We start from the raw sequence: 54,911 nt of genomic DNA on the forward strand, positions 1-54,911 counted from the left end.
GCGGGCGGTCCAGGCGGTTCGGCCTGTTCGGCCAGTTCGGTCGGTTCGGTCTGTTCAGTCGGTTCGGCCGGGACGACCTCGGGCTCCTCGCTCACCGGGCCGCTCCGGTGAGCCGGTCGAGGACGAAGCCGCGCAGGCCGTCGAGGTCGGTGTCCAGCGCGACCTCGATCGGGCGGCCGGGGCTGAACTGCGGATCGTCCTCGCCGAGCCGCCGCCGGTCGACCAGGGTCTGGCCGCGCGCCGGGCCGAGGCCGCAGTCGACGTCGACCCGGTAGGTCTCCGTGTGCAGGATGCCTGGCGAGATCGCTTCGGCGACCGCGACGGCGTCGTGCATGACCATCCGGTCCTCGCCGAACACGCGCGTGTAGTGCTGCCGGTAGGTCGAGGTCAGTCCTTCGAGGACGGCGCCCACGGGCCCCGACGACGCGAGCTTGGCCAGCCACTCGCCGTCGACGGCGCAGCGGTGCGTGAGGTCCAGCGGCACCAGCACCACCGGAACGTCCTCCTCGACCAGCACCCGCCGGGCTGCCTCGGGGTCGCTCCAGATGTTGAATTCGGCGGCGGTCGTGCTGTTGCCGAACGTCACACCGCCACCCATGATCACCAGCCGCGCGATCTTCGCCGCCGCGCCCGGGTGGGCGGCGAGCAGTGCGGCGATGTTCGTCAACGGCCCGATCGGGGCGATGGTCACCGGTTCGTCGGACGTCTCGAGCAGGTCGAGCATCAGCCGGACGGCGTCCCGTTCCTCCAGCGGCCGGGTCGCCTCGGGCAGGGTGTACGAGTGGCCCGACAGGCCGTCGCCGCCGTGGACCTCTTTCGCGTCACGCGGCTTGGAGTAGACGAGCGGCCGCGCGGCCCCTGCGGCCACGGGGACGTCGGTGCGGCCGAAGAGCTCCAGCAGCCGCCGCGCGTTCGACGTCGTGCGCTCGAGGGGGACGTTGCCGAAAACCGACGTCACCCCGAGGAGGTCGACGTCCGGCGACAGCGCCGCCAGCGCGATCGCCAGCGCGTCGTCGACGCCCGGGTCGGTGTCGATGATCAGCTTCGTGCCCATCCCGCTCCCCTTGCCTGCGAACCCGTCCCGCACACAGGTTACGGTCACGGGCATGACGTCGATGTGGGGTGCGCCCGCGCTGTCGCGGGTGCGGGCCTGGCGCCGCGCCCGGCAGGACCCGCGGCAGGCGAAGTTCCTGACCGCCGACTCGCTGCGCTGGGTGCTGCGCAACCGCGCGTACACGCCCTGGTACCTGGTCCGGTACTACCGGCTGCTCAAGTTCCGGCTCGCCAACCCGCACATCATCCTGCGGGGCATGCTCTTCCTCGGGAAGGACGTCGAGATCCACTGCCGCCCCGGCTACGGGCGGCTGGAGATCGGCCGCTGGGTCCACATCGGCGACGGCAACGCCATCCGCTGCCACGAGGGCTCCCTGCGGATCGGCGACAAGTCCGTGTTCGGCCGCCAGAACGTGATCAACTGCTACCTCGACATCGAGCTCGGCGCGGCCACGCTGGTCGCCGACTGGGTGTACATCTGTGACTTCGATCACGTCATTTCGGACATCCACGTGCCGATCAAGGACCAGGGCATCGTGAAGTCCCCGGTCCGCATCGGCCCGGACACCTGGCTCGGCACCAAGGTCAGCGTCCTGAAGGGCACCCGCATCGGCCGCGGCAGCGTGCTCGGCGCGCACGCGGTCGTCCGTGGTGACATTCCGGACTACTCGATCGCGGTCGGCACGCCGGCGCGAGTGGTCCGCAACCGCAAGGACGACTACGCGGCCGATGCCGCGCGTCGCGAGGCCGTGGCGGACATGGCCCGGAAGGCGAACAAGGCCCTGCAGAAAACCCTCGGCGAGCAGTAGGACTACTCAGGCCGCGTGGTCGTTTTCCGGTAATGGTGGTCGCATGGGGGAGTACCGCGAGGTCGTCGTGTCCACCGTGCTCGCGCTGGTGGCGGTGGGGTGGCTGGTCGTCGTCCCGTTCCTGGTGCTGCAGGGCGCGCTCGCGAACATGCCGGTGTTCGGCACGAGCATGCACGGGGGCGACGGCTACCTGACCTGGGCGGCCTGGCTCGGCGCCGGCCTGCCGCTCGTGGGCGTGGTCGTTTCGGCGACCACGCGGCGGCGCGGGTGGACGTGGTTCTTCGGGATCTGCCTGACGCTGGCCGCGGTCGTCGCGGCCTTGAAGTGGGCGGACGACCTCCGGCACGCGCCGCCGCCTCCGCCGGGACCACGCCACTGCGTCGAGCGCAGCGGCGGCGGCAACGACTGCCCGGGCGGCTGACCTCGGCACAGGTCGGACGGGGCTCCCTGAGTCAGACGCGCGCCCGCAGCTGGTCGCGAACCTCCATCAGCGCGAAGCCGAGCAGGTTCAGCCCGCGCCAGTAGTCCGGCTTGGTCGCGTTCTTCTCCTCGCGCGCGAGGCCGGTGCCCCAGACGAGGTCCTTCTTGGACGCCTCGACGAGCACCGCGTCCCCGGTCCCGAGCAGGAACCGGCGCAGGTCGCGGTGGGCGCGGAACTTGGCCAGGTTGCCGTCGACGACGATGTCGAACCGGTGCCGCTCCCAGGTGGCGGCGTCGAACCCGGCGACCTCGCGGCCGAGCACCTTCGCCGCCTTCGGGTCGGGCGTGGTCCGGATCAGCTCGGCCTTCTCGTGGTCGCCGAACAGCTCGGCCTTGCCGGCCATCATGTAGTGCTCGGCGGTCGGGTAGACGACGCCGTCGGCTTCGAAGGGGTCGACCCACCACTGGCTCAGGCAGCTCGCCGTCACCCGCCCGGACTTCGAGGGCGTGTGCCCGTAGAACAGCAGGTACTCGGGCTCCGCACCCTCGTGGACTTTTTCGCGCAACGCCTCGACACTGCGGACACCGTCGACCTTCACCATCCGCCTAGTGGACCACGCGCTCAGAGCAGGAAGTGGAACAGGGGGCTGCCCGGCTCGATCCGCTCCACCTGCAGGGGGCTCGCGTCCATCCGGGCCAGCAGTCCGGGCAGGTCGGCTGACCGGGCGATTTCGATGCCGACCAGCGCCGGCCCCATCTCGCGGTTGGTGCGCTTGACGTACTCGAAGCGGGTGATGTCGTCCTCGGGCCCGAGCACCTGCTCGAGGAACCGCCGCAGCGCGCCGGGCTCCTGCGGGAAGCCGACCAGGAAGTAGTGCTTCAGCCCTTCGTGCATCAGCGAGCGTTCGAGGATCTCGCTGTAGCGGCTGACGTCGTTGTTGCCGCCGGAGACCAGGCAGACGACGGTCTGGCGGGGCTCGACCCCGACGACCGTGCCGAGCGACGCCGCGGCGAGCGCGCCCGCGGGTTCGGCGATGATCCCGTCGGACTGGTACATCGCGAGCATCTCGGTGCACACCGCGCCCTCGGCGACCGCGGTCAGCTCGGCGCCGCTCTCGCGGATGAGGGAATAGGTGACCGCGCCGGCTTCGCGCACGGCGGCGCCGTCGACGAACGAGTCGAGCTCCGGCAGCCGCACCGGGTGCCCGGCCTCGAGGGCCGCCGCCATGCAGGCCGCGCCCGCGGGCTCGACGCCGACGATCCGGACGTCCGGGTGCCGCTCCCGCAGCCAGCTGCCGACCCCGGCGAGCAGCCCGCCGCCGCCGACGGGCACGACCACGACGTCGGGCACGAAGCCGAGCTGCTCGATCACCTCGAGGGCGACCGTGCCCTGGCCGGCGACGGTGCGGACGTCGTCGAACGCGGGCACCAGGGTCGCGCCGGTGCGCTGGGCGTCCTCGTTGGCCGCGGCGAAGGCGTCTTCGTACGTTTCTCCGACAACGACGACCTCGATGTGCGCGCCGCCGAGTGTCGCGATCCGCTCGCGCTTCTGCCGCGGCGTGGTCCCGGGGACGTACACGCGGCCGTTGGCGCCGAGCCGCCGGCACGCGTACGCGACGCCCTGGGCGTGGTTGCCGGCGCTGGCGCAGACGACGCCCCGGGCGCGGACGTCCTCGTCGAGCTGGACGATGAAGTTGTAGGCGCCGCGGATCTTGTACGACCGGACCGTCTGCAGATCCTCGCGCTTCACCCAGACCTGCGCGTCCACCCGGGACGACAACCGGGCGCTCGGCTCGAGCGGCGTCCGGGTCACCACCCCGGCCAGCCGCTCGGCGGCCTTCTCGATGGTCGCCGCGGTCACCGTGTCGATGTCGTGCACCCCGGTGAATCTACGACTCGCGCGTCCCGGGCAACCGGCCGGGCCTCCGGGCGCATCAAAGGGGTGACGAACGAGATGGGGAACGCCGATGGACGCCGGATTCACCGAGTACGTGACCACGCGGGCGGCTTGGCTGCGCAAGGTCGCGTACTTGCTCTGCGGCGACTGGCACCGGGCCGACGACCTGGTCCAGTCGGCGATCACCCGGCTCTACGCGAACTGGCCGCGAGCGTCCCGCGCCGACAACCTGGACGGCTACGCGCGCCGCACGCTGATCAACACGTTTCTGGCCGAACAGCGGACGTCGTGGTGGCGGCGGGTGGATTTGCGCCGAAACGACCAGGAGCCGCCGGCCCCGGGCACGGACGTCGAACAGGCGCTGGACCTGCGGGCCGCGCTGGAACGGCTGCCGGCCCGGCAGCGCGCGACCGTCGTCCTGCGCTACTTCGGTGATCTGCCGGTCGCCGAGACCGCGCGGGCGCTGGGCTGTTCCGAAGGCACCGTCAAGAGCCAGACCGCGAAGGCCGTGGACGCGCTTCGCGAGCTGCTGCGCGAACCGATCCGGGAGGGACGAGCATGACCGACCACGAGCTGGCCACCAAGCTGAAGGAACTGGCCGAGACGCCTGCCCCGCCGCCCCGGATCGACCTCGACCGCGCGCGCCGGCTCGGGGGACGCCGTCGTCGCGCGCGGACCACGGCGCTGGTCGTGGGCTGTGCCGCGGTGGTGACGGCCGGGGGGCTGACGGCGGTGTCGGCGATGCGGCCCACGCCCCCGATCGCGCCGGCGGCCGTCCTGCCCAAGCCGCCGCCCGTCGCGCCGGCGCCCACCGACAACCCGCTGGTGGCGAAGGCGAGCTTCGGCTGGCTGCCGGAGCCCATCAAGGGCGTCGAGTACGGCGCCGGCGGCCACGGCGACTACGCGCTGGCCATCGGCCGCGGTGACATGGCGCCGATGATCTGGCTCGCCGTGTACGACCAGGAACCCGCGCTGGACCGCCGGCACGACATGGGTGGGCGGGCGGTGCGCGTCCCGGTGCGGGTCGGCGACCGCGACGGCTACTGGGTCACCGCCGATGCCCGGGACCCGCTGAACCGGGGCAACAGCTACCTGCGCTGGCCGGCCCCGGACGGCCGCTGGGCCGAGCTGAACGCCTACTACCTCGCCCTTCCCGACCTGCAGCAGGTCTTGCTGCACGTCGCCGCGGAGGTGACGTTCGCGAACCGCGCGGTGCCCTTGCCGCTGCACATCTCGAGTCTGCCGGCGGCGTTCCGCGTCGCCGACATCGAGCTGTGGCGCCGCCCCGACCAGGACGGCGTCCCGTGGCGGGCGGTGCTCCAGTACTCGTCGAACGGCGCGCTGGCGACGATCACCGTCACACCGCCGGGCGGCCACGCGGACGGCCTCGGCAAGCCCGTGTGCACGACGAAGAACGGGCTGCGGGCGTGCGTCGCGATCGACAAGCCCCAGGCCGCGGGCATCACCTCGCAGGAGCTGCTGAGCCGGATCACGCCGATCGGCCCGGACGAGTCGAAGTGGACGCCGCACGTGATCGGCTGATCAGCCCTTGGGCACCGCCGGGTAGGGGACGAAGGTGCTGGTGTTCTCGTCCACGGTGAGCTGCTTGCCGATCGTCGGGAACGCGCGCTGGGAGCACGCCGGCCGTTCGCAGACTTTGCACCCCATCCCGATGGGCGTCGCGGCGGCCGGCTCGTCCAGGTCCAGGCCGGTCGAATAGACCAGGCGTCCGGCGTGGCGCAGTTCGCAGCCCAGCCCGACCGTGAACGTCTTGCCCGGGCTGCCGTAGCCGCCGATGTTGCGCGACACCGTGCGCGCGATCCAGAAGTAGCTCTTGCCGTCGGGCAGGGTGGCGATCTGGGTGAGGATCTTGCCCGGCTGGGTGAACGCCTCGTAGATGTTCCACAGGGGACACGCCCCGCCGACGCGGGAGAAGTGGAACCCGGCCGCCGACTGCCGCTTCGACATGTTCCCGGCCCGGTCCACCCGCACGAACGAGAACGGCACCCCGCGCTGCTTGGGCCGTTGCAGCGTGGACAGCCGGTGGCAGACGGTCTCGAAGCCGACGCCGTAGTGGTCACACAGCCGCTCGATGTCGTAGCGGAACCGCTCGGCCGCGGCCAGGAACGGCCCGTAGGGGAGGATCAGCGCCCCGGCGAAGTAGTTCGCCAGGCCGACGCGGGCGAGCGACCGGGCGGCCGGTCCGGAAAACGCCCACGAGTCGGCGAGCTCGGTGATGAGGTCGTCGTACTCGAGCAGCGCGATCTGCGAAGCCATCCGGAACGCCTGCTGCCCGACCCGCAGGCTCGGTGCCAGCCGCAGCACCCGCGTCATCGGCTCGTAGCGGTGCTGCTGGCCGTTGGCCTCGTCGATGCCCTCGCTGGTCACCTCGACGCCGTAGCGCTGGGAAAGGCGTTCCTTCAGCGCGCTCAGCACCTGCCCGCGTTGCAGCGGGATGTCCGCGGCCATCTTCTCGGCGCGTTCGTCCAGTTCCGCGACATAGTTCTCGCGCTCGTAGAAGAAGTCGCGCACCTCCTCGTGCGGTAGCGGCGCGGCGGCGCTGCCGTGCAGGCCCAGGCCGTTTTCCGTGGTCAGCGCGGCGGTGTTCTCGACGGCGTTGCGGTAACTGCGGTGCAGCTTGACCAGTGCCTGGGCGATCGCCGGCAGGTTCGTGGCCAGCTCGTTGAGCTCGCCGGTGGTGACGTCGATGCCGAGGGCTTCGTCGAGCAGGGCTTCCTTGACGTCGGCGACCAGCCGGGACGTGTCGTTGTTGGCGAAGAACTCGGTGTCGACGCCGAACGCCTGCGTGATCCGCAGCAGCACCGGCACGGTCAGCGGGCGCGAGTTGTGCTCGATCTGGTTCAGGTAGCTGGGTGAGATCTCCAGCACACGAGCGAGGTCGGCCTGGCTCATCGAGCGGCTTTCGCGGAGGTGCCGCAACCGCGCGCCGGCGAAAGTCTTCTCCATTCGAGCCCTCCTTCCCGGAAGGTTTCCGGTCCTGAACGGTTACGTGAACGGTCAAGAACGCGGATTTTCGATCACTTGCGAATCGGCTGATTCGCAACCTTTGCAAAGAGCGTACGGAACCTTCGCACAAATTGGCAAATTGGACAACTGGACCGCATTTCCGCTGGCGTGTCAGGGTCAGGCCAAGCAAGGCGAGCAATCGCAAACTTCGCAACACCGGGAGATCCGATGACGGAACAGGCCAAGCAGGCGGCCGCGGAGCTGGCGGCGCAGTGGGCGAACGACCCCCGCTGGGCGGGCGTGCAGCGCTCCTACTCGGCCGAAGACGTGATCAAGCTGCGCGGCAGCGTCGTCGAGGAGCACACCCTGGCCCGCCGCGGCGCGGAGAAGCTGTGGGACCTGCTGCACACCGAGGACTACATCCACGCGCTCGGCGCGCTCACCGGCAACCAGGCCGTCCAGCAGGTCCGCGCGGGTCTGCAGGCGATCTACCTGTCCGGCTGGCAGGTCGCGGCCGACGCGAACCTGTCCGGCCAGACCTACCCGGACCAGAGCCTCTACCCGGCCAACTCGGTGCCGGCCGTGGTCCGCCGCATCAACAACGCCCTGGGCCGCGCCGACCAGATCAACTGGGCCGAGGGCAACACCGACATCGACTGGTTCGCGCCGATCGTGGCCGACGCCGAGGCCGGCTTCGGTGGCCCGCTCAACGCGTTCGAGCTGATGAAGGGCATGATCGCCGCCGGCGCCGCGGGTGTGCACTGGGAAGACCAGCTCGCGTCCGAGAAGAAGTGTGGTCACCTCGGCGGCAAGGTCCTCATCCCGACCAAGCAGCACGAGCGCACGCTGAACGCCGCGCGGCTCGCGTCCGACGTGCTGAACGTGCCGACCCTGGTCGTCGCCCGCACCGACGCCCAGGCCGCGACGCTGCTGACCAGCGACGTCGACGAGCGCGACCAGCAGTTCCTCACCGGCGGCCGCACCGCCGAGGGCTTCTACGAGGTCCGCAACGGCATCGAGCCGTGCATCGAGCGCGGCCTGGCCTACGCCCAGTACGCCGACCTGCTCTGGATGGAGACCTCCGAGCCGGACCTCGAGGTGGCGCGCAAGTACGCCGAGGCGATCAAGGCGAAGTTCCCGGACCAGATGCTGGCCTACAACTGCTCGCCGTCGTTCAACTGGAAGAAGCACCTGGACGACGCGACGATCGCGAAGTTCCAGCGCGAGCTCGGCCACATGGGCTACAAGTTCCAGTTCATCACGCTGGCCGGCTTCCACGCGCTGAACTACTCGATGTTCGACCTGGCGCACGGCTACGCCCGCGAAGGCATGACCGCCTACGTCGACCTGCAGGAGCGCGAGTTCGCTTCGGAGAGCCGTGGCTACACCGCCACCAAGCACCAGCGCGAGGTCGGCACCGGCTACTTCGACAACGTCGCGACGGCGCTGAACCCGGAGAGCTCGACCACCGCGCTCAAGGGCTCCACCGAAGAAGCCCAGTTCCACTGATCCCGGCCGCGGCCTGACGGCGAAACCCCCATCGTCGTCAGGCCGCGTCCTTCCCCCTCTTTCCTTCCCTGCCCACAGCTCGCGGAGGCACCCCATGGTTGATCGGCTGAACTACCGCATCGAGGTCACCGGGCCGGTCGAGGGCCGGTTCGCGGAGATCCTGACCCCGGCGGCACTCGACTTCCTGGCCAAGCTGGACAACACGTTCGCCGGACGCCGGCGCGAGCTGCTCGACGCCCGCCGCGTGCGGCGCGAGGAACTGCAGTCCGGGGAGAAGCCGCTGGGCTTCCTGCCCGAGACCCGCCGGATCCGCGACGACGAGTCGTGGCACGTCGCCCCGACCGCGCCGGGCCTGGAGGACCGCCGCGTCGAGATCACCGGCCCGACCGACCGCAAGATGACGGTCAACGCGCTGAACTCCGGCGCCAAGGTCTGGCTGGCGGACTTCGAAGACGCGACGTCGCCGACCTGGCACAACGTCATCGACGGCCAGATCAACCTGTACGACGCCATCCGCCGCAACATCGACTTCACCACCACTGTGTCTGATGCCGCCTCCGCGGGAAAGAGTGCGTCGGCGGGCGGCAAGCGCTACACCATCGGCGACGACCCGGCGACGATCGTCGCGCGCCCGCGTGGCTGGCACCTGGTGGAGAAGCACATCCGCATCGACGGCCGTCCGGTGTCGGCGAGCCTGGTCGACTTCGGCCTGTTCTTCTTCCACAACGCGCGCCAGCTGCTCGCCCGCGGCGTCGGCCCGTACTTCTACCTGCCGAAGCTGGAGAACCACCTCGAAGCGCGCCTGTGGAACGACGTCTTCCTGCTGGCCCAGCGTGAGCTGGGCATCCCGCGCGGCACCATCCGCGCGACCGTGCTGATCGAGACGATCACCGCCGCGTTCGAGATGGACGAAATCCTCTACGAGCTGCGCGAGCACGCCGCGGGCTTGAACGCCGGTCGCTGGGACTACATCTTCAGCATGATCAAGAATTTCGCCGCGCACGGCGCCGATTTCGTCCTGCCGGACCGCGCGCAGGTGACCATGACCGTGCCGTTCATGCGGGCCTACACCGAGCTGCTGGTGCGCACCTGCCACCGGCGCGGCGCGCACGCCATCGGTGGCATGGCCGCGTTCATCCCGAGCAAGGACCCTTCGGTCAACGCGACCGCGGTCGAGAAGGTCCGTGCCGACAAGGAACGCGAAGCCGGCGACGGTTTCGACGGCTCGTGGGTCGCGCACCCCGGCCTGGTCCCGATCTGCCGCGAGGTCTTCGACGGCGTGCTCGGCGGCTGGCCGAACCAGCTCGGCAAGCTGCGCGACGACGTCCACGTCACCGCCGAGGACCTGCTCGACGTGGCCAGCGCCGGCGGCGAGGTCACCGAGGCGGGCGTGCGCGCGAACATCAACGTCGCGCTGCGCTACGTCGACGCGTGGCTGCGCGGCACCGGCGCGGCGGCGATCCACAACCTCATGGAGGACGCGGCCACCGCGGAGATCGCGCGCTGCCAGATCTGGCAGTGGATCCGCAACGGCACGAAGCTCGAGGACGGCACGGCGCTGACCCGCGAACTGGCGGTCGAATTCCTGGACGACGAACTCGCGTCGGTCCGCGCCGATCTCGGCACGGGCAACCGCCTCGACGACGCGTACGAAATCTTCACCGAGACCGCGCTGGGCGAGAAGCTGCCGAGCTTCCTCACCACGGGTGCCTACGCGCGGTACCTCACGGACGCCCGGTAGCAGGGCTCTGTTCGTTGCGCTCTCTGCGGTAGAGGGTGCTTCGAGCTCCGTTCGATGTGCTCTCAGCGGTAAAGAGTGCTTCGAGCATCCGGTCGCCCCTACCTGACGAGGGGCGACCGGATTCCACACTGTTGGGATGGTGTGGGTCCGAACCGGTCCCGGTGGCGGCGGCTCCCCGCCCCCGGGACCGGTTCATTTTCGTTTTCGGGGTGACGCTCGATCCGAGGCTGATGCTCTACCCCTGAGCGGCCAGCAGGACCTTCGCGGCTTCGCCGGCCGTGTCCGCTTCGCCCGCGTCTCCGGTGATCGCGGCGAGCACGGTCGCGCCCTCCATGAGCGCGAACAGCTGGTCCGCGAGGCTCGGGTTCGCGACGAGGCCGCGCAGGTAGGCCCGGACCTCGTCTTTGTGCTTGCGGATCGCGGCGGCGATACCGGGGGTGGGCTCGCCGAACTCGCCGAAGGAGTTGATGAACGCGCAGCCGCGGAAGCCCGGCTCGGCGAACCAGTTCTTCAGCCAGGCGAACACCGCCAGGGGGTCGTCGCCGCGGGCGTGGACGAAATCGCGCAACGAGCCGCGCCAGCGTTCGTCGCGGCGAAGCAGGTACGCCTCCACGAGGTCGCTCTTCGCCGGGAAGCACTGGTAGAGCCGCTTGAGCGAGACGCCGGAGCGTTCGCGGACGGCGTCCATCCCGACCGCTTGCACGCCGTGGGCGTAGAAGAGGTCCTCGGCGGCCTCCAGCAGCCGGTCGGTCGCCTCCGTGGAATTCATGCCACCTGCCCCTGGCGCTGAGAATGATCGTTCTCTAGTCTAGCGGGAGCAGTGGAGAACGCACGTTCTCCGAGTCCGGAAGGAGCCGTCATGACCCCGCGCCCGCCGTTCCCGCCCTTCGACGAAGACACCGCCCGCCAGAAGGTCCAGGCCGCCGAAGACGCGTGGAACACCCGCGACCCCGAGCGCGTCTCGCTCGCGTACACGGAGGACTCGGTCTGGCGCAATCGCGACCGGCACGTCGTCGGACGCGCGCGGATCGTCGAGTTCCTCGCCGAAAAATGGGCGCGCGAGCTGGACTACGCCCTGCGCAAGGAGCTGTGGGGTTTTCGCGGCAACCGCATCGGCGTCCGGTTCCAGTACGAGTCCCGGACCGCCGAGGGGCAGTGGTTCCGCAGCTACGGCAACGAGCTGTGGGAGTTCAGCGACGAAGGCCTGATGCGCCGCCGCGAAGCGAGCATCAACGACGTCCCGATCGCCGAAGCCGATCGCCGCATCTTCGGCCCGCGACCGGAATCGGAGCACGGCGTCCTGTTGCCGGTCTTCTAGGAGGCCGAGCCGTCCCCGGTCCGGGGAGCGCCGTGGGGGAGGACCTTCACCTGGCCGGGCCGGGGCTTCGCCGCCAGCACCGTGAAGTGCACGGTCAGCGGTTTCCCCGCGCAGCGGACGGAGACCGGATACGTGCCGGGCGCGATGGCGGCAACGACGCTTTCACCGAAAAGTGCCCACGGCTGGTGCCCCTCGGCGTTGCGGTCCAACGGCGCGGTGATGCGCAGGGCCTTGGTCGTGACCGGGCTCGCTTCGCCTTCGCACGCGACCGTGAGGGAGACCTTCTGGCCGGGATGTCCACTGTAGACGGACAGGTTCAGCCAGGTGGGCAGCGGCGGCGGTGTGGTGGTCTGCGCGGCGGCCGCCGGGGTGAGCGCGAGCAGGCCGGCCGCGGTGAGGGAGAGGATCTTCATGGTGACCTCACGGAGTTCGGTTCGTGTCGTAAGGGCGTTTGTGCAGGCCAGCGGGTTGCCGCCCGAGATCCGACTGTGACGCTCGAGTCCGCCCTGAGCGGAACTCGGGCCGCTCGCCGGTCCGCGTCCGGGTCGGCTGGTGACCGGAACCCGGTGAACCGGACGAACCCATCACGGAAGGCGAATACGTATCGGCCCGTGCTGTTCCGCTTATTGTTTCCCCGGGAGGCGGCGCGGATGCTCGCTGCGAGGCGCCGATCGCGCCACCGTTTCCCGAGGAGTCCCCATGACCAGCAGGTTCAGAGCTGCCGCCGCCACCCTCATCGTTCTGTTTTCGCTCGCGTTCGCCGTGGACGGAATCACGACCACGACCGTTTCGGCCGCTCCGGCCTGCGTCCGGCCCTGCCGGTTCTGAGCGGGCGGCTACCTAGACTTCCGGGATCTCGGCCGGCACCGGTTCGAAGGCGTTGCCGGTCGCGATCTTGGGCCGGGGCAGTTCGACCGGCTCACCCGGCTTCGCCCGCCGGTAGACGTCGGCGGTCGCTTCGGCGATCCGGCCCCAGTCGAAGTCCGCGGCCAGCCGGGACTGCGCGGCCCGGGCCCGCTCGGCCGCGGCCTCGGCGTCGGAGAGCACCGTGGTCACCGCGGCGGCCAGCGCGGCGACGTCCCCGGGGCTGAACGCCAGCCCGGTCTCCCCGTGGACGACGACCTCGCCGAGCCCGCCGGCCGTCGACGCCACCAGCGGTGCCTTCGCGGCCGCGGCTTCCAGCGCGACGATGCCGAACGGCTCGTACCGGCTCGGCAGCACGACGGCGTCCGCCGCGGCCAGCGCCGCCCGGAGATCGCGGTCGGAGAGGTGCCCGACGAAGTCGACCGCACGCCGCACCCGCAGCTTCCGCGACTGTTCGACCAGCTCGTCGAAGTGTCGTCCTTTTCCGGCCACGACCACGCGGGTGCCCGGGTGGCGGCGCCGGATGCGGGGAAGGGCGGCCAGGAGGTCCTGCACGCCCTTCTCCCACTCGAGTCGTCCGAAATAGAGCAACAGCGGCGCACCGGCCGGGCTGTAGACCTCGCGGGCGCGGGCGATCTCGTCCGCGGGTACCTGCCAGCCGCGCTCCTCGATGCCGTTGTGGATCACCGTGACGTCGGCCGCCTCGACCTCGAAGAGGTACGCGACCTCGCGACGCATCGCCTGCGAGCAGGTGATCAGCGCGTCGGCGCGGTTCGCGAGCCACCATTCGACCGAGTGGACCTGCTGGTTCAGCGGGTGCGACAGCCAGCCGGAGTGCCGCCCCGCCTCGGTCGCGTGGATGGTGCCGACCAGCGGCACCCGCGCCGCCTCGGCGATCGCGATGGCCGGGTGGGCGACCAGCCAGTCGTGCGCGTGGACGACGTCGGGCTGCCAGGTGCGCAGCAGGTCCTGAGCGGCGCGGATCATGGCGTGCCCCATGGCCAGCGTCCAGGCGACGAGGTCCCGTTCGAACGTCACGTGCATCGGGTCTTCGGCGACCCGGATGACCCGCACGCCCTCGACAACGCGGTCGGTGCGCGGGTGCGTCCCAGCGTCGGTGCCCGCGGCGTGCCGGCAGAGCACGACGACCTCGTGGCCCTGGCGGGCGAGGTGGGTAGCGAGCGCGTGGACGTGCCGGGCCAGGCCCCCGATGGCCACGGGCGGGTACTCCCAGGACAGCATCAGCACTCGCATGCGCAGAGGTTACTCGCGAGTCAGTAGGCCTCGACGCGCCCGTGCTGGCGAAGTGTTCACATGTGATTTCGATCACTGGCCAGTGTGCGCATCTCTGCCACCATCGACCGGGATGACTCCCGACAAGGACCCCGGCTGGCGCCGGCTCGACCCGCCCCTGCCGACCCCGTGGGGCGCCGACGTCGCTCCGGACAACGCCCTGCCCGAGTACCCGCGGCCCCAGCTGACGCGGCCTCGCTGGCTTAACCTCAACGGCGTCTGGGAGTACGCGGGCTGGCCGTCGTCGCCGGATGAACCACGGCCGTCCGGGTACGCCGAGCGCATCCTGGTCCCGTTCCCGCCGGAATCGGCGTTGTCCGGAATTCGACGACGCGACGAAGTCCTCTGGTACCGGCGCCTTTTCGAAATTCCCGCCGACTGGCGCGGCTCACGGGTCCTCCTGCACTTCGGCGCGGTCGACCAGACGGCGAAGGTCTGGGTCAACAACCAGCTGGTCGCGACCCACGAAGGCGGGTACACGGCGTTCAGCGCGGACGTCACCGACGTCCTGCGTGCCTCGGGTCCGCAGGAGCTGACCGTCCGCGCCGAGGACCGCACCGACATCGAGCCCTTCCCGGTCGGCAAGCAGCGCAACGCCCCTGGCGGGATCTGCTACACCCCGTCGTCCGGAATCTGGCAAACGGTGTGGCTGGAGCCGGTCCCCGAGACCAGGATCGAGCGGCTGGACCTGACTCCGGACTTGACCGGCGTGACGGTGTTCCCACAGGTCACCGGCGGTGCCGAGGTCATTGTCGTTCTTTCGGCAAACGGCACCGAGGTGGCGCGGGCCTCGGGTGCGGCCGGGACGTCGGTGCGCGTGGACATTCCTTCGCCGCGCCTCTGGACACCCGACGACCCGCACCTCTACTCGCTGCGCGTCCAGCTGCTCGATGAGCATGGTTCGATTTCGGACGAGGTCGGCAGCTACGCCGGACTCCGGACGATCGGCCTGGTCCCGGACCCGCAGGGCCGCCCCCGGATCGCGCTCAACGGCCGCGTCACATTTCTGCACGGACCGCTCGACCAGGGCTACTGGCCGGACGGCATCTCCACCGCGCCCACCGACGACGCCCTGCGGTTCGACCTCGAGAAGACGAAGGAGCTGGGCTTCAACTTCGTCCGCAAACACGTCAAGGTCGAGCCGGCCCGCTGGTACTACTGGGCCGATACGCTGGGCTTGCTCGTCTGGCAGGACATGCCGTCGCTGACCGTGTCGTTCGACGGCCCGCCGGGGATCGCGCCGGACCCGGTCCCGCGGGCGCGCGAGCGGTTCGAGGCGGAGCTGGCCGAGATGGTGACGCAGCTGCGAGCGGTCCCGTCGATCGTCGGCTGGGTCCCGTTCAACGAGGGCTGGGGCGAGTTCGACACGGCCCGTGTCGCGGAATCGGTCAAAACCCTCGACCCGACGCGGCTGGTCATCGCGAACAGCGGCGTCAACTGCTGTTTTTCGCGGCCGGACGGCGGCGCGGGCGACGTCTACGACGACCACACGTACGTGGGCCCGGGGTCGCCGTCGGTGCGCGACGGCCGCGCGATCGTCGACGGCGAGTACGGCGGCCTCGGTCTGGTTCTGGACGACCACTGCTGGCCCGGCCCACCGAACGCGTACGAGATGACGCCGACGCGGGAACGGCTGACCGAGCGCTACGCCGAGGTGAGCGCCGCCCTCGAGCGGGTGGTGGCGGAACGCGGCTTGTCCGGGGCCGTCTACACCCAGACGACGGATGTCGAAAACGAGGTCAACGGGCTGCTCACCTACGACCGTCGCGTGGCGAAGGTGGACCCGGCCGTGGTCGCGAAGTGCGTGCGAGCCGTGATCGAAGCGGGCTCGTCCTGATTTCGGCCACAGCCGGTCCTCACCTTGGCATCAAGCCGGCAGCGCCGCCTCGATCGCCTTGACGACCGCCTCGTCCTCGGGCTCGGTGCGCGGCCGGAACCGCGCCAGGACCTCGCCGTCCGCGCCGACGAGGAACTTCTCGAAGTTCCACTGGACGTCGCCCGCCGCGCCCTCGGCGTCGGCGGTCTCGGTCAGCTCGGCGTAGAGCGGGTGACGCTCTTCGCCGTTGACGTCGATCTTCTCGAACAGCGGGAACGTGACGCCGTAGGTCGTCGAGCAGAACGTCTGGATCTCGTCCGCGCTGCCCGGTTCCTGCCCGGCGAACTGGTTGCACGGGAACCCGACGACGGAGAAGCCCTGCTCGCCGAAGCGTTCCTGCAGCCGCTCGAGACCGGAGTACTGCGGGGTCAGGCCGCACTTGGACGCGACGTTGACCACGAGCAGCGCCTTGCCCGCGAACTCGCCCAGCGAGCTGTCGTGCCCGTCGAGGGTCTTGAGCGGAATCTCGTGAATCCCCATAGAAGTTCCTTTCAGTCGTGCTTCAGCGCCCGGGCGTCGAGGTGCCCGAACGGTCCGTCTTCGGCGCGGTAGGCGGCGGCGAGCTCAGCGGCGCGGGCGCGATCGCCGCGGCGCAGCAGCCCGGCCAGCGCGTCGAAGCGCTCGGTGTGGACCGCCGCGCGACGACGTGCGTAGTCCGCGGCCGAGTCCTTGGTGACCATGAACGCCCAGTCGCTTTCCAGCGCCAGCATCGCCTCGGCGACGGCCTGGTCGGCGACGGTGTCCCGGGCCGTCCGGTCCAGCCCGGCAACCAGGTCGAGCAGCCGGTCCTGCAGCGCCGCGTTGGCGGCGACCATGTCCTTGACCTGCTCGCCGTCCCAGACCCGCCAGTCCTTGCCCGACCCCCACGACGATGAAGGCAGGTCGATCGGCGCACCGACGTGGCCGGCCTCCATCGCGCCCTTCAGCGTCGTCACCCGCACGCCGGCCTCGGGCAGCGCGCGCAGCACGCCTTCTAGCCACGCCGGTCCTTCGTGCCACCAGTGCCCGAACAGCTCCGTGTCGTAAGCGGCGACCACGAGCGCCTCGCGCCCGTGTTGCCGCTTCAGCGACCGCAGGCGCGTCACGACGGTCTCGACGAAGTCCTTGACGTGCGTCCGCAGCACGTCGGCGGCGAGCGCCGGGTCGTAGGGCGCCTTGTCCTGCGGCTCGACCGTCTTGCCGGTGACCCGCGCCGCCTTGAGGCCGACCTCGTGCTGCCAGGTGTGGAAGTCGCGGTAGGCGGCGTGGCCGGGGTAGCCGGCCTTCGGCGACCAGACCCGGTAGGTGACCTCGAGGTCCCGGCCGAACGCGAGGACGTCGGTGTCGCCGACCGGCCTCGCAGCCCAGGACTCGCCGCGCAGCGAGGGGCCGTCGACCAGGAACCGCCGGACGCCGGCCGCCGCGTAGTCGTTTTCCATACCAGGCGCGTAGCCGCACTCGGGGGCCCAAATCCCCTCCGGCCGCGTCCCGATCCGCAGGGCCGTGTCGGCGAGACCGGCGTTCAGCGCGAACTCGCGCACCCGCGGGTCCAGCAACGGCTGGAACGGGTGGGCGAGCGGGCCGCCGAGCAGCTCGATGGTCGAATTGTCGACCAAGGACCGCAGGACCGGGGAGAACCCGTGCCGCCACCGCGTCCCGAGCTCCTCGGCCGCGCGGACGGCGGTCCGGTGCTCGGCCGCGGCGAGCTCGCGCAGCAGCGGGTCGCCGCCCCACAGCGTCGCCGCGTGCTGGGCACGCAGCTGCCAGTGGCCCAGCCAGTCGTGAAACGCGCGGATGCTGTACGGGTCGTCGAGCTGCGCGGCGAGCACCGGCGTCACGCCCAGCGTCAGCACGTCGCGGCGGCCTTCGTCGGCGAAGCGCTCGAGGAGCTCGACCATTGGCAGGTAGGAGTGCGCCCACGCCTGGTAGAGCCATTCCTCGCCGACCGGCCAGCTCCCGTGGTGCGGCAGCCACGGCAGGTGGCTGTGCACGACGAGGCAGAAGGTGCCCTCGCTCATCGGCGCACCCCCACGGCGATCAGGTCGAGGCTGGCGTCCAGGTCTTCGCCGTGGATGTCGAACCCGGTGGCCTCGATCGCGGCGACGTCGGCGAGCAGGGCTTCCGGCCACTCGGCCTGGCCCGGCAGTTTGCCCATGACCACGTCGAGCTGGGCGTCGATGATCGAACCGCCGTACCGCTCGTCGAGGGCCCGCACGGCTCGACCGTGGTGCAGCCCGTGCAGCGATTCGACGGCGAAGCCGGCGTCGGTGAGCAGCCCGGCCAGTTCGGACGGCGCCAGCTCGCGCGTGTGGAACGGGTTCAGCGGCGTGTCGCTGTCCGGGGTGAAGGTCAGCCGGTTCGGCGTCGTGACCAGCAGTTTGCCGTTTTCCGACAACACGCGCCGGCACTCGGCGAGGAACCCGGCCTGGTCCCACAGGTGCTCGATGACCTGGAAGTTGGCGACGACGTCGACCGCGCCGTCCCGGACCGGGAGGAAGGCCAGGTTCGCCCGCGCGACGGCGAGCTCGGGGTAGCGGCGGGCGACGTGCTCGGTGGTCGGGACGTCGTAGTCCAGCGCGAGCACCCGGCGGGCCGTCGTGGCGAGGAGGCTCGCGCCGTAGCCTTCGCCGCAGCCGGCTTCGAGGACCGTCGCGTCCGCGCAGTGGGGGAGTAGGGCGGCGTACGCGGCTTCGTGGCGCCTGAACCAGTAGTTCTCCTCGGCAATGCCGGGGACGGTCCGCTCGCCGGTCAGGTGCAGCGCCTCGGCCCGGGTGGCTGGGGTGGTCACCTTCGCGACCCTAGCGGGTGTCACGTCCGGTACCGCCGTCTCGTTCCGTGGTCATGCAACGGACCATCACCCGCGTACTGCTCGTCGTCTTCGGCTTGGTCGAGGCCGTGGCCGGAATCTGGCCACTGGGGTCGCCGACCGGCTTCTACCAGGACTTTCCCGGCTTCCGCACCGGCTGGGTTTCGATGGACGGGCCGTTCAACGAGCACCTCCTGCGCGACTTCGGCGGGCTCAACCTGGCGCTCGCGGCGCTGCTGATCGGGGCCGCCGTGATCGGCACCACAGCGGTGGCGCGGCTCGCGGCCGTCTCGGCGCTGCTGTTCGGCGTCCCGCACTTCCTCTACCACCTCGGCCACGTCGGGCACTTCGAGCGGATCGACCAGGTCCTCATCGTGGGGACGACCGGGCTGGGGGTGCTGCTGCCGCTCGTGGTCCTGCTGGTCCCGGCGCGGCGGGTCAGCCCACCGGCGACACCGTGATGCCGAGCGCGCCGGGGCCGAGGTGCGCGCCGATGACCGTGCTCGCTTCGACGACCATGCTCTCGACCATCGCCGGTACCCGGCGTTCGATCTGCCTGCCGATCTCCAGTTCGTGATCGCTGGCACCGAACCGGGTCACGGCGATGTCGGCGCGGAACCCGCCGGACTTCTTCACCGCGAGGTCGACCATCTTCGCCAGGGCGCGCTTGGTGCCGGGGATCCGGGCGAGGGGCGCGACCTCGCCGTCCTTGACCGTGAGCAGCGGTTTGATCGAAAACGCACTACCGAGCATGGCCTGGGCGGCGCCGATCCGGCCGCCGCGGCGGAGGTACTCGAGGGTGTCGACGTAGATGAACTCGGTGCTCGTGGTGCACCGGCGTTCGGCGGCTTCGATGACCCGGTCGGCGTCCGCACCGGCCGCGGCGGCGCGCGCGGCTGACACGGCGGCGAAGCCGAGGCTCATCCCGGTGGTCCGGCTGTCGAGGACGTGCACCGGGATGCGGACCTGCTGGGCGGCCTCCCGGGCCGCGCGGACGGTGTCGGACATGCGGCCGGAGATGTGGATGCTGACGATGGCGGTCGCGCCGGCGGTGGCTGCCTCCTGGTAGGCCCAGAAGAACGCCCCCGGGTCCGGGGGCGCCGTGGCGATCACCTGCCCGGCTCTCATGGCGTCGATCACTTCGCCGCGGTCGAAGCGGTTTTCGTCGTCGTAGTGGCTTCCCAGGCTGAGCTGGATCTGGACGACGCCGATGGCCCAGCGAGAAGCGACGAGGTCGGGCAGGCAGGAGCTCGAGTCGGTGATGACGGCGATGCGCGCGGGCATGGTGGAGAAGGTTAATGCCGGACACCCACCGCGAGTAGGCCGTGGTTGGTCCGATCGGACGAACGGCAGTTCGGGTGGGGTAACCGGTCAACTACCGGGACGATAGTCCCACTAAATTGCCCATCCAGGTGAATGACGTCACCTCGACGGGTCCCGCGCGTCGATTGGTCCTAATCTACCGGCCAGTAGAGCACTGTCCCGTGGTCGTCCGCGGGCCACGAACCGGGAGGTCGAAGCAGACCCATGACCAACATCGTCGTCCTGGTCAAGCAGGTACCGGACACCTACTCGGAGCGGAAGCTCAACGGGTCCGACCACACCCTTGACCGCGAATCCGCCGACGCCGTGCTCGACGAGATCAACGAGAAGGCCGTCGAAGAAGCGCTGAAGATCAAGGAAGCCGGCGAGGGCGAGGTCACCGTGATCTCGGTGGGCCCCGACCGCGCGACCGACGCCATCCGCAAGGCGCTGTCCATGGGTGCCGACAAGGCCATCCACGTCTCCGACGAGGCGCTGCACGGCTCCGACGCGATCGCCACCGCCAAGGTGCTCGCCGCCGCCATCGGCAAGGTCGAGGGCTTCGACCTGGTCATCGCCGGCAACGAGTCGTCCGACGGCCGCGGCGGCGCCATCCCGGCGATCCTCGCCGAGCTGCTGGGCCTGCCGCAGGTCACCTACGTGCGTGAACTGAGCGTCGAGGGCTCGACGATCAAGGCCACCCGCGAGACCGAGGACGGCCTCACCCACCTCGAGGCGAGCCTGCCCGCGATCGTGAGCGTCGGCGAGAAGATCAACGAGCCGCGCTACCCGTCGTTCAAGGGCATCATGGCCGCGAAGAAGAAGCCGGTCGAGACGTTCACCATCGCCGACCTGGGCATCGACGCGGGCGAGGTCGGTCTCGCCAACGCGTGGTCCGCGGTGACCGAATCCTCGCCGAAGCCGCCGCGCACCGCCGGCGAGAAGACCGAGGACGAAGGCGACGGCGGCACCAAGGTCGCCGAGTACCTGGTCGGCCAGAAGCTCATCTGACAACGGCTCTTCGAGGAGGAAGTAGAACCATGGCTGAAGTACTCGTCCTCGTCGACCACGTCGACGGTGAGGTCAAGAAGGTCACGCTCGAGCTGCTGACCGCCGCCCGCGCGCTCGGTGAGCCGTCGGCCGTCGTCGTCGGCCCGACCGGGACCGCCGCCAAGGCGAAGCAGGCGCTGGCGTCGCACGGCGCCGCCAAGGTGTATGTCGCGGAAGGCGACGACGCCGCGAACTACCTGGTCACGCCCAAGGTCGACGTGCTTGCGGCGCTCGCGCAGCAGGCGTCCCCGGCTGCCGTGCTCGTCACCGCCAGCGGTGAGGGCAAGGAGGTTGCCGCCCGCCTGGCCGTGCGCCTGGGCTCCGGCCTGATCTACGACGCCGTGGGCGTCAACGGCGACGGCGTCATCGACCAGTCCATCTTCGGTGGCGCGTTCTCGGTCAAGTCCAAGTCCGCGAAGGGCGCGCCGGTGGTCTCGATCCGCCCGGGCGCGGTCGAGGCCGAGCCCGCCGAGGGCGCGGCGGCCGAGGAGACCGTCGAGCTCCCCGCGGTCGACGCGGCGAAGGCCACCAAGATCACCGGCGTCGAGCCGGTGACCGGTGGTGACCGGCCGGAACTGACCGAGGCCTCCATCGTGGTCTCCGGTGGCCGTGGTGTCGGCTCGGCGGAGAAGTTCGACGTCGTCGAGAAGCTGGCCGACTCGCTCGGCGCGGCTGTCGGCGCCTCGCGTGCCGCTGTCGACTCGGGCTACTACCCGGCGCAGTTCCAGGTCGGCCAGACCGGCAAGACGGTCTCGCCGCAGCTGTACATCGCGCTCGGCATCTCCGGCGCGATCCAGCACCGCGCGGGCATGCAGACGTCGAAGACGATCATCGCCGTCAACAAGGACCCGGAGGCGCCGATCTTCGAGATCGCCGACTTCGGCATCGTCGGCGACCTGTTCAACGTCGCGCCGCAGCTGACCGAGGCGGTCGCGAAGCGCAAGGGCTGATTTCCAGCTTCGTCGAAGGGCCTCCCGGGACGTTCCGGGAGGCCCTTCGCGCATTCAGGCACCTGAGAAGAGCCTGAGAACCCGCCATTAACTGAACGTGCACTAATCGGTCATCGGATGGCACTCTCCGCGGCTTCCTCCGCGCGGGTAAACCTTGACCATGACGACGTCACAGCTCCTCGTCAGCACTGATCAGGCGGGTAACGAGCTCCCCGCCGACGCCCCTCGGTACTCACTTCTCGTCGCGCACGCGAACGACGAAGTGGTTGCGGCGCAGGAACTGCGCCACCTGGTTTTCGCCGAGGAAATGGGCGCGCGCCTCCACTCCCCGCGACCCGGTCTCGACATCGACGAGTTCGACGAGTTCTGCGACCACCTCGTGGTCCGCGACGACAACACGGGCGAGATCGTCGGCTGCTACCGGATGCTCCCGCCGGACCGCGCCGCCCAGGCCGGAAAGCTCTACGCGGACAGCGAATTCGACCTGACCGCGATCGAGGGCCTGCGACCGTCGCTGGTCGAAACCGGCCGGTCGTGCGTGCACCCGGACCACCGCAGCGGCGCCGTCGTCAGCCTGGTCTGGGCGGGGATCGCCCGCTACATGCTGCTTTCCGGCCACCGCTACCTCGCCGGCTGCGCTTCGGTCCCGCTGGTGGACGACGGATCCTTCGCCGCCGGCGTGTGGGACGTGCTGCGGGCCAAGCACTACTCCGACGAGGCCACGCGCGTCACACCGTTGATCCCCTGGGACACCTCGGGCATCGAGCGCCCGGCGCGGCCCACGCTGCCGCCGCTGATCAAGGGCTACGTCCGGCTCGGCGCCAAGGTCTGCGGGCCACCGGCGCTCGACGTCGACTTCGGCGTCGCGGACTTCTTCGTCCTCCTGGACCTGCACAACGTCGACGAGCGGTACCTCAAGTTTTTCCTCGGGGTCCAAGGATGAGCCACGCTTGGATGCCGTCGTCGCCCTGCGGCGACGGCTGCCTCACCGCCGACGACCCGTTGGTCGGTCTCCCACGACGGGTCCTGCGCTTCGCGGCGGCGATCTCGGTCGTGCTCGCGGCACTGGTGTTCGCGCCCTTGCTGCTGGTCGCCCCGGGCCGCGAGCGTCTGCTCCGGCTGATCTTCCTCGGCGTGCTGCGGGCGTTCGGCGTCCGCCTGGACATCCGGGGCGGCGCCGACTTCCTGACCGCGCCCGCCGGCCGTGGCGCACTGGTGGTAAACAACCACATTTCGTGGCTGGACATCGTCGCGATCAACGCGCTGCGGCCGATGCGCGCGCTGGCCAAGAAGGAGATCGCGGGCTGGCCGGTGCTCGGCGGCCTGGTCCGCCGCGGCGGCAGCATCTTCCTCGACCGCGAGCGGCTGGCGACGTTGCCCGCCACGATGGCGTCGCTGGCCGACGCGCTGAGGACGGGCTCGCTGGTGAGCGTCACCCCGGAGGGCACCACGTGGTGCGGCCTGGCGTCGGGCCGCTTCACGACGGCGACGTTCCAGGCGGCCATCGACGGTGGTGTCCCGGTGCGCCCGATCGCGTTGCGGTACCGCCTCGCCGACGGCCGCGAGACCAGCCGCCCGGCGTTCATCGGACCGGAGTCGCTGATCGCGTCCCTGCGCCGGGTCGCAGCTCTGCGCGGCCTGGTGCTCGAGATCCACGTCTGCCCGGAGATCGCCCCGGGCCGCGCCGAAACCCGCCGCGAACTGGCCGCCCTCGCCGAGGCAGCGGTCCATTCCGCACTGGGAACGGTGCAGATCCCGGCCCAGCAGCGGCGGCGGACCCCGCGCCGCCAGGCGGCCCCACTGGCTTCGCCTCCCGCGAAGTGATCCGGGCCCTGTCGCCGCGATCCGGCGACAGGCCCGGATTGGGTCCCTTTTCGGTCAGCCGACGGCGATGGTCAACTTTCCGCCAGGGTGCCCATCCTCGCTTTCGACCTGCGCCGCGGCCGCCTCGGCCAGCGGATAGCTCTTGCCCTGTGCGATGCCGACCCCGCGATCGGTCACCCAGCCGGCGATTTCGGTGAGAACATCACGGGTCTGCTTGCCCCCGCTGGAGAACGGGATCCCCAGCTCGAACGCGGCCGCATCGGCGATGGTGACGATCCGGTCCTTGGTGCCCCGCAACTCGACGGACCCCGGCAGCACCCCGTGCCCGGCCGCGTCGAAGACGGCGTCCACCGGCCCGGACGTGACCTCGCGGACCCGCTCCACCCAGCCGTCGCCGTAGCGGACCGGAACGACGCCCAGCGACTTGAGGTCGTCGAGACTCCGGCTTCCCCCGGTCCCGACGACGGTCACCCCCTGCGCGACGGCCACCTGAGCGGCGAACCGCCCGACCGTGCCGCTGGCGCCGAGGAGCAGCAGCGTCTCACCCTCACGAACCCCGAGCAGCCCGAGCACGCGAAGCGCGGTTTCGCCGGCGACCGGCAACGCGGCGGCGTCCGCCCACGAAAGGATCGCGGGCTTCGGCGCGATCGTCTTCGCGAGCGCGTACTCGGCGTAGGCACCGGTCTCCGGCCAGCCGAACACCTCGTCGCCCACGGCGAAGTCCGCGCCCTCCCCGACGGCGTCGACGACCCCGGCGACTTCGAGACCGGGGATGTGCGGGAACGGGACCTGGAAGTTCTGCTGCATGGCGCCGTTGCGGATCTTCCAGTCGATCGGGTTGACCCCGGCGGCCCGCACGGCCAGCCGCACCTGCCCCGGGCCCGGCTCCGGCGCCGGGACGTCGGACAACTGCAGGACTTCCGGTCCGCCGTATGCGGAGAAGGTGATCGCTCGCATGGTGTTTCGCTCCTTGGTTCGTGACCTTCGGTTCGAATGTCCTCCCCCGGAAGTCAACTCGCCCGGCGGAGCCACCGAACCGCCCGGACGAGCAGTGTTCACTAGCCGGACGAGCAGGTCGCCGGACCGCGGACGCGCCTACCTTGGAGGCCATGGACGCTTCCTGGTCGGATCCGCGGCACGTGCTGGACGTCGTCGAGCGGCTCCTGTCGGCACCGCGGCCTCAGTTGCTCAGCCGGTTCACCGCCGAGCTGGCCAAGCTGATCCCGCATCGCGCGGCGGCGATGCAGACGGGCGACTGTCCTCGCAGCCCGCTCAAAGTCATCGGAGACGAAGCGATCACGCAGGCCGTGACGAGCGTCGAGCTGCAACGGCTGGTCGACCGCAGCGCGCCGGGCAAAGCCCTGGTGACCGACGGCGTGCTCGGGGGCACCGAGCGTCGTCTGGTCCTGCTCGCTTCGACGCCGGCCGTCGGCCAGGGCGCGGTGATCGCCGTGGTGCCCGAGGCGGCGGAGCCGCCGCCCGCGGAGCTGGAATTGGCGGCCCGGCTGTGGCACATCGTCAGCACCGACGCGGGCCAACGGGCGACGGACCCGGGCCCGGACGTCCTGGCCGGCAGCCTCGCCGCGGCCTCCGCCCGCGCCCAGGCGATCACCGACCTCGGCCAGACGCACGCGGCAAGCCTGGTCACGCTCCTGTCGGTCCTCCGCTCGAGCCGGCTCCCCGACGCCGTCGCCCGCCGCACCGCGGTCGACCTCGCCGCTGACGCGTTGCTCCAGCTCAAAGGCGTCGTCGACCGCGACCAGGTCCTGTCCGCCGAGCAGGCGGACGCGGCATTCGCCGTCCTCAAGACCCAGCTGGCCGACCTGGTCCGGCACACCGAAGTCGACGTCGACCCCGTCGGCGACGCGTCCCTCCCGCAGGACATCGCCCACACCGCACGGACGCTGACTCGAGGCTTGGTACTCGCGGCGTTGGATCGTGCTGCGACCACGCGCGTGAGGGCCTCCTGGCACGTGGAGGGATCGGTGCTGCGGATCACGGTCCGCGACGATTGCCCCGAAGTGGCCGACGCGGTCCCGCCCCGTGGCCTGACCGAGCGCCTCACAGCCCTCGGCGGCCACTGGGAGGTCGACGCCGTGCCGAGCTGGGGCACGACGGTCACGGCGGCGCTCCCGCTCGGCGTGGTGGAGCCGCCGGAGCTGCTTCCCCTCGATCGGCTCAACCCACGCGAACTGGAAGTCCTGTCGGGCATCTCCCAGGGGCTGCGCAACCGGCAGATCGCCGAACAACTGCAGCTCAGCGAGCACACGGTGAAGTTCCACGTCCGCAACATCCTCGACAAGCTCGACGTCAGTTCCCGAGGCGAAGCGGCCGCGCTGGCCCGCGGCCTGCCACTGGAACCGGTGGTGCGCCGCTCCGCCTGAACCACCTTGACCTCCAGCGTGCTGGAGGTTGCAAGCTGCTGATCATGGCCTCGACGATCGACTCCGCACCCCGTCGCCGAAGCGTGCTCTGGAGCGCGGAACACCGGCTAACCACGATCGCGCTGCTGCTCGTGGTCACGTTGGTCGCGTTCGAGAGCATGGGCGTGGCGACGGCGATGCCCACGCTGGTCGCCGACCTCCACGGGTTGTCGCTCTACTCGTGGCCTTTCACGATCTTCCTGATCTCCAGCGTGGTCGCGACGGTGCTTTCGGGCCGGATCGGCGACCGCCGCGGCCCGGCGCCGGCGCTGCTCGCCGGGCCCATGTTGTTCGCGGCCGGTCTGGTGGTCGCAGGAACGGCGAGCGCGATGCCGATGCTCCTTCTCGGCCGCGCGTTGCAAGGCTTCGGCGCGGGATTGCTCCTCGTCTCGGTCTCCCTCCTGATCGCGCTGACGTTCACCGACCACGAACGTCCGGTCATCTACGCCGCGAACGCGGCCGCTTGGGTCCTGCCCGCGGTCATCGGGCCGTCGGTAGCCGGGTCGTGACGGTCAGCGTCGGCTGGCGCTGGGTCTTCCTCGGCTTGGTTCCGCTCGTGGCAGTCGGCGTGCTGATGCTGGTCGTGGTCGTCCGGCGCTTGCCCACCCACGAGCCCGCCACGGGCGGGCGACGGGCGAGCGTGCCGCAGGCGATCATCGCCGCGCTCGGCGTCGCAGCGTTGACGTGGGCAGCTCAGCACCAGTCACTCGTCGCGCTCGGCTACGGCACGGTCGGACTCATCGCGCTGGGCTACGCGCTCCGGAGGCTGCTGCCGTCCGGGACGTTGACTTCCCGCCCCGGCCTGCCGACCGTCATCGCCTCTCGTGCCCTGATAGCCGGAGCGTACGCCGGGATGGAGGCGTATCTCCCGCTGACGATGAGCGCGGTCCACGGTTACAGCCCCGCCCTCGCCGGCCTGCCACTGACGATCACGGCTTTGGGCTGGTCGGCGGCGTCGGCAGCGCAAGGCCGGTACCTCGACTGGTCGCGAGAGGCATCGCTGCGCACCGGGTTCTGGCTGGTCGCGGCCGGCCTGGTCGGCTTCGGCCTGGTTTCGCAGTCGTGGTTCCCCGGCTGGGTCGCCTTCGTGGCCTGCGCGGTCGGCGGCGCAGGCATGGGGATCGCGATGCCCGCGATCTCCGTCCTCCTGCTCCGCTACTCGCCCGAAGGCGAGCGCGGATTCAACACCTCGGCGATGCAGCTCGCGGACTGGGTCGGCTCTGCACTGCTCATCGGCCTGGGTGGTGTCCTGCTCGGCGCAGTCGGCTCGGTTTTCGACCCGTCGCCGGCGATGACCCTGCTCACGGTGGCCTTGGTGGCGCTCGCGGTGGTGGGCGTCCGGCTGAGCGGGCGGTGGCCGTCAAAGGTGTGACAGGCCACTTCGAGAGCCAGGGTGGACTTCGTCACGCACTGGAGCGGACTACCCTGGAACAGCGATGACTTATCTCGACCATGCGGCGACCACACCGATGTTGCCCGAAGCCATAGCGGCGATGACCGAGGCGCTGCCCACCGTGGGCAACGCCTCGGCGCTGCACTCTTCGGGCCGCCGGGCTCGCCGGATGGTCGAAGAAGCCCGCGAAACCATCGCCGAGGCACTGGGTGCTCGTCCCTCCGAGGTGATCTTCACCGGCGGGGGCACCGAGAGCGACAACCTCGCGATCAAGGGCATCTACTGGGCTCGTCGCGGCGAGCAGAAGCAGCGTCGCCGCGTCCTGTGCGGTGCCGCGGAGCACCACGCTGTGCTGGATACCGTCGAATGGCTCGAAGCCCACAGCGGCGCCGATGTGACGCTGCTCGACGTGGACAGCCAGGGGCGGGTCTCGCCTGACATCCTCCGGGCAGCCATCGCCGCGGATCCCGAGACCGTGGCGTTGGCCACCGTGATGTGGGCGAACAACGAAGTCGGCACGATCAACCCGATCGCCGAGCTGGCGGCGGTGTGCGCCGAGTTCGACATCCCGTTCCACACCGACGCGGTTCAGGCCGTCGGGGCCGCACCGGTCGACTTCGCCGCCAGCGGCGCCGCAGCGCTCACTCTGACCGGGCACAAGCTTGGTGGCCCATTCGGAGTGGGAGCGCTGCTGCTCGGACGTGACGTACCTTGCGCGCCTCTGCTGCACGGCGGAGGCCAGGAACGCAACGTCCGCTCCGGCACCCTCGACGTCCCGGCGATCGTGGGTTTCGCGACTGCGGTCCAAACCAGTGTCGCGTCCCGAGCCGACTACGCGAAGCGCGTCGAGGAACTTCGGGACGAGCTCGTCGAGGCCGTTCAACGTGAGGTACCCGACGCCGTCCTCAACGGTGGAGATGGCGAGAGGCTGCCCAGCCACGCCCACTTCACGTTCCCCGGATGCGCCGGCGACAGCCTGTTGATGCTGCTCGACGCCAAGGGCATCGAATGCTCGACGGGATCTGCGTGCACTGCAGGCGTCGCTCAGCCGAGCCACGTGCTGCTCGCCATGGGGGCTGACCCGGCAGCGGCTCGCGGTTCCCTTCGTTTCTCCCTTGGCCACACATCCACCGCCGCGGACGTCGACGCCGTGGCTGCGGAGATCGGTGGCGTCGTCATGCGCGCCCGGCAGGCCGGTCTCGCCGGAATGCGCAAGCAGACTCAGAAGCAAGAGGTGTAAGGCAATGCGGGTTTTGGCCGCGATGAGCGGAGGAGTGGACTCGGCGGTGGCCGCGGCGCGCGCGGTCGACGCGGGGCACGACGTCGTCGGTGTGCACCTGGCCCTGTCGGCCAAACCGGGAACTCTGCGGACCGGCTCGCGCGGGTGTTGCACGATCGAGGACTCACACGACGCCCGGCGAGCTGCTGACATCCTCGGCATCCCGTTCTACATCTGGGATTTCGCTGAGCGCTTCACCGAAGAGGTCGTTGAAACCTTCGTCGGCGAATACGCTGCCGGACGCACCCCGAATCCTTGTGTCACCTGCAACGAGAAGATCAAGTTCGAAGCGCTTCTCGAAAAGGCGATGGCGCTCGGGTTCGATGCGGTCGCGACAGGTCACTACGCGCGTCTCACCGTGGTAGACGGTGTGCCTGAATTGCGTCGCAGCGCGGACAGCGGCAAGGACCAGTCGTACGTACTCGCCTCGCTGACACCGGAACAACTCAGTCACGCCATGTTCCCCCTGGGTGGCTCCTGGAAGACCGACGTGCGGGCCGAGGCGGAGCGACGAGGTCTGTCCGTCGCAAACAAGCCCGACAGCCACGACATCTGCTTCATCCCGGACGGCGACACCAAGAAGTTCCTGGAGAACCGGCTGGGACAGCGTCCTGGCGAGCTCGTGGACGCGGAAACGGGTGCTGTCCTCGGCCGGCACACGGGGGTGCACGGGTTCACGGTCGGCCAGCGCAAGGGGCTGGGGATCGATGCTCCGGCGCCGGACGGTCGTCCTCGGTACGTCCTGTCGCTCGAACCGGTCTCGGGCTCCGTCAAGGTCGGCTCCGCGGCCGACCTCGGCGTCAAGGTGATCGAGGCTGACCGGGCGATCTGGCCCAGCGGCCGGCCGCTGACCGAACCCACCGAATGCGTGGTCCAGGTCAGGGCCCACGGAGGGATCGTGGAGGCGGTCGCCGACGTGGACAGCGACACCATGACGGTGCACTTGCGCGAGCCGCTGCGAGGAGTCGCTCCGGGTCAGGTCGTCGTTCTCTACCGCCCTGATCCCGGCGATGGAGACGTCGTCCTCGGCAGCGCGAAGATTTCCGGCACCCGCTGATCGTCGGTCACTTCCGGGGCTTCTTCCGGAGCCGGTCCGCCTTTCGGCGGCGGGGGTGCATCGACGGTGGTGTCGTCGAATGGACTTGCCCTGTCGGCGTCGCGACGTTGAGGGTGCCATCCGGCGTGACTTCGTAGTCCCAGCCAAGCTGTCCCTCCAGCTTGCTGTGCCGCGAGCAGAAGGTGACGCCTTGGTCCGCGGCACCTCCGGACTCGCCCTTCGTGCGAGTCGCTTTGATCCCGCAGCTCTGTGCGGGGCGCGTGCATCCGGGCTGCCGGCACTCCTGGTCGCGAACCCTGATGAACTCGTCCTGCTCGAGCGAGTAGCGCGTCGGAGACAGTTCGACCGCGTGACCATTTCGCGGATCGGTGAGAACTCGGCGCAGCGTCGTGTCGGGCCCGCCGATGATGTGCCGAGCCAGCGCAGACGCGATGGGCCCGCGACCGGCCAACGCCGCCGGGGTCTGATTGAGGCCGAGGTAGGTGGCCAGGTCGATGTGCAGGAAGACCTCGGTACGTTCGCTGGGGCCACCTGTGCCGCTGAGCAGCAGATCGATGGCCACGTCCGCTCGGAGCTGATCCAGCGTTCGCGGTTCGTCCGGCGTCTTCAACGCACGGGCTGCTTGGTCGACGCGGGCATAGGCGGCGGTTGCCTTCTCTGTCGGCGCGTTGTTGACCGACAGGTGGGTCACGCCGGTGTCTTGATGGTGCAGGGTGAGTCGCCGCTCGACGAGCTTTCTTTCGGTGCGGAGCGCTGCGCCGTCGGGATCGGCTTGCGCGGCGGCGTAGGTCGCGGCCCGCCGGACCTGGGTGGCGTTCTTTCCCGGCACCCGATCTTCGAGCGTCGCGTCGACGACACGTACGTGATCTCCCGACAGCCATGCCGTCGCATCGGTGACCTTCATGGCGCGATAGAGGTCGAGCTGGCCGTCGTCCATGAGGTTGAGCATGCGGGGGAGGCGGGCAATCAGCGCGTTGGCCGCGGAAACGATGGCACTGGCGCGGTGTTCCGTTATGGACAAGGCCAACGCGACTTCCGAAGACGCGCTGGGCGCCCGTCTCCGTCGCACGCTCAGGTCCGCGATCGCTCTCAGTTGCACCGCTTGCAGTTTCGAGATCTCCGCGTCGGTATCACGGATCAGGTCGACGACCTGGTCGTCTTTCATGTGCTGCAAGGTGTTTGGGTCGGCGCGGATCGATTGCAGCACGAACGGAAGTTCACCGTCGGCGCCCTGAACGGATGCGGGGATGAGCTTGTGGACTGGTTGTGAATGCGTCATGAGCTCGACGGTACGACGGGTTGCGAGGAAAGTCAGCAAAAGGGCGCGAACGGTCCATTCGTGCCCTTCATCTTGACGGATCGCAACTGTTTCGGGATCGTGCGGGTATGCGGACGTCCGCGTGACGATCATGGGAGGGTAAATGTCCGAAATAGACAGTCACTGCTTCGCTCCGGGTAGGGGGCTTCATTGCTCAGAGCTTGAGCTTGAAACCCGTGTGGCTGGGTGCGAATCCGAGCCGCTCGTAGAACCGGCGCGCTTCGGTCCGGGAGGTGTCCGACGTGAGTTGCACCAGGGCGCACCCGCGCCGCCGCGACTCGTCGATCGCCCAGCGGACGAGATCGGCGCCCAGTCCGGTGCCTCGATGGCCGGCGTGGATCCGCGCGGCCTCGATCTGGCCGCGAAGCGCGCCGCGCCTGGCGAGACCCGGAATGATCGTCAGCTGCAAGGTGCCGACCGGCTCGTCGCCTGACACGACGACCACCAAAAGCTGATTCGGATCCGCGTCGATCTCGTCAAAGGCGCGCAGGTACGGCTCGAGGTCGCCGAGGTCGTCCCGGGTGGCGCCGAGCTGGTCGTCCGCCAGCATGCGCACGATCGCCTCGATGTCTTCTCGCCGTGCCCTGCGGATGGTGTTGTCGGCCACGGCGTCAGTATCACAGGACGCGGGTGAATCCTTGGTAGCTGTACTCGAAGCCGAAGCGAGCGTAGAAATCTCGCAGGTCGCCGCGGTTGACGCCCGAATCGAGGTGGACGCGCGCGCACCCGCGCCGGCGGGCTTCGTCGATGCCCCAGGTCAGGAGTGCGCTGGTCACACCGCGCCGTGCGGCGCGGATGCCTTCGAGCAGGCCGCGGGGTGCGCCGTCCCAGGCGAGGCCTCGAAGCACGGTCAGCTGTGCAGTGCCGGCGACGCCGTTGTCGTCCTCGGCCACGACCAGCGTGACGTGCGGGGTGTTCATGAGTTCCCGGAGCGCGGCTGCCAACGGTTCGCCGCGTGCGCCGAACAGGCGCACAAGCGCCTCGATGTCCGTTGCCCGCGCGCGTCTGATGACCTCCATCCCGCCCAGTATGCAGGAGGCTGGACGGCGGACCTAACTGCAACGACGTGGCTACCCGCAGTGCTGGCCGCGTCTGCTCTCAGGTCACCGCGTAACGACGAACCCCGTCGACGGTCTGGGCGCTCAATTTCCCTTGAGATGCCAGGAGATCGAGGTGGGCCGCGGTTTCGAGGACCGCAAGCATCTGATTGAAGGAGTCCATTTCGGACAGTTTGCGGTTGCGGCGAGTCCAGCCGATCCGGTGTGCTGCTTCGTACGCGCAAGTAGCGCCGGCCTCGATTTGGGAGGCGATTGTCTCGAGACGTTGACGATGGTGTTCCAGCAGTTCGTCGACCCGGGTGTGCACGCTTTCGGACACCGGGCCGTGCGCGGGAAGCATGCGGCGGTCCGGCATGGCACGCACCAAGCGGAGCGAGCCGATGAAGTCGTTGAGCGGCAGTTCGGCCGGCACCGGCTGGAACCCGATGGAGGGCGTGATGTGCGGCAGCACGTGGTCACCGGAGAACAACAGGTCGGCAGCGTCGTCGACGAAGACGACATGACCGGACGTGTGCCCCGGAGTGGCGACGACTTCGAACTGGCGTCCGGGCAGGATCGGCCGCGGGCCGGGCGTCAGCCATTCGTCGGGCGCTTCCCAGAGCTCGGCTTCCGTGTGCCGCCGGTTCGTTCCGAACTGTCGGGCTAGCGCTTCCACGACTTCGCCGGCCCCCGCCTGGAACAACAGGTCGACCTGGGCTTCCATCGGCAGGCGGTCGGGATTGCCGGAAGCCTTGAGCGATGGCTCTTCGTCCTGGCCGAGAGCGATCTTCGAACCGAAGTCACGACGCAGGACCACCGCCTGCGAATAGTGGTCCCGATGCACGTGGGTCACGAGGAACTCGCTGACGTCGGCGAGTCCGGCACCGATCCCGCTCAGCGCGTCGGCGAGCTGTTGCCGGGCCACGGTCAGCGCCCAGCCGGAATCGACCAGGACCAGCTTCTCGCCGTCGGTGACCGCGTAGACGTTGACCGCGCGCAAGGCATCGTTGGGCAGCGGCAACGGGATCCGATAGACGCCAGCGGAGACCTCGTAGATTCCGGGCTCGGTCCAGTTCCTGTCGCTGCTTTCCGGCAACGGTTCCACGGTGACCTCCGTCCCGGCGAGACTGCGGCGTCCCGGCCTTTCTTCAGGCTGGGCCGTGCCGGGCCCGCTGTCCACCGGGAGGAGATGAGACGCCGGTCACTCGATCAGTCGGTGTCCTGCTTCAGGGCCGTGTCGATCGTCAAGGCCGCGGCGACCACCATGCTGGCGAGCGGATCCGGCAGCGGGTGAGGGATCTCCACGACGTAGTTGTCGGCCGTGGTAAAGGCGGCTTTGAGGAACCCGCCCCAGGTCTTGGTCACCCGCGCGACCTCGGTGTCGGCGTGGTCGCGGATCGAGAAGTTCCAGGCTCGCCAGTTCTCGGCGAAGATCCCGCCGACGGGCCGGCCGTCGACGATGAAGCCGAACCGGATCTTGCCGAAGACATTCTCCTGGACGATCTCGCCGATCGGCGTCTCGTCGGCCCTGGTGACGAGGAACCGGGACTTGAACACCTTCGCCGGCCGGGTCACCTTGAGCACGGTGCTGTGGTTGGCGTCGCGGACCTCGAACTTGTGGGTCAGGAACTGGTCGTAAGTGGTCAGGAGCCGGATCGCCTTTTTCAGCGTGCTCTGGCCCACCTCGACGACCCCGCCGAGCCGGTTGCCGTTTTGGTCGAAGACCCCGAACTCGTTGGCCATCTCGATCAGCTTGGCGCGCTGGTTGACCACGAGGACCGGCTCGGTGAACAGGGTCCCGCCCCCGGCGCGTGTTCCGCCTCGGCCACGTGTCGCGCGGTTGACCTGGTTCTGGATCCGGGCCGGGTCGTGGGCGCGTTCGATGTCCAGCTCGATCGGCTCGGAGTCGCTCGGGGGCGGGGATGGGGAGGCCGCGCGGGTGTCGGCGGTCCAGGCCCGGCCGTCCCACCATCGGTGCAGACGGGGGTCCCGCGCGTCCGGGTACCAGCCCGGCTGCGGTGGCGAACTCGTCATGGCCGGTCAGCCTATCGCCGCGGACCCACTCATGGCGTCACCGAACGGAAATGCGGTGAATGTCCGCATCTCGACGCCCCGGCCGGTACCGGTGTCGAGGGGTCGACCAGAATCGGTGGTCGTGAGTGAGCGAATCTGGCCCAGCGGAGCCGCAACGGCGATCGGATCGATGCCGGGCGAAGATCCCGCCGAAGCGGCGGCGGTCGTGTTCGGCGAACTGCCCGACTTTCCGCACCTGCCCGAGCTGCCGGCCCGCGGCGTCGGGGCGGACATGCTCGGCCGGACAGCCGCACTGCTCGTCGACCTGGCGGTCGAGGTCGTGCCGAGCGGCTACCGCGTCGCGTCGCGGCCTGGGCACGAGCATCGCCGGGCCCTCGATCTGCTTCGCTGGGATCTCGACGCCGTGCAGGAGGCTCGGGAGAAGTCCGGGGTCACCCCGCCGGTCTTCAAGGTTCAGGTGGCCGGGCCGTGGACGCTCGGCGCCGGGATCGAACTGGCCCGCGGTCATCGGGTGCTCACCGATCGCGGGGCCTTGCGAGACTTCACGGCGTCCCTGCTGGACGGCCTGGCCGACCACGTCGCGGAAGTGCAGGCCAGGACCGGCGCGCCGGTAGTCGTCCAGTTCGACGAACCGTCGTTGCCCGCGGTGCTGGCCGGCGGCCTGTCGACGCCGTCCGGCTACGGGACCGTCCCCGCGGTGCCGGAGCCTGAGGCCCGCCAGCTGCTCACCACCGTGATCGAGGGCGCGCGACGGATCACCGATCGTCCGGTGATCCTGCACTGCTGCGCCGCGAAACCGCCCCTGGGGTTGCTGCGCGAGGCCGGTGCGGACGCCTTGGCCTTCGACCTCGCCGCGCTCGACGGGGCGTCTGCCGCGTTCCTCGACGAGGTCGGTGAGGTGTGGGACGGCGGGGCGACGCTGTTCATGGGCGCGGTTCCGGCGACCTCGCCGACGTCGCCGCCGAGCCTGAAGGATGTCGGAGAGCCGGCGTTCCGGCTGGCCGACCGGCTCGGCTTCAACCGCAGCGTCCTCGCCGAACGGGCGGTACCGACACCTGCCTGCGGCCTCGCCGGTGCGACACCGGAATGGATGCGGCGGGCCCTGGCGCTGACGCGGGACCTCGGCAAAGCCTTCGTGGAGCCGCCGGAAGGCTGGTGACGGAATCCGGCAACTCGCCGACGTCCGCTCCGGCCGGCAAGTAGCGTGTCGGGTAGCCGACCGAACGAGGATCACCCCTGACCATGCGTCTGTTCCGCCGCAAGAGCGCCGCTGCCGATCCGCCCGACCCGCGCACCGCGTGGCCCGAGCAGCCCGTCCCGGACGATCCGCCGGCCGCCGCGGAGGCGTTCTGGCACGGCTGGTTCGAGCTGCTTCCCATGGTCAGCGCGGCGCTGGGTGAGGGCGAGCCGCACCGGGTCGAGTACGAGCTATGCCAGCTGGTCGAGGCGCTGCACCCGCGGCTGCACTTCTCGCTCGAACGCGGTCGCCAGGCGATCTACGCCCTGGTCGTGACCGGGCAGGAAGATCCCGAAGTGCGGCCGTTCACCGACGCGTGGCGCGCGGCCGCGCCGCCGGACGACGCGATCTGGGAGTACCACGATTCGGTTCCGCCGGTGCCCGATCCGACCGAAGTCACGGTGAACCTCGGCGAGCACCGGATCGCGCTGGCCGATGTCCGGGTCGTCGCCCAGGTGGACGACGAGGAGCACGTGGTCGATGTCGCCGTCTTCCACCCGCGCTTCGGCGATCTCGATGACGCCACCCGGCGGACCATGACCTTCCTCCCGCTCGACGCGACATTGGGTGAACGGCTCGCCGCCGAACGGTTACGGCGCGTCGAGACCGCGGAGGCCGAGCCGGCCGGGGCCATCACCCTTCTGGAGCTCCGTGAACTGGTCCGTGGACTGGGCGGCGGACCGGACGAAAATGTCGGTACCTCCAGCTAGGGTTACCACCCGTGAGCAGCACCGAACTTCCCCAGGACCAGGTTGCGGCGGTCGACGCCCCGGTGGCCGCGGAGGACGTCGCCGACGTCCCGGCCGACGTCCGCGAGCGGCACAGCGCCCTCGCCGAGGAACTGCGCGACCACCAGTTCCGCTACTACGTCCTGGACTCGCCGATCATCTCCGACGGGCAGTTCGACGAGCTGCTGGGCGAACTCCAGCGGCTCGAGGAGGCCCACCCGGCGCTTGTCACGCCCGAGTCGCCGACCCAGCGGGTCGGTGGCACCTTCTCGACCGACTTCACCGCGCACGACCACCTCGAACGCATGCTCAGCCTGGACAACGTGTTCGCCGAGGACGAGTTCCTGGCTTGGGTCGAACGCGTCGAGAAGGAGGTCGGGCGCACGGAATTCCTCGCCGAGCTGAAGATCGACGGCCTGGCGATCAACCTCCTGTACGAAAGCGGCCACCTGACCCGGGCGCTCACGCGGGGCGACGGCCGGACCGGTGAGGACGTCACGCTCAACGTCCGCACACTCGACCAAGTGCCGCTGACGCTGACCGGCACCGAGCAGTTCCCGGTGCCCGCCCTGGTCGAGGTGCGAGGCGAGGTTTTCTTCCGCGTCGAGGACTTCCTCGAGTTGAACGCGAAGATGGTCGAGGCCGGCAAGCCGCCGTACGCGAACCCGCGCAACACCGCGGCCGGCTCGCTGCGGCAGAAGGACCCCAAGATCACCCGCGAGCGCCGGCTGCGGCTGATCTGCCACGGCCTCGGCAAACGCGCGGGCTTCGAGCCCCAGCGTCAGTCCGAGGCGTACGACGCGCTGGCCGCTTGGGGGCTCCCGGTGTCGCCGCACAGCAAGGTCCTCACTTCGGCCGACGAGCTCACCGCGCACATCGCCTACTGGGGTGAGCACCGGCACGACGCCGAGCACGAGATCGACGGCGTGGTCATCAAGGTCGACCAGGTGGCGCTGCAGCGGCGGCTGGGCACGACGTCGCGCGCCCCGCGTTGGGCGATCGCATACAAGTACCCCCCGGAAGAGGCGATCACCACGCTCCTGGACATCCAGGTCGGCGTCGGGCGCACCGGACGGGTGACCCCGTTCGCGGTCACCGAGCCGGTCACGGTCGCGGGGTCGACCGTGGCCAGGGCCACCCTCCACAACCAGGAGGAGGTCAAGCGCAAGGGCGTGCTCATCGGCGACCGGATCGTCATCCGGAAGGCCGGCGACGTCATTCCCGAGGTCCTCGGTCCGGTCGTGGACGCGCGCACCGGCGACGAGCGCGAGTTCGTCATGCCCACGCACTGCCCGGAATGCGGCACGGAGCTCGCCTACCAGAAGGAAGGCGACAAGGACATCCGGTGCCCGAACACCCGGTTCTGTCCCGCGCAGCTGCGGGAGCGCCTGTTCCACCTGGCCGGGCGCGGCGCCTTCGACATCGAGGTCCTCGGGTACGAGGCGGCGGTCGCGCTGCTCGAAGCCCGGGTGGTCGCCGACGAGGGCGACGTCTTCGACCTGAACGAGGACAGCCTCGCCGAGGTCGAACTGTTCCGGACCAAGGCGGGGGAGTTGTCGGCGAACGCGCGGAAGCTGCTCGCCAACCTCGACGTGGCCAAGGACCGGCCGTTGTGGAAGGTGCTGGTCGCGCTGTCGATCCGGCACGTCGGGCCGACCGCGGCGCAGGCGCTGGCCCGTGAGTTCGGCTCGATCGAACGGATCGAGCAGGCCACCGAGGAGGAACTTTCGGCAGTCGACGGCGTCGGCCCGACCATCGCCCACGCGACGCAGGAGTGGTTCGACGTCGCCTGGCACCGGGAGATCGTCGAAAAGTGGCGACGCGCCGGTGTGCGGATGGAGGAGGAACGCGACCAGTCGATCCCGCGCCACCTCGAGGGGCTGTCGATCGTGGTGACGGGCTCGCTCGAGGGCTTCTCGCGAGACGAGGCCAAGGAAGTCGTCATGGCCCACGGCGGCAAGGCCGCCGGGTCGGTCTCGAAGAAGACCGCCTTCGTCGTCGTCGGGGACTCGCCTGGTTCGAAATACGACAAGGCCATTCAGCTCAAGGTGCCGGTGCTCGACGAGGCCGGCTTCCGCGTCCTGCTCGAGCAGGGCCCCGACGCGGCGCGGGAGGTGGCGCTGCCGGCCGGCGACGAGGCCACCGAAGAAGAGGCTGGGGAAACGGATGGGTGACGTCGAGATCAGGCCGCCGCGGCCTGAGGAGTACGCCGCGGCGGGCGAAGTCACGGTGCGGGCATACGCGGCCGATGGCCACTTGGCCGACGACGTCGGCTACGAGGCGATGTTGCGTGACGTCGCGCGCCGGGTCGAGAAGGCCGAGGTCCTGGTCGCCGTGGACGCGGCGAGGGTGGTGGTCGGGACCGTGACCGTCGTGCACCCAGGGTCCGAATACGCCGAGGTCTCGCGTCCGGGCGAGCTGGAGTTCCGGATGCTGGCGGTGGCGCCGTCGGCGCGTGGCCGCGGTGTCGGCGAAGCCTTGATCAAGGCGGTGTTCGACCGCGCTCGCGCACTGGGTCTCCGCAGAGTGGTGCTCAGCAGCGTCGACCGGATGCACAGCGCGCATCGGCTCTACGAACGCCTCGGGTTCACGCGCCTGGTCGAGCGGGACTGGCGGCCGTTCCCGCACATCTCCCTGATCGCCTACCAGATCGACTTCTGACCTGGGCGTTGTCGAGAAAGGGACGAGCCCACGCGGACTCGTCCCTTTCGGCGACGTGACGGGCTTCTCGCTAGCCGTCGAGGACGACCGCGACGATGCCGGCGAGGTGGGCGAGCCGGGCGACCTCGGCGGCGCGGAAGTTCGGCCCGCCCGGGCGGGCGACGAGCAGCGCCTTGCCCGGCTTGCCGAGCGGGGTCGCGGCGAGCTCGGTGCCGAGCTCCTTCCACGTCTCCGGGATCCAGGCCTCCTCGCTGTCGAGGACCGTCGCGCGTTCCAGCGGCAGCCACGGCAGATCGGTGATCGGGGTCTCCGGGGCCGCGCTGGACGAGGCCAGCCGGACCGCGCCGGTCTCCGAATGTTCGACGATCATCGCCCAGCCGGCGCGCACGATCCGGGGAACGCCCTCGGCGAGGATGTCGAGGCCGGATTTCGGCTGCGCGGCGATCTCTTCCACGAGCTCGAGCTCGCGGTGCGTGTCCAGGACGCCCGCGTAGGGACGGACCGCATCGACTTCGACGCCCTCGACACTCTCCGCTGCCGTGATCAGCGCGTCGGGCAGACGACCCGACGGGAGCTCGACCACCAGGTCGTCGACGGCGACTCCGCTGCCGCGCTCGACGACGTCCACGCTGAGGATGTCGGCGCCTACCGTGCCGAGCGCCGTGGCGACCGCGCCGAGGGTCCCCGGGCTGTCCGGAAGGAGGACCCGGATCAGGAACGACACCACGCGCCCCTCTCACCTCTGGCGTCCCAGCCTTGCCGTGGGACGCTCGATGCCGGTCGCCGATTGTGACAGACGCACCCGGCTCGCGGGACCTGTTGTCCGCCGGGCGGGATGTGAGCGTCGCCGGACGGCAGCCGGCTTGCGCCGGGCGTAACCCAGTCGAGTCCGCCCGCGCCGCCACCATAGACTTGCAGCTTCCGAGACAACCCGCACAGCACAACCCGGGAGTCACCCGCGTGCCCAACATTTCCCGAGACGAGGTCGCGCACCTCGCGAAGCTGGCCAGGCTGGCCGTGACCGACGACGAGATCGACGTCTTCGCCGGCCAGCTCGACCAGATCCTGGACTCGGTGGCCAAGGTGAGCGAGGTCGCCGCCGCCGACGTGCCGCCCACGTCGCACGCCGTGCCGCTGACGAACGTCTTCCGACAGGACGTCGTCGTCCCCGGGCTCTCGCAGCAGCAGGCGCTGGCCGGTGCGCCGGCCGCCGAAGACGGCCGTTTCCGGGTGCCGCGGATTCTGGGGGAAGAGCAGTGACCGAGCTCATCAAGCTGACCGCCGCGGAGCTGGCGGGCAAGATCCACTCGCGCGAGGTGTCCGCGGTCGAGGTCACGCAGGCCCACCTGGACCGGATCGCCGAGGTCGACGACCACATCCACGCGTTCCTGCACGTCGACACCGAGGGCGCGCTGGCCGCGGCCAAGGCAGTCGACGAAGGCCTCGCCGACGGTAAGGCGCCGGCGTCGCCGCTGGCCGGCGTGCCGCTCGCGCTCAAGGACGTCCTGACGACCGAGGGCGTGCCGACGACCTGTGGTTCTAAAACGCTCGAAGGCTGGCTGCCGCCGTACGACGCGACGGTGACGCGCAAGCTGCGCGAGGCCGGCGTCGTTATTCTCGGCAAGACGAACATGGACGAGTTCGCCATGGGGTCGTCGACCGAGAACTCCGCGTACGGCCCAACGCACAACCCGTGGGACCACGCCCGCATCCCGGGCGGGTCGGGCGGTGGCTCGTCGGCGTCGATCGCGGCGTTCGAGGCCGCCATCGCCATCGGCACCGACACCGGTGGGTCGATCCGGCAGCCTGGGTCCGTCACCGGCACCGTCGGGGTCAAGCCGACCTACGGCGGCGTCTCGCGGTACGGCCTTGTCGCTTTTTCGTCCTCGCTCGACCAGGCCGGGCCCTGCGCGCGGACGGTGCTCGACGCCGCCCTGCTGCACGAGGTCATCGCCGGGTACGACCCGCGGGACTCGACCTCCATCGACACGCCGGTGCCGCCGGTGGTCGCCGCCGCCCGGCAGGGCATGACCGGTGACCTGAAGGGCATCAAGGTCGGCGTCGTGAAGGAGTTCGGCGGCGACGGCTACCAGCCGGGCGTGCTGCGGTCGTTCCAGGCCGCGGTCGAGCAGCTGCGGGCGCTCGGCGCGGACGTCGTCGAGGTGTCTTGTCCGAATTTCGTCTACGCGCTGCCGGCGTACTACCTGATCGCGCCGAGCGAGTGCTCGTCGAACCTCGCGCGGTTCGACGCCATGCGCTACGGCTTGCGCGTCGCCGACGACGGCACGCACAGCGCCGAAGAGGTCATGTCGCTGACGCGGGAGAAGGGCTTCGGCGCCGAGGTCAAGCGGCGGATCATGCTGGGCACCTACGCGTTGTCGTCTGGCTACTACGACGCCTACTACGGCTCGGCGCAGAAGGTGCGCACGCTGATCACGCGTGACTTCGACGCCGCCTTCGAGCAGGTCGATGTCCTCGTTTCGCCCACGACGCCGACCACGGCGTTCAAGATCGGCGAGCGCGTCGACGACCCGATGGCGATGTACCTCGCCGACCTGTGCACGATCCCGTCGAACCTCGCGGGCAACGCCGCCATGAGCGTGCCGAGCGGGCTCTCCGACGAGGACGGCCTGCCGGTCGGGCTGCAGATCATGGCCCCGGCGCTCGCCGACGACCGGCTCTACCGGGTCGGCGCCGCCTACGAGGCCGCCCGTGACGCCGCCGCCGGTGGGGCGCTCATCCACAAGGTCCCGGAGCTGGGAGGAACGAAGTGACTGCCGTGGCCGAGTTGATGGACTACGCCGACGTCGTCGAGCGGTTCGACCCCGTGCTCGGGCTTGAGGTGCATGTCGAGCTGAACACGCTCACGAAGATGTTCTGCGGCTGCCCGAACGAGTTCGGCGGCGAGCCGAACACGAAGGTCTGCCCGACCTGCCTGGGCCTGCCCGGGGCGCTGCCGGCCGTCAACGGCAAGGCCGTCGAGGGGGCCATCCGGATCGGTCTCGCGCTGAACTGCGAAATCGCCGAGTGGTGCCGGTTCGCGCGGAAGAACTACTTCTACCCGGACATGCCGAAAAACTTCCAGACCTCGCAGTACGACGAGCCGATCGCCTTCAACGGCTACCTCGACGTCACGCTCGACGACGGCGAGGTCGTGCGCGTGGAGATCGAGCGCGCGCACATGGAGGAGGACACCGGCAAGTCGCTGCACGTCGGCGGCGCCACCGGGCGGATCCACGGCGCCGAGCACTCGCTGCTCGACTACAACCGGGCCGGCGTGCCGCTGATCGAAATCGTGACGAAGCCGATCGAGGGCACCGGTGAGCGGGCTCCCGAGGTCGCACGGGCGTACGTGAGCGCGCTGCGGGACCTGCTTCGCGCGCTCGACGTGTCCGACGTCCGGATGGACCAGGGCTCGCTGCGGTGTGACGCGAACGTCTCGCTGATGGCGAAGGACGCGACCGAGTTCGGGACCCGGACCGAGACGAAGAACGTCAACTCGCTGCGCAGCGTCGAGCGCGCCGTCCGCTACGAAATGACGCGGCAGGCGGCCATCCTCGCCGAGGGCGGTTCGATCAAGCAGGAGACGCGGCACTTCCAGGAGGCCGACGGCACCACGTCGCCGGGCCGGACGAAGGAGACCGCCGAGGACTACCGGTACTTCCCGGAGCCCGATCTGGTCCCGATCGCGCCGTCGCGAGAATGGGTCGAGGAGCTGCGCGGGACGCTGCCGGAGATGCCTTCCGAACGGCGGAAGCGGATCCAGCAGGAATGGTCGCTTTCCGACGAAGCCCTGCGTGACCTGCTGAACGTCGGTGCCGTCGAGCTCGTCGCGGCCACCGTCGAGGCCGGCGCGTCGCCCGATGACGCCCGTGGCTGGTGGGTCAACACCCTCGCCCAGGAGGCCAACGCCCGCGAGGTCGAGCTGTCCGAGCTGGCGATCACGCCGGCTCAGGTGGCCGAGGTAATCGGGCTGGTGACGTCCGGCGAGCTGACGAACAAGCTGGCGAAGGAAGTCGTCCAGGGCGTGCTCGCCGGCGAGGGCGAGCCGCGGGAAGTCGTCGAGAAGCGCGGGCTGAAGGTCGTCTCGGACGACTCGGCGTTGCTCGTGGCGATCGATGAGGCCCTCGCGGCGCAGCCGGACGTCGCGGAAAAGATCCGTGGCGGGAAGGTCGCCGCGGCGGGCGCGATCGTCGGCGCGGTCATGAAGGCGACCAAGGGGCAGGCCGACGCCAAGCGGGTCCGTGAGCTGATCATCGAGCGCGTCGGTTCCTGACCGGTTTCATGACACGACCGGGATTCGTCAAAAGCGTCACCTGGCGCGAGTGGCTCGGCCTAGCGGCCGGGCTGCTCGCGTTGGGCTCGACGTTCCTGCCGTGGACCACGCTGACCGCTACCAGGCCCGATATCGAGAGCATCCTCGCGCAGCTGCCCCACGGTGACGTCGTCCGCGACGCCTGGCACTCCAGCTTCTTCTCCTGGTGCCCGCCGCTGCCGTTGCTGCTGGCCGGGCTGGTCGTGGTCGTTTTCGGGCGAATCCGGACCCTGCGGTTCAGCGGCCTGCCGCAGCTGTGGCTGGTGGTCGCCGCGGCGTCGCTGCTGCTGATGGTGCTGGGCTGGGTCACCCTGGACTGGGAGTTCGACGCCGATCAGCGCGGCATCTTCGAGGCCGCTGGGGTCGCCATCGGACCCGGCCTGGGCCGGGTCCTCGGGCTGTTCGCGGCGCTGGTGTCCGGTGTTGCCGCTTTCCTGGACATGCGGGCGATGCGGGCCGAGAGCCGTCAGCCGCGGAAGACCCGCAGCAAGAGCGGCTGATCTTCGTGGGCGCGCGGACCGCTTGGGTGCGAAGTACCTCAGCGGCGCTCGGCCCACTTCGGTAAGAGTCCTACCGCTGGAGAATTTCCGACGGGCTGCGGGAGTCGTCCGACCGGTTGATCGCGGCCGCTGACAACGTTGACATCGTAGTTGCCCGTTGCATGAGAAAGCGCTTTCTGGAACGGTCGGAGACGCGCAGCCCGGGACGCGGAGATCGCCGTCCCGTGGGTGGCGGGCGGCGCGGACAGGCGCTGCTGGGGCGCCGGAGGCCGTGGAGGGAGACCCGGGTTGGCTCAGGGAAAGCGCTTACGGGTGGCCGTCACCGGAACCGGGGCCATCGCGGAGAGCCACCGGACCGCCTTCGAGGTCCACCACGAAGACGTCGACATCGTGGCCGCCGCCGACGTCGATGAGGCACGGGTGGCCGCGTTCTGCGCCGGGACCGAGCACGCCAAGCCCTACCGCGACCTGGGCACCCTGCTCGCCGAGCAGGAACCGGACCTCGTCTCGATCTGCACGCCGCCGAGCCTGCACGTCGAGCAGACGAAGAGGGCGCTCGAGAGCGGGGCCTGGGTCTGGTGCGAGAAGCCGCCGTGCCGGTCGCTCGCCGAATACGACGAGATAACCGTTGCCGAACGGGACGGGGGCCCGTACGCCGCCTTCGTCTACCAGCAGCGGTCCGGCTCGGCCGCCGCGCACTTCCGGGACCTGCTCGCGGGCGGGGAGCTGGGGCGCCCGCTCGTCGCGCACTGCCAGACCACCTGGTACCGCGATGCCGCCTACTACGCGGTGCCGTGGCGGGGGCGCTGGGAGACCGAGGGCGGCGGGCCGGCCATGGGCCACGGCATCCACCAGATGGATCTGCTGCTCCACCTGCTCGGCGACTGGGCCGAGGTGCGCGCGATGACCGCTCGGCTGGTGCACGACGTCGAGACCGAGGACGTCTCCACCGCGCTGGTCCGGTTCGAGTCGGGGGCGCTGGCGACCGTCGTCAACAGCGTCCTGTCGCCGGACGAAGTGAGCCGGATCCGGATCGACTGCGAGCTCGCCACCGCGGAGCTCACCCACCTCTACGGGTACGGCGTCAAGGACTGGCGCTACACCCCGGCGCCGCACGTCGCCGGGGATGCCGTCGAACGCTGGCACACCCCGGCCGACGACGTCGGCAGCTCGCACGCCGCTGCGTTCACGCCCATCCTCGCCGCCCACCGGGCCGGACGGCGGCCGCCGTGCAGCGGGGACGACGGGCGGCAGGTGCTGGAGTTCGTCGCCGCGCTGTACAAGTCCGCGTCCACCGGGCTCGGGGTGCGCCGCGGGGAGATCGGGCCGGATGATGCCTTTTACCGCTCGATGGCCGGTGCCGCGACAGGAGCCCGCCAATGAGTGCGGCGATCACGGTGACCCACCGGCACGGCGAGCGCGTTTCCGTCGAAGCGGGCGGCGTCCAGCTGATGTCCTACGTGTACAAGCCCGACCCGGTGGCCTTCGAGTCGTGCAAGCCCTACGCCCACCCGCTGCGGACCCTGGGCGGCCGGCGCGTCAGCGGGTACCGGCCCGCCGACCACCGGTGGCACAAGGGCCTGCAGATGACGTCGAGCCACCTGTCCGGGCAGAATTTCTGGGGCGGCCACACCTACGTCCCCGGCGACTGGTACCAGGAGCTGCCCGACCGCATCGGTTCCATGCGGCACGACGGATTCGCCGGCTTCACCGTCGGACGCGACCGGCTGAGCTTCGCCGAGGACCTCACCTGGATCGCCAACGGCGGGGACGAGTGGGCGCGGGAGCGGCGCGACATCGTCGTCCACTCGGTCGAGCCGGACGAAGGGGCCTGGGCGCTCGACTGGGGTATCGAGCTGACCAACCTCCGCGACACCTCGCTCGTGTTCGGCAGCCCGACCACCGCCGGCCGCGAGCGGGCCGGGTACACCGGCCTGCACTGGCGGGGGCCCCGGGACTTCGGCGGCGGCCAGGTCCTGGGCCCCGGCGACCTCGAGGGCGAGGCGATGATGGGCGCGCAGGCGCCGTGGCTCGCGTTCGTGGGCGAGCACGACGACGTCGACGCGCATTCGACGCTGGTCTTCGCCCATGCGCCAGAAAACGACAAGGCGATCCACGAGTCGCACTGGTTCGTGCGGGCCGAGGAGGCACCCATGGTCGCCTTCTCGTGGGCGTTTTTTGACGAATTCGAACTGCCGCCGGGCGAAAGCTTCGCCTACCGGTACCGGATCGTCGTCGCCGATGGAGCCTGGGACCGCGACCGGGTGACCCGCTACCTCGACGGGCACGGGTGGTCATGAACGATTTTCCGCTACCGGGTGGCATCGGCGTCTCGCACCTGCGCGCCTACGACTGGGCGGCCGAGGACGGCGTCTGCGGCGGCAGCCCGCACCTCCACCTCGCCTGCACCGAGGCCTACGTCGTCACCGGGGGCCGGGGTGCCGTCCAGACCCTGAGTGTCGGCGGCTACGCGGAGACGCCTCTGACGGCCGGAGTCATCGCGTGGTTTGCGCCCGGCACCGTGCACCGGATGGTGCAGGACGACGACCTGCGCGTCACGGTCCTGATGCAGAACAGCGGGCTGCCGGAAGCCGGGGATGCCGTCTTCACCTTCCCGCCCGAGGTGCTCGCCGACGCGGCCGCCTACGCCGAGGCCGCGGCGTTGCCGAAAACCGACGACGCCGCGCGGCAGCGGCGTGACCTGGCTATTCGCGGGTACCTGCCGTTGCGGGACGCCCTGCGGGACGGCGATCCGGAACCGTTGCGGGCATTCCACCGGGCGGCCGTCGCGCTCGTCGCGCCGAAGGTCGCAGAGTGGGTACCGCGCTGGCAGGCCGGGGCACTGCGGGCCGCCGAACTGACCGGGGCGCACCTCAAGGCGCTCGCCGACGGCGACGGGAGCCACCTCGACCGGTCCGGCCTGCGGGTCGCGACGCCGTCGAACCCGGACGGCTACGGCATGTGCGGCCGCCGGGCCGAATACGACATCCCGCTCGACCAGGAAGGTTTGCAGAGATGAACCAGTCCAGCATCGGAGTGCTCCTCAACGGGGTGACGGGCCGGATGGGCTACCGGCAGCACCTGCTCCGGTCGGTCCTGGCGATCCGCGAACAGGGTGGCGTCGCCCTCCCGGACGGCAGCCGCGTGCAGCTCGAGCCCATCCTCGCCGGGCGCAGTGCCGCGAAGCTCAAGGACCTCGCCGACCGCCACGGCCTGACGGCGTGGACCACCGACCCCGGCTCCGCGCTGCAGGACGTCGAGATCTACTTCGACGCGCAGCTGACGTCGGCGCGCGAGCCGTCGGTGCGGGAAGCCATCGCGGCCGGCAAGCACGTCTACGCCGAAAAGCCCCTCGCCGAGACGCTGCCGGCGGCGCTGGAGCTGGCCGGGCTCGCGCGGGACGCCGGGATCTGCCACGGCGTCGTGCACGACAAGCTGTTCCTGCCCGGGCTGCTCAAGCTGCGGCGGCTGATCGACGGCGGGTTCTTCGGGCGGATCCTGTCGGTGCGCGGCGAGTTCGGCTACTGGGTGTTCGAGGGCGACTGGCAGGAGGCGCAGCGCCCGAGCTGGAACTACCGTGCGGAGGACGGCGGCGGGATCGTGCTCGACATGTTCTGCCACTGGAACTACGTGCTCGAGAACCTCTTCGGCCGCGTCTCGGCGGTGACGGCGAAGGCGGTGACGCACATCCCGCGCCGCTGGGACGAGCAGGGGGAGGCGTACGCGGCGACGGCGGACGACGCCGCGTACGGCATCTTCGAACTGGAGTCGGGGGTCATCGCCCAGATCAACTCGTCGTGGTCGACGCGGGTTTTCCGTGACGAACTGGTCGAGTTCCAGGTCGACGGCACCGAGGGCAGCGCGGTCGCCGGGCTGCGGCGCTGCCGCGTCCAGCACCGCTCGGCGACGCCGAAGCCCGTCTGGAACCCGGACCTGCCGGCGACCGAGCCGTTCCGCGACCAGTGGCAGGAGGTGCCGGACAACGCCGAATTCGACAACGGCTTCAAGGCGCAGTGGGAGGAGTTCGTGCGGGACGTGGTCGCCGGACGGCAACACCGGTACGACTTCTTCTCGGCCGCCCGCGGTCTGCAGGTGGCGGAGGCCGGGCTGACGTCGTCGGCCGAAGGGCGGCGGGTGGAGCTGAAGCCGCTGAGCTGACGGTCGGCGGACGACCGCGGTTCGGCACCGGCTGCGGTAGTGCGGGGACCGGTTGGGTGGTGGTCGCGCGCGGCCGGTCCTGGACCCGCGCGGCGCGGGTCATGCCGTGGTCGATAATCGGCGACTGGTGAAAAACTCGCAGGTCAGTCCTTGCTGTTGCCGCCGCCGGAGGTGGCCGGGGTGATCAGGACGACGCGGTCGTCGCTGGAGACCGGGGTGCCGCCGTCCTTGTTGACCGTGCCCGCCACCGCCAGCTGCGGGTTGATCATGCTCATGCCGGCCAGTCGCCCGTACGTCAGCGGGGGCTTGCCGGTCTTGCCGTCGAGGCTGATCGTCGGCTTGCCGCTGATCGCTCCGTCCGGGCTGACCGGCAGGTTCTGCAGGTTGCCGGCCAGTGAGGTCCCGACCGAGAGGGAGCCGTTGGCGTCGACGAAGTCGGCGCAGCCCGCGACACCCGGTTTGTCCGGCCACGTCCACGCCGGCGTCGCCAGTGGCTGGCCGGCCTGGATCCGGTAGAGGGCGTCCTTGTCGGCGAGGCGGTCGGTGACCCAGACGCGGCCGCCGTCGGCCGAGGCGCACACCCCGCCCGGTGCGTGCAGGCCGGCCGCCACCGCGAGCGAGCCGTTCGGGTTGCCCGCCGCGGCCTTGCCGGAGGTGTCGATCCGCAGCAGCTTGCCGGCGAGGGAGTTCGGGTCGGCCGCGGCGGCCGGGTTGCCCGCGTCGCCGGTCGCGACCAGCAGCGCGCCGCGGTTGTCGGTGCCGACCGTGCCACGGTTGCCGGACGCGCCCTTCGGGATGCCGGTGAGCACCGGCTTCGGCGACTGGCCCTTGGCGAACCGCACGACGCGGTTGTCGGTCGCGGTCGTGATGTAAGCGAACACCAGCTGGTCCTCGACGTACGACGGCGACAGCGCGAGCCCGGTCAGGCCGCCGTCGCCGGCCGCCTGGACGTCGAGCTTCGCGAAGTCCGTCGTGTCCTTGCCGCTCGTCGCCAGCACGACGCGGCCGCTCTTGCGCTCGCCGGCCAGCGCGCTGGGCGTGGAGCCGTCACCCGGCAGGCCGGCCACCGCGGCGACGGTGTCCAGGCACGTCGCGATCACCGACGGGTCGAAGTCCTTGCAGCCCTGCGGCGGCGGCACCGGCGCGGCCGACTGGCCGGGCCGCGCCTGCTTCGGGTCGCTCCCGGAGTCCGCGCCGGGACCCTGGACCTCGGGCGGCGACTCGGGGCTCGGCACGGGCGCGGGGCTGAACGTCTGGCCCGCCGCGGTGTCGTCGAACCGCGCGCACCCGGCGGGCAGCAGGACGCCGCAAGCCAAGATCGCCAGCAGGGCCGAGCGGTAGCGGGTGCGCATGATCCCCCAGCCTAAGGGCCGGTGCGTGAACCATGGGTGAGTACTCCTCGATTACGTTGGAGATCATGACGCTGACCGTGCTGGTGCCCGACGACGAGGGCATGACCGTGCTCGCCGAGGTCCCGCGGGTCCTGCCCGTGCGCTACCAGTGGGGCGAACGGGTGCCGCCCGAGGCCGCGAAGGCGCAGGTGCTCATCCCCGGCAAGCACCCGCCGGGGGAGCAGCTGTGGCGCACGCTGCCGAACCTGAAGCTGATCCAGCTGCTGTCCGCCGGCGCCGAGGACTGGGTCGGCAAAGTGCCCGACGGTGTCCTGCTCTCCACCTGCCGCGGCGCGCACGGCGGGAGCACGGCCGAGTGGGTCGTCGCGGCGCTGCTGTCGATCTACCGGAAGCTGGACGTCTTCGCCGCGGCGCAGCGCGAAGGCCGGTGGGAGCGGCAATCGGCGGACACGCTGCAGGGCAAGCGCGTGCTCGTCATCGGCGCCGGCGATCTCGGACAGCACCTGCGGCGCCGGCTGGAGCCGTTCGATGCGCGCTGCACGATGGTCGGGATGACCGCGCGGGAGGGCGTGCACGGCGTGCGCGAGCTGCCCGGCCTGCTCGAGCTGCACGACGTCGTGGTGCTGATGGTGCCGCTGACCTCCCGCACGCGCGGGATGGCCGACGCGGAGTTCCTGGCCCGGATGCGCGACGGCGCGGTGCTGGTCAACGTCGCGCGCGGCGCCGTCGTGGTCACCGACGCCCTGGTCGCCGAATTGACCACGGGCCGGCTGCGGGCCGCCCTCGACGTCACCGATCCCGAGCCGCCGCCCGCCGGGCACCCGCTGTGGACGGCGCCGGGGCTGCTGCTGACGCCGCACGTCGGCGGGGCCGTGCGCGGGGTCCGTGGTCGTTCGTACGCCGTCGCCGCGGCCGAGATCGCCCGGTACGCCGGTGGCGACCTGCCGGACAACCTCGTGCACGGCGAATACTGAGCTCGCCAGGCCCGCGGCGATCCCCTAACCTGCGCGGGTGAGCAGTGGAGACGACTTTTCGCAGCAGCCCACCAGCGTCCTGTCGGGCGTCGAGGACGATCGGTCGGACGACACGCCGCGCCAGGGCGGGCTCGGCCTCGGCCTGCTGATCCTGCGGCTGGCGCTCGGCGTGACCATGGGCGCGCACGGCCTGCAGCACCTGTTCGGCCTGTTCGGCGGGCCGGGCATCGGCGGGTTCGCGCGGGTGCTGGAGACGTACGGCTACCACAAGCAGACGACGCTGCTGTCGTGGATCACGGGCATCACCGAGGTCGGGGGTGGCGTGCTGGTGATCGTCGGGCTGTTCACGCCGCTGGCCGCGGCCGGGTTGCTCGGGGTGGCGGCCAATGCCGTTTACGCGAAGTTCCACGGCGGGTTCTTCGAAGGTTCGGGGCGGGGGTTCGAGTTCGAGCTGCTGCTGGCGGCCTCGGCGTTGAGCCTGCTGTTCACCGGGTCCGGGCCGATTTCGCTGGAGCGGAACACGCCTTGGCGGAAGCGGCCGTTGCCGTTGGGGCTGGTCTCGCTGCTGCTGGCGGCCGCCGCGGCCGTTGTGGTCATTGTTTTGACACGGTAGCGAGGCGGGCCGGCTCGGGGTGGGGACAACTCGGCGGCTCGGAGCGGGGCTGTGGACAACTGGGGTTCGCGGGTCCGGAATTGTCGGTGGCCGCGAGTAACGTTGAATCCGGGGGTCCCCCAAGCGGCGGGGGTCTGGAATGCCCGAAAAAGGGCGGCCCGGAACCAAGGGACGGCTGTCGCGGAGCCAGGGAGGCGTCGTGGAACCCGGGGACAGCCGTCGTGGATCCAGGAGACGGCCGTCGCGTCGAGCCTCCTGAACGCCGGAAGGCCGCCCCGGCGGAGCGGGACGGCCTTCTCGGGGTCGGGCCGGAACTTACTTGTTCACGTCGCGGACCGCGCCCGTGTCCGCCGACGTCGCCATCCGGGCGTACGCGCGCAACGCCGCCGTCACCGGGCGCTGGCGGTCCTTCGGCTGCCAGGGCCGCTCGGACGCCTCCATCTTCGCCCGGCGCTCCGCCAGCACCGACTCGTCGACCAGCAGCTCCAGGCGTCGCTCGTGGATGTCCAGCAGGATGCGGTCGCCGTTCTCGACCAGGCCGATCAGGCCGCCCGCTGCCGCCTCGGGGGAGATGTGGCCCACCGAAATGCCCGAGGACCCGCCGGAAAACCGGCCGTCCGTGATCAGGGCGCACTTCTTGCCCAGGCCCGAGCCCTTGAGGAACGCCGTCGGGTGCAGCATCTCCTGCATGCCCGGGCCGCCCGCCGGGCCCTCGTAGCGGATCACCAGCACCTCGCCCGGCTGGATCTCCTTCTTCAAGATCGCCGACACCGCTTCCTCCTGGCTCTCCAGGACCCGCGCCGGGCCCTCGAAGTGCCACAGGTCCTCGTCGATGCCCGCCGCCTTGATCACCGCGCCGTTCTCCGCGAGGTTGCCGCGCAGGATCGCCAGGCCGCCGTCCTTCGTGTAGGCGTGCTCGACGTCGCGGATGCAGCCGCCCGCCGCGTCCGTGTCCAACGATGACCAGCGGTTCGAAGTCGAGAACGCCTGCGTCGTGCGGACCCCGCCCGGCGCCGCGTGGAAGAGCTCGACCGCCGTGGCAGAAGGGGAAGCGGCGCGGATGTCCCAGGAACCGAGCCAGGAGTCCAGATCGCGCGAGTGCACCGACCACACGTCGGTGTTGAGCAGCCCGCCGCGGTACAGCTCGCCGAGGATGGCCGGGATTCCGCCCGCCCGGTGGACGTCTTCCATGTGGTAGTCGGAGTTCGGCGCCACCTTCGACAGGCACGGCACGCGGCGGCCGATCGCGTCGATGTCGGCGATCGTGAAGTCGACCTCGCCCTCCTGGGCGGCCGCGAGGATGTGCAGCACCGTGTTCGTCGAACCGCCCATGGCCATGTCCAGCGCCATCGCGTTCTCGAACGCCGCCTTCGACGCGATCGAGCGCGGCAGGACCGAGGCGTCGTCCTCCTCGTACCAGCGGCGGCACAGCTCGACGACGGTCCGGCCGGCCTCCTCGAACAGCGCGCGGCGCGCGGCGTGCGTCGCCAGCGTCGAACCGTTGCCCGGCAGCGAAAGGCCCAGCGCTTCGGTCAGGCAGTTCATCGAGTTCGCGGTGAACATGCCGGAGCACGAGCCGCAGGTCGGACAGGCCGAGCGCTCGACGATGTCGAGGCCGTCGTCGTCGACCTCGGTGCTCGCCGACGCCGCGATCGCGGTGATCAGGTCGGTCGGGGCCTGCGCGACACCGCCCACGACGACCGCCTTGCCGGCCTCCATCGGGCCGCCGGAGACGAACACCACCGGGATGTTCAGCCGCATCGCGGCGTTGAGCATGCCCGGGGTGATCTTGTCGCAGTTGGAGATGCACACCAGCGCGTCGGCCTGGTGCGCGTTGACCATGTACTCGACCGAGTCGGCGATGATCTCGCGCGAGGGCAGCGAGTAGAGCATGCCGGAGTGGCCCATGGCGATGCCGTCGTCGACGGCGATGGTGTGGAACTCGCGCGCGACGCCGCCCGCTTCCTTGACCGCGCCCGCGACGATTTCGCCGAGGTCTTTCAGGTGCACGTGGCCGGGCACGAACTGGGTGTAGGAGTTGGCGATCGCCACGATCGGCTTGCCGAAGTCGCTGTCGGTCATGCCGGTGGCACGCCAGAGCGAGCGCGCGCCCGCCGCGTTGCGGCCGTGGGTGGTGGTCCGGGAACGGAGAGGCGGCACGGGAACTCCCAGGTCAAAGGGTGGCCGGCGAAACTGGTAGGACCAATTTACGCTGCCGGGCGAAGCCGGTCCGCCGAGGGTGGGACCGGGCTACTCCTTGGCCGAGGACTCGGACGTCCCGGGCTTGATGTCCCCGGTCTCCAGCACGCCGCTCGGGTCGGCGACCAGCCCCTCGCTCACCATCGACAGCACCGGCAGGTGCCGGGTGCGCACGGTCGGCAGCGGCACCTTCGTGTCGTCCTGCAGCACCGCCTGCACCCGCGACTTCTTCGTGATCGCGAGCCCCTTCAACGCCGACCACGGGATGTCGCGGTGGCCGAACATCGTGCGGACCGCCAGTCCCGAGCGCGTCGCGATCGTGCGGTGGCGGACCACGAACACCGCCAGCGCGATCGGGAAGATGTAGAGCCACTGCAGGTACGGGATCTCCCCGAGCGCGATCGGCGTCACGCAGATCGTCAGGAGGGCGATCGCCATGAAGGACGTGCGGGGGACGCGGAAGACGGCCTTCCGGCCTTCGTCCTGCTGTTTTTCGGCCACCCGGAAATGGTGCACCGCGCGCACACCCGGCTCGAACCCGGGTCGCGCGCGCGTGACGTGCGCCGCGCAGGCGTCCACCATGCGGACTCTCCATCCCGCAGAGTTGACACCCGCATGGCGTTCGGTCTAGCGTCATCGCCGTGACACCGCTGACCGGCCTCGTACTTCCCAAGCGCGTCGACGCTTAGGGAAGACTTTCCGCTGCGTCGACGCGCGAACCCTCGTGCGACCTTACGGTCGGCGAGGGTTTTTTGTTGCCCACGGGAAGAGATTCCTGGCCCCACCGCACCAATCGAGCTCAAAAAAGACCCGAACGAGTGACACCGAGACCCACGAGGCAGATCCGATGACCAGTGCGACGTCGCGCAGCGACGCGAAGCCCGGGCCGACGCCCGGAACGCCCGGAGCACGTCCGAAGCCGGCGCCACCGGCGGGAACGCCGGTGCGCGTCACCGGCGCCCAGTCCCTCGTGCGCTCGCTCGAGGCGGTCGGCGCCGAGGTGGTCTTCGGGATCCCGGGCGGCACCATCCTGCCCGCCTACGACCCGCTCCTCGATTCGACGAAGGTCCGCCACGTCCTGGTCCGCCACGAACAGGGCGCCGGTCACGCGGCCACCGGGTACGCCCAAGCCACCGGCAAGGTCGGCGTCTGCATGGCCACCTCGGGCCCGGGCGCGACCAACCTGGTCACCCCGCTCGCCGACGCGAACATGGACTCGGTCCCGGTCGTGGCCATCACCGGCCAGCAGTCCCGGGCGCTGATCGGCACCGACGCGTTCCAGGAAGCCGACATCTGCGGCATCACCATGCCGATCACCAAGCACAACTTCCTCGTCACGGACCCCGCGGACATCCCGCGGACCATCGCCGAGGCGTTCCACCTGGCGAGCACCGGCCGGCCCGGTCCGGTCCTGGTGGACATCCCCAAGGACGTGCTGCAGGAGATGACCTCGTTCTCCTGGCCGACCGAGCTGCGGCTGCCGGGCTACCGCCCCACGCTGCGCCCGCACGGCAAGCAGGTCCGCGAAGCCGCGAAGCTGATCGCGAAGGCGCGGCGCCCGGTGCTCTACGTCGGCGGTGGCGTCATCAAGGCCGAGGCGCACGAGCAGCTGAAGCAGCTCGCCGAGCTGACGAACATCCCCGTCGTCACCACGCTGATGGCGCGCGGCGCGTTCCCCGACTCGCACCCGCAGCACCTCGGCATGCCGGGCATGCACGGCACGGTCGCCGCGGTCGCCGCCATGCAGCGCGCCGACCTGCTGATCGCGCTCGGCGCCCGGTTCGACGACCGGGTCACCGGCCAGCTGTCCTCGTTCGCGCCGGACGCCGCGATCGTGCACGCCGACATCGACCCGGCCGAGATCTCCAAGAACCGCAAGGCCGACGTCCCGATCGTGGGCGACTGCAAGGAGATCATCGGCGAGCTCATCACCGCCGTGAAGACGGAGTTCGACCACAGCGGTCAGCCGGACCTG

53 protein-coding genes and 1 pseudogene (1 of these 54 running past the window's edge) are annotated in these 54,911 nt (G+C 70.4%); 33 read left to right on the forward strand and 21 right to left on the reverse strand.

The window, feature by feature from the left end:
- Positions 1 to 91 precede the first annotated feature (91 nt).
- Entirely contained in the window at positions 92 to 1,054 is a 963-nt protein-coding gene (locus C2L58_RS02200; protein ID WP_103335372.1) for a nucleoside hydrolase, read from the reverse strand.
- 52 nt (positions 1,055 to 1,106) lie between these two features.
- Here C2L58_RS02200 and C2L58_RS02205 point away from each other — a divergent pair, with 52 nt between their 5' ends.
- Positions 1,107 to 1,862 (forward strand): acyltransferase, encoded by a 756-nt coding sequence (locus C2L58_RS02205; protein WP_103335374.1) that lies wholly within the window; start codon positions 1,107 to 1,109, stop codon positions 1,860 to 1,862.
- A 43-nt stretch (positions 1,863 to 1,905) separates the two neighbouring features.
- Positions 1,906 to 2,283: a hypothetical protein gene (locus C2L58_RS02210; RefSeq protein ID WP_103335375.1), complete on the forward strand. Its 378-nt coding sequence runs from the start codon at positions 1,906 to 1,908 to the stop codon at positions 2,281 to 2,283.
- 31 nt (positions 2,284 to 2,314) lie between these two features.
- Here the strand turns inward: C2L58_RS02210 and C2L58_RS02215 are convergent, their stop codons facing one another.
- Both C2L58_RS02215 and ilvA read right to left on the reverse strand, forming a co-directional pair.
- Positions 2,315 to 2,884 (reverse strand): NADAR family protein, encoded by a 570-nt coding sequence (locus C2L58_RS02215; protein WP_103335377.1) that lies wholly within the window; start codon positions 2,882 to 2,884, stop codon positions 2,315 to 2,317.
- Positions 2,885 to 2,904: 20 nt separating this feature from the next.
- Positions 2,905 to 4,161 carry a threonine ammonia-lyase IlvA gene (gene ilvA / locus C2L58_RS02220; RefSeq protein ID WP_103335378.1) on the reverse strand — a complete coding sequence of 419 codons (1,257 nt, stop codon included), beginning with the start codon at positions 4,159 to 4,161 and terminating at the stop codon, positions 2,905 to 2,907.
- A gap of 88 nt (positions 4,162 to 4,249) precedes the next feature.
- Between ilvA and C2L58_RS02225 the strand changes: the two genes are divergently transcribed.
- Entirely contained in the window at positions 4,250 to 4,741 is a 492-nt protein-coding gene (locus C2L58_RS02225; protein WP_103335380.1) for a SigE family RNA polymerase sigma factor, read from the forward strand.
- Entirely contained in the window at positions 4,738 to 5,721 is a 984-nt protein-coding gene (locus C2L58_RS02230; RefSeq protein WP_103335381.1) for a hypothetical protein, read from the forward strand. Before C2L58_RS02225 ends, C2L58_RS02230 begins: the two co-directional genes overlap by 4 nt.
- Here the strand turns inward: C2L58_RS02230 and C2L58_RS02235 are convergent, their stop codons facing one another.
- Positions 5,722 to 7,146: a short-chain fatty acyl-CoA regulator family protein gene (locus C2L58_RS02235; protein WP_103335383.1), complete on the reverse strand. Its 1,425-nt coding sequence runs from the start codon at positions 7,144 to 7,146 to the stop codon at positions 5,722 to 5,724.
- 228 nt (positions 7,147 to 7,374) lie between these two features.
- On the opposite strand from C2L58_RS02235, the gene aceA reads away from it, so the two are divergent.
- Both aceA and aceB read left to right on the forward strand, forming a co-directional pair.
- On the forward strand, positions 7,375 to 8,655 hold the full coding sequence (gene aceA / locus C2L58_RS02240) for an isocitrate lyase (RefSeq protein WP_103335385.1): 1,281 nt from the start codon (positions 7,375 to 7,377) through the stop codon (positions 8,653 to 8,655).
- Between the two features lie 94 nt (positions 8,656 to 8,749).
- Positions 8,750 to 10,396 carry a malate synthase A gene (gene aceB, locus C2L58_RS02245; protein ID WP_103335386.1) on the forward strand — a complete coding sequence of 549 codons (1,647 nt, stop codon included), beginning with the start codon at positions 8,750 to 8,752 and terminating at the stop codon, positions 10,394 to 10,396.
- Positions 10,397 to 10,631: 235 nt separating this feature from the next.
- On the opposite strand, the gene C2L58_RS02250 is transcribed toward aceB, so the two are convergent.
- A complete protein-coding gene (locus tag C2L58_RS02250) occupies positions 10,632 to 11,165 on the reverse strand; it encodes a TetR/AcrR family transcriptional regulator (RefSeq protein WP_103335388.1) in 534 nt (177 codons plus the stop codon).
- Between the two features lie 90 nt (positions 11,166 to 11,255).
- On the opposite strand from C2L58_RS02250, the gene C2L58_RS02255 reads away from it, so the two are divergent.
- Positions 11,256 to 11,714 (forward strand): nuclear transport factor 2 family protein, encoded by a 459-nt coding sequence (locus tag C2L58_RS02255; protein WP_103335390.1) that lies wholly within the window; start codon positions 11,256 to 11,258, stop codon positions 11,712 to 11,714.
- Here the strand turns inward: C2L58_RS02255 and C2L58_RS02260 are convergent.
- Positions 11,711 to 12,127: a hypothetical protein gene (locus C2L58_RS02260; protein ID WP_103335391.1), complete on the reverse strand. Its 417-nt coding sequence runs from the start codon at positions 12,125 to 12,127 to the stop codon at positions 11,711 to 11,713. The two genes, C2L58_RS02255 and C2L58_RS02260, sit on opposite strands and share 4 nt — an antisense overlap.
- Before the next feature lie 286 nt (positions 12,128 to 12,413).
- Between C2L58_RS02260 and C2L58_RS51230 the strand changes: the two genes are divergently transcribed.
- On the forward strand, positions 12,414 to 12,542 hold the full coding sequence (locus C2L58_RS51230) for a hypothetical protein (protein ID WP_255410484.1): 129 nt from the start codon (positions 12,414 to 12,416) through the stop codon (positions 12,540 to 12,542).
- Positions 12,543 to 12,554: 12 nt separating this feature from the next.
- Here C2L58_RS51230 and C2L58_RS02265 read toward each other — a convergent pair whose 3' ends face one another.
- Complete coding sequence (locus C2L58_RS02265) at positions 12,555 to 13,832, reverse strand: glycosyltransferase family 4 protein (RefSeq protein WP_103335393.1); 1,278 nt, start codon at positions 13,830 to 13,832, stop codon at positions 12,555 to 12,557.
- A gap of 112 nt (positions 13,833 to 13,944) precedes the next feature.
- On the opposite strand from C2L58_RS02265, the gene C2L58_RS02270 reads away from it, so the two are divergent.
- Positions 13,945 to 15,708 (forward strand): glycoside hydrolase family 2 protein, encoded by a 1,764-nt coding sequence (locus C2L58_RS02270; protein WP_103335394.1) that lies wholly within the window; start codon positions 13,945 to 13,947, stop codon positions 15,706 to 15,708.
- A gap of 30 nt (positions 15,709 to 15,738) precedes the next feature.
- Here the strand turns inward: C2L58_RS02270 and C2L58_RS02275 are convergent, their stop codons facing one another.
- Genes C2L58_RS02275 through C2L58_RS02285 form a run of 3 tightly spaced genes read right to left on the reverse strand, consistent with a single transcriptional unit; the run spans position 15,739 to position 18,514 of the window.
- A complete protein-coding gene (locus C2L58_RS02275) occupies positions 15,739 to 16,227 on the reverse strand; it encodes a glutathione peroxidase (RefSeq protein WP_103335396.1) in 489 nt (162 codons plus the stop codon).
- Between the two features lie 11 nt (positions 16,228 to 16,238).
- Positions 16,239 to 17,744 carry a 1,4-alpha-glucan branching protein domain-containing protein gene (locus tag C2L58_RS02280; RefSeq protein WP_103335397.1) on the reverse strand — a complete coding sequence of 502 codons (1,506 nt, stop codon included), beginning with the start codon at positions 17,742 to 17,744 and terminating at the stop codon, positions 16,239 to 16,241.
- Positions 17,741 to 18,514: a class I SAM-dependent methyltransferase gene (locus C2L58_RS02285; RefSeq protein WP_103335399.1), complete on the reverse strand. Its 774-nt coding sequence runs from the start codon at positions 18,512 to 18,514 to the stop codon at positions 17,741 to 17,743. The genes C2L58_RS02280 and C2L58_RS02285 overlap by 4 nt, the downstream gene beginning before the upstream one ends.
- A gap of 53 nt (positions 18,515 to 18,567) precedes the next feature.
- Between C2L58_RS02285 and C2L58_RS02290 the strand changes: the two genes are divergently transcribed.
- Positions 18,568 to 18,993, forward strand: a complete 426-nt coding sequence (locus tag C2L58_RS02290; protein WP_199191058.1) for a hypothetical protein — start codon at positions 18,568 to 18,570, stop codon at positions 18,991 to 18,993.
- On the opposite strand, the gene C2L58_RS02295 is transcribed toward C2L58_RS02290, so the two are convergent.
- Entirely contained in the window at positions 18,971 to 19,816 is an 846-nt protein-coding gene (locus C2L58_RS02295) for a DegV family protein (RefSeq protein WP_103335402.1), read from the reverse strand. The genes C2L58_RS02290 and C2L58_RS02295 overlap by 23 nt on opposite strands.
- Positions 19,817 to 20,059: 243 nt before the next feature.
- On the opposite strand from C2L58_RS02295, the gene C2L58_RS02300 reads away from it, so the two are divergent.
- From C2L58_RS02300 to C2L58_RS02315, 4 genes are all read left to right on the forward strand, one after another.
- On the forward strand, positions 20,060 to 20,845 hold the full coding sequence (locus C2L58_RS02300) for an electron transfer flavoprotein subunit beta/FixA family protein (RefSeq protein ID WP_103335403.1): 786 nt from the start codon (positions 20,060 to 20,062) through the stop codon (positions 20,843 to 20,845).
- A 29-nt stretch (positions 20,846 to 20,874) separates the two neighbouring features.
- Complete coding sequence (locus C2L58_RS02305; RefSeq protein WP_103335405.1) at positions 20,875 to 21,834, forward strand: electron transfer flavoprotein subunit alpha/FixB family protein; 960 nt, start codon at positions 20,875 to 20,877, stop codon at positions 21,832 to 21,834.
- A gap of 160 nt (positions 21,835 to 21,994) precedes the next feature.
- Positions 21,995 to 22,777, forward strand: coding sequence for a GNAT family N-acetyltransferase (locus tag C2L58_RS02310; RefSeq protein ID WP_103335407.1), 783 nt, complete (start codon positions 21,995 to 21,997; stop codon positions 22,775 to 22,777).
- A complete protein-coding gene (locus tag C2L58_RS02315; protein ID WP_103335408.1) occupies positions 22,774 to 23,658 on the forward strand; it encodes a lysophospholipid acyltransferase family protein in 885 nt (294 codons plus the stop codon). Before C2L58_RS02310 ends, C2L58_RS02315 begins: the two co-directional genes overlap by 4 nt.
- 54 nt (positions 23,659 to 23,712) lie before the next feature.
- Here C2L58_RS02315 and C2L58_RS02320 read toward each other — a convergent pair whose 3' ends face one another.
- Positions 23,713 to 24,615, reverse strand: coding sequence for an NADP-dependent oxidoreductase (locus C2L58_RS02320; RefSeq protein WP_103335410.1), 903 nt, complete (start codon positions 24,613 to 24,615; stop codon positions 23,713 to 23,715).
- 152 nt (positions 24,616 to 24,767) lie between these two features.
- Here C2L58_RS02320 and C2L58_RS02325 point away from each other — a divergent pair, with 152 nt between their 5' ends.
- From C2L58_RS02325 to mnmA, 4 genes and pseudogenes are all read left to right on the forward strand, one after another.
- Positions 24,768 to 26,042 carry a LuxR C-terminal-related transcriptional regulator gene (locus tag C2L58_RS02325; RefSeq protein ID WP_103335412.1) on the forward strand — a complete coding sequence of 425 codons (1,275 nt, stop codon included), beginning with the start codon at positions 24,768 to 24,770 and terminating at the stop codon, positions 26,040 to 26,042.
- Between the two features lie 44 nt (positions 26,043 to 26,086).
- A pseudogene (locus C2L58_RS02330) lies at positions 26,087 to 27,453 on the forward strand (MFS transporter).
- A gap of 64 nt (positions 27,454 to 27,517) precedes the next feature.
- On the forward strand, positions 27,518 to 28,714 hold the full coding sequence (locus tag C2L58_RS02335) for a cysteine desulfurase family protein (protein WP_103335413.1): 1,197 nt from the start codon (positions 27,518 to 27,520) through the stop codon (positions 28,712 to 28,714).
- Between the two features lie 4 nt (positions 28,715 to 28,718).
- Positions 28,719 to 29,810: a tRNA 2-thiouridine(34) synthase MnmA gene (gene mnmA, locus C2L58_RS02340; protein WP_103335415.1), complete on the forward strand. Its 1,092-nt coding sequence runs from the start codon at positions 28,719 to 28,721 to the stop codon at positions 29,808 to 29,810.
- Between the two features lie 7 nt (positions 29,811 to 29,817).
- Here mnmA and C2L58_RS02345 read toward each other — a convergent pair whose 3' ends face one another.
- The 5 genes from C2L58_RS02345 to C2L58_RS02365 form a co-directional block, all read right to left on the reverse strand.
- Entirely contained in the window at positions 29,818 to 31,089 is a 1,272-nt protein-coding gene (locus C2L58_RS02345; RefSeq protein WP_103335520.1) for a DUF222 domain-containing protein, read from the reverse strand.
- A 193-nt stretch (positions 31,090 to 31,282) separates the two neighbouring features.
- A complete protein-coding gene (locus tag C2L58_RS02350) occupies positions 31,283 to 31,735 on the reverse strand; it encodes a GNAT family N-acetyltransferase (RefSeq protein ID WP_103335416.1) in 453 nt (150 codons plus the stop codon).
- 10 nt (positions 31,736 to 31,745) lie between these two features.
- Complete coding sequence (locus C2L58_RS02355; protein WP_103335418.1) at positions 31,746 to 32,147, reverse strand: GNAT family N-acetyltransferase; 402 nt, start codon at positions 32,145 to 32,147, stop codon at positions 31,746 to 31,748.
- Positions 32,148 to 32,226: 79 nt separating this feature from the next.
- Positions 32,227 to 33,270 (reverse strand): MBL fold metallo-hydrolase, encoded by a 1,044-nt coding sequence (locus C2L58_RS02360; protein ID WP_103335420.1) that lies wholly within the window; start codon positions 33,268 to 33,270, stop codon positions 32,227 to 32,229.
- Between the two features lie 104 nt (positions 33,271 to 33,374).
- A complete protein-coding gene (locus tag C2L58_RS02365; protein ID WP_103335422.1) occupies positions 33,375 to 34,199 on the reverse strand; it encodes a phospholipid scramblase-related protein in 825 nt (274 codons plus the stop codon).
- A 121-nt stretch (positions 34,200 to 34,320) separates the two neighbouring features.
- Between C2L58_RS02365 and C2L58_RS02370 the strand changes: the two genes are divergently transcribed.
- The 4 genes from C2L58_RS02370 (at position 34,321) to C2L58_RS02385 (ending at position 38,825) form a co-directional block, all read left to right on the forward strand.
- On the forward strand, positions 34,321 to 35,358 hold the full coding sequence (locus C2L58_RS02370) for a methionine synthase (RefSeq protein ID WP_103335521.1): 1,038 nt from the start codon (positions 34,321 to 34,323) through the stop codon (positions 35,356 to 35,358).
- An 83-nt stretch (positions 35,359 to 35,441) separates the two neighbouring features.
- Entirely contained in the window at positions 35,442 to 36,146 is a 705-nt protein-coding gene (locus C2L58_RS02375) for a hypothetical protein (protein WP_103335424.1), read from the forward strand.
- 11 nt (positions 36,147 to 36,157) lie between these two features.
- The gene (ligA, locus tag C2L58_RS02380; protein WP_103335426.1) at positions 36,158 to 38,338 is read left to right on the forward strand and encodes an NAD-dependent DNA ligase LigA; all 2,181 of its coding nucleotides are present in this window, start codon (positions 36,158 to 36,160) and stop codon (positions 38,336 to 38,338) included.
- Positions 38,331 to 38,825 carry a GNAT family N-acetyltransferase gene (locus tag C2L58_RS02385; RefSeq protein WP_103335427.1) on the forward strand — a complete coding sequence of 165 codons (495 nt, stop codon included), beginning with the start codon at positions 38,331 to 38,333 and terminating at the stop codon, positions 38,823 to 38,825. The genes ligA and C2L58_RS02385 overlap by 8 nt, the downstream gene beginning before the upstream one ends.
- 70 nt (positions 38,826 to 38,895) lie before the next feature.
- Here the strand turns inward: C2L58_RS02385 and C2L58_RS02390 are convergent, their stop codons facing one another.
- Positions 38,896 to 39,549 carry an amino acid-binding protein gene (locus C2L58_RS02390; RefSeq protein ID WP_043781008.1) on the reverse strand — a complete coding sequence of 218 codons (654 nt, stop codon included), beginning with the start codon at positions 39,547 to 39,549 and terminating at the stop codon, positions 38,896 to 38,898.
- Positions 39,550 to 39,785: 236 nt separating this feature from the next.
- On the opposite strand from C2L58_RS02390, the gene gatC reads away from it, so the two are divergent.
- The 8 genes from gatC to C2L58_RS02430 all read left to right on the forward strand — a co-directional run bounded on the left by gatC (position 39,786) and on the right by C2L58_RS02430 (position 47,798).
- A complete protein-coding gene (gene gatC, locus C2L58_RS02395) occupies positions 39,786 to 40,085 on the forward strand; it encodes an Asp-tRNA(Asn)/Glu-tRNA(Gln) amidotransferase subunit GatC (protein WP_013223569.1) in 300 nt (99 codons plus the stop codon).
- Positions 40,082 to 41,599: an Asp-tRNA(Asn)/Glu-tRNA(Gln) amidotransferase subunit GatA gene (gene gatA / locus C2L58_RS02400; RefSeq protein ID WP_103335428.1), complete on the forward strand. Its 1,518-nt coding sequence runs from the start codon at positions 40,082 to 40,084 to the stop codon at positions 41,597 to 41,599. Before gatC ends, gatA begins: the two co-directional genes overlap by 4 nt.
- Complete coding sequence (gene gatB / locus C2L58_RS02405; RefSeq protein ID WP_103335429.1) at positions 41,596 to 43,101, forward strand: Asp-tRNA(Asn)/Glu-tRNA(Gln) amidotransferase subunit GatB; 1,506 nt, start codon at positions 41,596 to 41,598, stop codon at positions 43,099 to 43,101. The genes gatA and gatB overlap by 4 nt, the downstream gene beginning before the upstream one ends.
- Positions 43,102 to 43,109: 8 nt before the next feature.
- Positions 43,110 to 43,640: a hypothetical protein gene (locus C2L58_RS02410; RefSeq protein ID WP_103335431.1), complete on the forward strand. Its 531-nt coding sequence runs from the start codon at positions 43,110 to 43,112 to the stop codon at positions 43,638 to 43,640.
- A gap of 312 nt (positions 43,641 to 43,952) precedes the next feature.
- Complete coding sequence (locus tag C2L58_RS02415) at positions 43,953 to 45,023, forward strand: Gfo/Idh/MocA family protein (protein WP_103335432.1); 1,071 nt, start codon at positions 43,953 to 43,955, stop codon at positions 45,021 to 45,023.
- The gene (locus C2L58_RS02420; RefSeq protein ID WP_103335434.1) at positions 45,020 to 45,940 is read left to right on the forward strand and encodes a PmoA family protein; all 921 of its coding nucleotides are present in this window, start codon (positions 45,020 to 45,022) and stop codon (positions 45,938 to 45,940) included. The genes C2L58_RS02415 and C2L58_RS02420 overlap by 4 nt, the downstream gene beginning before the upstream one ends.
- Positions 45,937 to 46,659 carry a cupin domain-containing protein gene (locus C2L58_RS02425; protein WP_103335523.1) on the forward strand — a complete coding sequence of 241 codons (723 nt, stop codon included), beginning with the start codon at positions 45,937 to 45,939 and terminating at the stop codon, positions 46,657 to 46,659. The genes C2L58_RS02420 and C2L58_RS02425 overlap by 4 nt, the downstream gene beginning before the upstream one ends.
- A complete protein-coding gene (locus tag C2L58_RS02430; RefSeq protein WP_103335436.1) occupies positions 46,656 to 47,798 on the forward strand; it encodes a Gfo/Idh/MocA family protein in 1,143 nt (380 codons plus the stop codon). The genes C2L58_RS02425 and C2L58_RS02430 overlap by 4 nt, the downstream gene beginning before the upstream one ends.
- Before the next feature lie 143 nt (positions 47,799 to 47,941).
- Here the strand turns inward: C2L58_RS02430 and C2L58_RS02435 are convergent, their stop codons facing one another.
- Positions 47,942 to 49,150 carry a PQQ-dependent sugar dehydrogenase gene (locus tag C2L58_RS02435; RefSeq protein WP_103335437.1) on the reverse strand — a complete coding sequence of 403 codons (1,209 nt, stop codon included), beginning with the start codon at positions 49,148 to 49,150 and terminating at the stop codon, positions 47,942 to 47,944.
- Between the two features lie 65 nt (positions 49,151 to 49,215).
- Here C2L58_RS02435 and C2L58_RS02440 point away from each other — a divergent pair, with 65 nt between their 5' ends.
- Complete coding sequence (locus C2L58_RS02440) at positions 49,216 to 50,124, forward strand: 2-hydroxyacid dehydrogenase (RefSeq protein WP_199191059.1); 909 nt, start codon at positions 49,216 to 49,218, stop codon at positions 50,122 to 50,124.
- Positions 50,125 to 50,161: 37 nt separating this feature from the next.
- A complete protein-coding gene (locus C2L58_RS02445; RefSeq protein ID WP_103335441.1) occupies positions 50,162 to 50,737 on the forward strand; it encodes a DoxX family membrane protein in 576 nt (191 codons plus the stop codon).
- Between the two features lie 315 nt (positions 50,738 to 51,052).
- Here C2L58_RS02445 and ilvD read toward each other — a convergent pair whose 3' ends face one another.
- Together ilvD and C2L58_RS02455 are read right to left on the reverse strand one after the other, a co-directional pair.
- Entirely contained in the window at positions 51,053 to 52,897 is a 1,845-nt protein-coding gene (gene ilvD, locus C2L58_RS02450) for a dihydroxy-acid dehydratase (RefSeq protein WP_103335443.1), read from the reverse strand.
- Between the two features lie 90 nt (positions 52,898 to 52,987).
- Positions 52,988 to 53,518, reverse strand: coding sequence for a PH domain-containing protein (locus C2L58_RS02455; RefSeq protein WP_103335445.1), 531 nt, complete (start codon positions 53,516 to 53,518; stop codon positions 52,988 to 52,990).
- A 265-nt stretch (positions 53,519 to 53,783) separates the two neighbouring features.
- Here C2L58_RS02455 and C2L58_RS02460 point away from each other — a divergent pair, with 265 nt between their 5' ends.
- Positions 53,784 to 54,911: the 5' portion of an acetolactate synthase large subunit gene (locus C2L58_RS02460; RefSeq protein ID WP_233225514.1), read on the forward strand. It continues 765 nt past the right edge of the window; only the first 1,128 of its 1,893 coding nucleotides appear in the window; it begins with the start codon at positions 53,784 to 53,786; its stop codon lies beyond the right edge, outside the window.

The organism is Amycolatopsis sp. CA-126428 (assembly GCF_002904335.1).
Lineage (GTDB): Bacteria > Actinomycetota > Actinomycetes > Mycobacteriales > Pseudonocardiaceae > Amycolatopsis.

What these genes read in the sequence shown, in the direction of transcription:
- C2L58_RS02200 (WP_103335372.1), bottom strand. Translation starts at nt 1,054, where the DNA reads ATGGGCACGAAGCTGATCATCGACACCGACCCGGGCGTCGACGACGCG.
- C2L58_RS02205 (WP_103335374.1), top strand. Translation starts at nt 1,107, where the DNA reads ATGACGTCGATGTGGGGTGCGCCCGCGCTGTCGCGGGTGCGGGCCTGG.
- C2L58_RS02210 (WP_103335375.1), top strand. Translation starts at nt 1,906, where the DNA reads ATGGGGGAGTACCGCGAGGTCGTCGTGTCCACCGTGCTCGCGCTGGTG.
- C2L58_RS02215 (WP_103335377.1), bottom strand. Translation starts at nt 2,884, where the DNA reads ATGGTGAAGGTCGACGGTGTCCGCAGTGTCGAGGCGTTGCGCGAAAAA.
- C2L58_RS02225 (WP_103335380.1), top strand. Translation starts at nt 4,250, where the DNA reads ATGGACGCCGGATTCACCGAGTACGTGACCACGCGGGCGGCTTGGCTG.
- C2L58_RS02230 (WP_103335381.1), top strand. Translation starts at nt 4,738, where the DNA reads ATGACCGACCACGAGCTGGCCACCAAGCTGAAGGAACTGGCCGAGACG.
- C2L58_RS02235 (WP_103335383.1), bottom strand. Translation starts at nt 7,146, where the DNA reads ATGGAGAAGACTTTCGCCGGCGCGCGGTTGCGGCACCTCCGCGAAAGC.
- aceA (WP_103335385.1), top strand. Translation starts at nt 7,375, where the DNA reads ATGACGGAACAGGCCAAGCAGGCGGCCGCGGAGCTGGCGGCGCAGTGG.
- aceB (WP_103335386.1), top strand. Translation starts at nt 8,750, where the DNA reads ATGGTTGATCGGCTGAACTACCGCATCGAGGTCACCGGGCCGGTCGAG.
- C2L58_RS02250 (WP_103335388.1), bottom strand. Translation starts at nt 11,165, where the DNA reads ATGAATTCCACGGAGGCGACCGACCGGCTGCTGGAGGCCGCCGAGGAC.
- C2L58_RS02255 (WP_103335390.1), top strand. Translation starts at nt 11,256, where the DNA reads ATGACCCCGCGCCCGCCGTTCCCGCCCTTCGACGAAGACACCGCCCGC.
- C2L58_RS02260 (WP_103335391.1), bottom strand. Translation starts at nt 12,127, where the DNA reads ATGAAGATCCTCTCCCTCACCGCGGCCGGCCTGCTCGCGCTCACCCCG.
- C2L58_RS51230 (WP_255410484.1), top strand. Translation starts at nt 12,414, where the DNA reads ATGACCAGCAGGTTCAGAGCTGCCGCCGCCACCCTCATCGTTCTGTTT.
- C2L58_RS02265 (WP_103335393.1), bottom strand. Translation starts at nt 13,832, where the DNA reads ATGCGAGTGCTGATGCTGTCCTGGGAGTACCCGCCCGTGGCCATCGGG.
- C2L58_RS02270 (WP_103335394.1), top strand. Translation starts at nt 13,945, where the DNA reads ATGACTCCCGACAAGGACCCCGGCTGGCGCCGGCTCGACCCGCCCCTG.
- C2L58_RS02275 (WP_103335396.1), bottom strand. Translation starts at nt 16,227, where the DNA reads ATGGGGATTCACGAGATTCCGCTCAAGACCCTCGACGGGCACGACAGC.
- C2L58_RS02280 (WP_103335397.1), bottom strand. Translation starts at nt 17,744, where the DNA reads ATGAGCGAGGGCACCTTCTGCCTCGTCGTGCACAGCCACCTGCCGTGG.
- C2L58_RS02290 (WP_199191058.1), top strand. Translation starts at nt 18,568, where the DNA reads ATGCAACGGACCATCACCCGCGTACTGCTCGTCGTCTTCGGCTTGGTC.
- C2L58_RS02295 (WP_103335402.1), bottom strand. Translation starts at nt 19,816, where the DNA reads ATGCCCGCGCGCATCGCCGTCATCACCGACTCGAGCTCCTGCCTGCCC.
- C2L58_RS02300 (WP_103335403.1), top strand. Translation starts at nt 20,060, where the DNA reads ATGACCAACATCGTCGTCCTGGTCAAGCAGGTACCGGACACCTACTCG.
- C2L58_RS02305 (WP_103335405.1), top strand. Translation starts at nt 20,875, where the DNA reads ATGGCTGAAGTACTCGTCCTCGTCGACCACGTCGACGGTGAGGTCAAG.
- C2L58_RS02310 (WP_103335407.1), top strand. Translation starts at nt 21,995, where the DNA reads ATGACGACGTCACAGCTCCTCGTCAGCACTGATCAGGCGGGTAACGAG.
- C2L58_RS02315 (WP_103335408.1), top strand. Translation starts at nt 22,774, where the DNA reads ATGAGCCACGCTTGGATGCCGTCGTCGCCCTGCGGCGACGGCTGCCTC.
- C2L58_RS02320 (WP_103335410.1), bottom strand. Translation starts at nt 24,615, where the DNA reads ATGCGAGCGATCACCTTCTCCGCATACGGCGGACCGGAAGTCCTGCAG.
- C2L58_RS02325 (WP_103335412.1), top strand. Translation starts at nt 24,768, where the DNA reads ATGGACGCTTCCTGGTCGGATCCGCGGCACGTGCTGGACGTCGTCGAG.
- C2L58_RS02335 (WP_103335413.1), top strand. Translation starts at nt 27,518, where the DNA reads ATGACTTATCTCGACCATGCGGCGACCACACCGATGTTGCCCGAAGCC.
- mnmA (WP_103335415.1), top strand. Translation starts at nt 28,719, where the DNA reads ATGCGGGTTTTGGCCGCGATGAGCGGAGGAGTGGACTCGGCGGTGGCC.
- C2L58_RS02345 (WP_103335520.1), bottom strand. Translation starts at nt 31,089, where the DNA reads ATGACGCATTCACAACCAGTCCACAAGCTCATCCCCGCATCCGTTCAG.
- C2L58_RS02355 (WP_103335418.1), bottom strand. Translation starts at nt 32,147, where the DNA reads ATGGAGGTCATCAGACGCGCGCGGGCAACGGACATCGAGGCGCTTGTG.
- C2L58_RS02365 (WP_103335422.1), bottom strand. Translation starts at nt 34,199, where the DNA reads ATGACGAGTTCGCCACCGCAGCCGGGCTGGTACCCGGACGCGCGGGAC.
- C2L58_RS02375 (WP_103335424.1), top strand. Translation starts at nt 35,442, where the DNA reads ATGCGTCTGTTCCGCCGCAAGAGCGCCGCTGCCGATCCGCCCGACCCG.
- C2L58_RS02385 (WP_103335427.1), top strand. Translation starts at nt 38,331, where the DNA reads ATGGGTGACGTCGAGATCAGGCCGCCGCGGCCTGAGGAGTACGCCGCG.
- C2L58_RS02410 (WP_103335431.1), top strand. Translation starts at nt 43,110, where the DNA reads ATGACACGACCGGGATTCGTCAAAAGCGTCACCTGGCGCGAGTGGCTC.
- C2L58_RS02420 (WP_103335434.1), top strand. Translation starts at nt 45,020, where the DNA reads ATGAGTGCGGCGATCACGGTGACCCACCGGCACGGCGAGCGCGTTTCC.
- C2L58_RS02425 (WP_103335523.1), top strand. Translation starts at nt 45,937, where the DNA reads ATGAACGATTTTCCGCTACCGGGTGGCATCGGCGTCTCGCACCTGCGC.
- C2L58_RS02430 (WP_103335436.1), top strand. Translation starts at nt 46,656, where the DNA reads ATGAACCAGTCCAGCATCGGAGTGCTCCTCAACGGGGTGACGGGCCGG.
- C2L58_RS02435 (WP_103335437.1), bottom strand. Translation starts at nt 49,150, where the DNA reads ATGCGCACCCGCTACCGCTCGGCCCTGCTGGCGATCTTGGCTTGCGGC.
- C2L58_RS02440 (WP_199191059.1), top strand. Translation starts at nt 49,216, where the DNA reads ATGACGCTGACCGTGCTGGTGCCCGACGACGAGGGCATGACCGTGCTC.
- C2L58_RS02455 (WP_103335445.1), bottom strand. Translation starts at nt 53,518, where the DNA reads ATGGTGGACGCCTGCGCGGCGCACGTCACGCGCGCGCGACCCGGGTTC.